Consider the following 57,671-nt stretch of genomic DNA (forward strand, 5'->3'; position numbering starts at 1 on the left):
TATCAAACAGTGGTGAGATAGATAATTCTAATTCTATTTACAGATATTTAAATCAAATTAAACTACGATATAAAGGTGTAAGAGATATAGACATGTGGGTCATAAAGAAAGTAATAAAAATATATGATATCCCATTATATACCATTAATAACGGTCAAGTTGTTGTAGATAAAGATTTATTTGATGATGCAATAAAAAAGTATTATGAAGGAGAAATGTAATAGTTTTTGGATATTGAAAATAAAAAAGGATAAGTATATTATCAGATATCCCTTTTGAAAAGTTTATAGTTCTTTTAAATAGCATATATGAAATATGTTTTCTCTTTGATTCCTTTGATGGTAATAAGTGTATATAGGCAGAGGTGAAGGGTGAGGAATTGTACTAGTATGAGGAACTATATTTTTGTTTTTGTGGTTGAGTCTAATTCTTATAAATATAAAAAATCTCCAGGATATTATTCTTTCCTGAAGATTTTTTATAAGAATTTAATAAACGAAGAAAATATTAAAAATCAATTAGATATCCGTCTTAATGTCTTACTTCTAGATAAAACATTAAGTTTTAAAACGATCTTATATTATAGCCTAAAATAGTATATTTAATAAGAAGATAAGTTAAACTTGATAAATATCCATTTATAAATGTAATTTAACTTTTAAGATTGTCATTTACAAACAAATAAATTGCTAATGCCACTAAAGCATATATAAATATATTTGTTGGTAGCAAAGGTATTTCGAAACCTAAATTCTTACTATCTCTATAGATTTTTAAAAAACGTTCAGCAGTATAGATTATACTCGCTAACAAAAATGAAATAATTCCATATTTTTTATTATTCATTTTTTATTACCATCTTATATTTATTAATTATCTCTTTACACCAACGGGATATTCAACTTTTTTAGGTTTATGTGCCAAAACATCAACATTTTTATCAAATACTTCTTCGGTTTGGAAGCCCCAATTTCCTACTTTTACTTGATATACGTCAATTTTTTTTTAGAACAACCTTGTATTTATCAAATCCTACTGCAAGATAGTAATCACAAACATTAAATCCTTTATTTAACAAAGAATCATGGAATGTATAAGTTTCAGATTGTTGGACAGTAACAGTTAATGAGCCTTGTGCATTTAGTCCAAATGATTTATTTACAGCTTCTTTTTGGTTACTGTCAACTGAACCTTCAAAACTGACTGATCCAGAAGTTTCGACTGTTTTTGTTGTTGTAAAAGTTTTTCCTAAAGGAACAGAACAAATAAATTTATCATTTATTTTTGATTTAGAGTTATGTTGTATTATTTGGCTATAATCATATCTATAAAGTGAATATAAATAAGTTCTATCGCCACTCATTACACTTTTTGAATTTAGTTTTTCTTCATCAAAAAATTTAACTTCTGCCGTTGTGTCAATTGGCGTTAAATATTCAATTATTGTATTTCCTTCCGCATCAACTGACTCTATACGCGTTGTTCGTTGGTTAGACGTTGGCGGGGCAGCAAATGCATAAAGAGATGAAGAAAATAGTATTACAATAATCATAGTTATAACCGAAAATTTTTTCATAAATAGATACCTCCATTTTAATTTTATAGTATTAGGAACATAACTACTTACTTGATTCTAAACTCCACCTCCTTTATCTAGATATTAACCTAAAAATTCTCATAAATATGTCTCTCTAAGTTGTAAATAATTTTATTTAAACCTAATATAACATAAATGGAATGAAAATTTAGGATAAAGACATATATCATTATTTGACTTTAGAAGCTTACAAGTACTATAGCATAAATGAAATGTCGAAGTTCGCTGAATTGTGAAATGAATATGTTAAAGTTTTGAAATATATTTAAAACCGAAAATTGCTACTGCAACTTCAAATAAACTCTAAACATCTTCCACTTTTAAGGATGGAAACTATATATTATACTATTTTTTTATTAGAAACCTTTAGATAAGCGGGTTTCAAATTTGGTTCGATAAAAAAATATGTAGATAAATAAATTTACATTTTAATATCCTTCTAAATAAGAAAAAGACCCATGAAGGTCTTTTTCTATCATTCAGCTTGAATTTGCTTAATCAATGAGAAAATATAATGTTACCTAAAAAATTATTATAAATATCACATTTTAAATAAAAACCATTTACAAGTGGAAATTTCATATTTTAATTCAAATATTTTCTGAATGTCATTTATACTAGACTCACACCTATATAGTATCATTCTATTTCCAGTAATCTTTTTTTCTTCTCTGAATAATATTTTTTATTATCTATTGAAATTATTACATATATTATAAGCAATTATTTATTTTCCAAAATATATTTAATTGCTTCTTCTATATACTCATCTCTACCTTCTCTTACTCCTTCTATAGTTTTTTCCATATCGATATCTGGACTAAGCCCTATTCTTTGAGTCTGTTTACCTTCAGCTGTATATACTCCAATAGCTGAAAAAGATATTGCATTTCCACAAGGAAGTTGTATGAAACTTATATCTCCATTTGCTCCAATAGAATTTTCTCCCATAACAGTTACGTTAGAAGCTTCTCTAAGACTTAAAACAGAAGGTTCACCTGCACTTTGGGTAGTTTCACTCATCAATATTACTATAGGATTTTCATATATAAGTTCTGTAGAAAATTCTGTAAACTTTTCTGTATTTATAAATACACCTGGAACTGCTCTTGATGGAATACTGAAACTAGCATATGATATTCTTTTATCAAATAAATATTCTTGTAAAAAAGCAAAATTACTCTTAGGATATTGTCGTAAATCAATAATTATACCATCAGTATTTTTAAAGTCTTTCATAATCATATCTACTTCATCAAATTTTAATTTAGATGGATTTATAAGTCCAATATTATTTTCTAAAATTTTATAATCTTCTTCTATATTGTTGTAATTATATAAATTAAAAGGCATTCCTTTAAGCTCATATTCTATTTTATCATTATCTCTTAGCACAGTTATATTCATTATTTTTTCATGAGATATTAAAATCATGCTACCCATTGGGTTTAATGTTTTTTCATTATTTGGAATAGATATATATTTCTTTAGATATTCTATAACATCTTCTATTTTTTTACCATTTATTTCTATAGGTATATCACCAACTAATAAAGGACATGTATCTTTATATTCATTCTCAATTCTTTCAACTACATATTTCCCCTCAGCTTTTGTTAAATATACTGGAGCTATATATTTACCAAATTCAATCTCATAGAATTCAAACACATCTTCTAATTGAGTACCTGAAAAAAAAGTATGTCCATCATGAAGTTTTGTTGAAAGTGAAGCAAGAGTCTGATTATAGCTATGTTTATCTATTCCACTTAACATAATCTCTATATATTCTTCTAATATTAAATTCCAGTCATCATCTAAGATATCTAAATAGGGATAATAATATTCTATAGCATTCCAAAATCTAAAAAGGCTTAATAAACGGTATCTACTATCACTATAATCCATATCTTTATAAATTTTTTCATTTGCAAAAAAGGTTGATAGAACTTTTTCAAATAATACAGGAGCTTTACTTCTATTTAATTCTGGAATTTCCCTTATTTGTAACAGTGCCTCTGAAAGGGAATCTCCTAAATATGATTTATCTTTAATCCAATTTGTATCAGCTTGTACTATTTTATCTTCTTCTTTTGCTATTTCCCATTCTATGAATTTTCCTTGATAATTTCCATAGTCTATTTCTCCAAGACCTATAAACCAACCATAGAGTATATTATTAACTTCTTTTTCATTTTTAGATTCTTCAATTATAGGGATTAAATTAAGTAGTTCTTCGTCCAAATCTTTCTCACCTAATAAAAAAGCAGGATGACTATATTTAACATAGCCCCATACTTTGCAAAGTTTTTTGAGATTATAAACTTTTAAATCATCTTTGTTTTTATCTCGAAAAATTGTATCTCTAAATATAAATAGAGAAGTGATTATAATCAAGATAAGTATAATACATATAAATATTATATTTTTACTTTTTTTATTTATCATAAAAAACTCCTTTTTAACATTTAATTATAGCTATTAAAATTCGACTTTCGTTGCCATTTGGAATACCTGTTAATATAAAATAGATTGTTTGTAATATACCTGTATATCCAACAAGATAGTCATATTTATTAATTTCATCACCAGTATCTACTTTATAGTTTTTATTATGATGTAAGTTATAGCTTTCTATTGTATATTCAATTAATTCTAAAGTTTTATTCCAAAAAATTGGATTTTTGGTGTCTTTATACACTTCATTCATAATGGCTGCTGTATCAGCAAAACCATGACATAGAATCGGGGATGTTAACATATAATCTGATATATTCATCTGTGCAATTTTAGGCATCTCATCAACAGTAAACCTTTCAATTTTTTTATTTAATATTGCTAATGAAGAAATATATAAAGAGCGTAAAATACCTACTGAATCGTAACACCAACTCATACGACATTCACCTATTTCACTCAGTTGTATATTTTTCATTTTTCTATAATTCTCAAAAGATATTCTACTAGGCCAATATATTATATCATTAACATGATATGATGCCTTCAAATATTCTTCAATTATACCACTAATTAAACATCTTTTCATGTTATCAATATATTTCCTTAGTCTAAAGTAGCCAATTCATCTAAAAATTCAGTATTTCTTTTTGCATATTCCTAATTTTATAGAGCTCTATTAATTTCTTTAATTCTTCCTTGCTTTTAGGAGGCAGTTTATCTATTTCTTTAGAAATATCATTAGACGTAGGAAAGCTCTCCTCAGTTTCATGTATAGAGAATGTTGTAGGATCTGTAACACCAGTCTCTAAAAGATAATCAGCTGTGACCTTAAATTCAAGGGTAAAACTTATGATATAGGGCAATTAAAGAAATTGATTGAAGTATCTAAAGGTGAACCAATTAATATTGCCATTATGTTAGCTTCGGGATTGGGATTAAGACGTGGGGAAGTATGTGGATTAAAATGGACACACATTGACTTCAAAACAGGGATTGTAAAAATTGAAAACACTAGGACGGCTAATCAAGGTGTAGAAGTAGAAAAAGAGGCTAAAACAGAGAAAAGTAACAGGATTTTACCAATGCCGAGCTATTTAAAGGTATATCTTCAGGAGCTGCAAAAGCATCAGCAAAAAATGAAACTAATATGTGGGCAAGGTTATGAGAATAATGGCTATGTATGTAGTTGGGATGATGGTAGACCAGTAAGACCAGATTATATATCTCAAAGGTTTAAAGATGTTTTAGATAGTAATAACTTACCATCAATTAGATTTCATGATTTGCGACATACTAATGCTACATTATTATTAGAGAAGAATGTCAATATAAAATGGTTAAGTGATTGGTTAGGGCATAGTACAATAAATACAACAGCAGATATATATGCTCATGTAACTCATAAAATAAAAGAGGAAGTTGCAAATAAAATGGATGAAGTTTTTTCTATATATTAAGTGGATTTATAAGAAATAGAGGCAAGTCACTAAAACGTCACTAAAACAGTAAATTAACATCAAGTCATAAAAAATGAGTTTAGAAGATTTCTTCTAAACCCATTTATCAACTGTGGTGCCGGTGGCGGACTCGAACCGGCACGGTGTCGCCACCGGTGGATTTTGAGTACAATGTTAGATATACCTTATCGCTTTATACAATTCTTTATGATTTGATTACAACCTTTGGATTTTAGAGGTTTTAAATGCGTTTTGTTAGGGATAATTAGATAGGTATTGATGACGCTATACGGTAGTTTTTTAAGGGAAGTCACTAGATTGTCACTATGGATATTTAAGAGTTCAAATAGGTTTATTATACAATACATTATCCATGGTAGATATACACGTTGGGGAAGTTGATAGATGGAAATATTATAGTAATGAATAAAGAAATACATGTATAGTGTATAGATATTCTGAAAGATGTTGGGAGTCTTCTTAGTAAGAAAGGGAATTAAGTTTACTCATCTTTTTTATGTTGTAAATATTTACTGAAAAAAGAAGGAATTTGGAAACTTATGTAGAATATATATTTAGAATAATTAAAGAAAAATATTATCAAATGACAATTCTTGAATACCAGGAAGAGTAAAAAGATTTCCTGAATATAGAGGTTGGGAATACAATAGTTAGGTGATATTGTTAACTTAAAATATCAATATAAAAGGAGAACTGTATAGATGTTTGAAGATTTTGATGATATCACGAAGATGATGAATCTTAGTGATTTCGATGACGAAGAAACTAGTATAATGGAAGCAAATAATATTGAGTTTAAAAAAACGTTGGGGAAATTAATGGGACTCAGTAGAAAAGAGGCTAAAAGTGATTCATGCTTTTATTGTGGCAAGAAAGTGAATAGTTTTTGTAACTCCCATTCTATACCAGCAATGTTTCTGAGGAATATCGCAATAAATGGTGACCTTTACAATAACAATATTATGATCAAACTTCCATTAATTGATGACGAAACAGGTGTCAACAAAACAGGAACATTTCATATACTCTGTAGAGAATGTGATAGTATAATCTTTAGGGACTATGAAAATCCTAAAAACTATAATAGTACTCCTACTAGCAAAATGTTAGCACAAATTGCTATGAAGAATTTTTTAAGAGGTATAAGCAAAAGAAAACTGGAAATTGCGCTTTATAATAATATGGCTAGTGAATTAGGTTTGCCAAAGGAATTTTATGAACAACAGCAGATGGTAAATGAACTAGACTTAAAGGAGAACATTGAAGGTTTCAAAAGGGCTAAAAAGATAAATGAAAAGGGATGGGATAACGAGTATTATCTGATTTATCATAAAAAGTTATCATATGTTGTTCCTTTGGCTTTTCAAAGTCAATTGGCGTTACAGTTTGATTTAGAAGGAAATCTCATTAATGATATATACTATGACTCCTCAAAATATAAGATACAGTCAATGCATCTTTGTGTTTTTCCAGAAGAAAATTCTAGTACAATCATTATGTTTATTGATTCAAAAGATAGAAGATATCGATCATTCTACAAGCAGTTCAATAAACTAAGCGAAGATGATAAGCTGTCAGTTATAAATTACATGATATTTAGCTTGTCTGAGGATGTATATCTCAATAAAGAAATAAACGATATAATTTTAAATGACAACAATTTAAGAGAAGTAGCTGGGAAGACGCAGCATATTTTTTCAATATCACCTATTAAAGATCCAAATGCTATAGCATACGATAATTTAAGTTTTTCACAAAGACATAGGATTCCTAATTTTCTATTAGAAGAATATAAAGTGGACTTGACAAGTGAATAAGTGAACGATAATAACACCGCTTAACATGTCATTTCCCAAAATGTCCATGAGTTATACGAAATGAAGAATTAATTATATTAGGATTAAATGTAAAAATATAGAATAGAAGAGTTAAAAGAGAGGAGATCAAATCAACCCCATGGCAGTGTACCCTCGTTGGAGAAGTTGATGGATGGAAAAACTATAGTGACGAATCATACGGTGAATGATAAGGGTGGACAAGCATAGTATATAGACACTATGAAAAATTGATACTGGATTTATTTATAAGATAAGTAATTAAATTTACTTGTCTTTTTTATTTTGTAAATAATTACTGGAAAAAGAAGGAAATTGGAAATTTATGTAGAATTATATAGTTGAAATAATAAATATTTGGAAAAATATAGTGCATTAACAATATTTTTACGAAAGTTAAGTAAAGCTAGTAGTTAATATTGAAAAATAAGGGGAGAAAAAAATGTACTTATATAACTTAAAGCTATGGAACTTTAGAAAATATGGATCTGAAGGAGATATAGATTTAAATCAACCTAATTTAGATGTGTGTTTTAATAAAGGATTAAATCTTTTGACAGGTGAAAATGATTCTGGCAAGACTGCAATCATTGATGCAATAAAATTAGTATTAAAAACATCAAGTTATGATTGGATTTATACTTCACACTCTGATTTTTATAATAAATCAGACAATTTGAGAATTGAAATATTGTTTAGAGGTATGACAGAGAATGAAGCAAAGAATTTTGTGGAATTTCTCAGTAAAAGAGAAATAAATGGGGAAGTTGAAGAAACTCTTAATGTTATATTTACAGCACAAAGGAAAAATGGAAAAATTTTTACATCAGATATTAAAGCGGGAAGCGATAGAATTGGAAAAGTACTTCCAGCAGAAGCAAGGGAGTTGCTAAAGATTACTTATTTAAAACCTTTGAGAGATGTACAATCTGAGTTAATACCTAAGAGAAATTCAAGATTATCACAAATTTTTCAAGGTCATGATGCATTCAAGTCTGCGGAATCTCACGTTTTAGTACAGATATATAAAGAGTTTAATGACTCAATAAAATATTACTTTGAAGGTAAAGACAATACTGGGGAAGGAGAATTGAAGGATCAAAATGGTAAAATAATTAAAAGATAATATTGATAGTACTATAAGGGATTTCTTTAATAATGACAGCATATCAAGTATAGAAACAACAAATGCAGAAATTAAAGGAATTCTAGAAAGTTTAAAGTTATCAATTCATAATATTGATAATCCAGGATTAGGTTCATTGAATAGATTGTTTATAGCATCTGAATTAATACATTTAAATAAAAATAACTGGAGTGGACTTAGATTAGGATTAATAGAAGAGATAGAAGCACATCTTCATCCTCAAGTGCAGTTAAAGGTAATAAAAAGTTTACTTAAGCAAAAAGATGCTCAGTTAATATTAACAACACATAGTCCTAATCTTGCATCTAAAGTGCCTCTTAAGAATCAAATTATATGTAGAAATAATTCAGCTTATTCTCTCTCAGAAGAATATACAAACTTAGATTCGGAAAACTATGTTTTCTTAGAAAAATTTTTAGATGTAACGAAGTCAAATTTATTCTTTGCAAAAGGTTTAATATTAGTTGAGGGATGGTCAGAAGAACTTATTATACCAGTTATAGCAGATAAGCTTGGGTATAATCTTATAGATAAAGAGGTATCTATTATTAATGTAGGAAATCTGGGTTTTTCTAATTATTATAAAATTTTTTCAAGAAAAGATAAGAAGGATATGGGAATAAATATTTCAATTATTACAGACTGTGATGTGCCTAAATATAAAGAAGAATTTGAGAACTCTGAGAAAATATATAGAAAAGTAGATGAAACGAAATATAAAGCACAGTGCAAAGATATTGTTAAGCAAAAGACTAATAGTTATGGAGATGTTGTAAAAGCGTTTATTGCAGAAGAATGGACTTTAGAATGGTGTTTGATGAAATCAAAAGTAATAGGAGATACTTTTAAGAAAGTAGTAGAAGAAATTCACAATAAAAGTAACTGGGACAATTTTGAAGAAGAACTAGCTAGAAAGCTTCTTATGAAAACGCTTAATAAGTCTGAAATAGCATATAAATTAGCACAAAAAATACTAGAAGATAATACTCTACAATTTTCAGAATTAAATAATGATGAAACTATGAGTCATATAGTAGGAGCGATAGAATATGCATGCAAATAAAATAATTGTTACTGATGATGATATTAAATTTACAGAAAATATATTGTTAGATAAAGGACAAAAATTTGATGAATCAAGACGCAAATATATAAGAGACTTTGATACATTAGATTTAATGGCTGTTCCGGGAAGCGGTAAGACAACACTACTTTTAGCTAAATTATTAATTTTAGAAAGAAATCTGCCATTTTCTGATAATAGTGGTATATTGGTACTTTCACATACAAATACAGCTGTTGAAGAAATAAAGGATAAAATAAAGTTATTTAGTCATAGATTGTTTAATTACCCTAATTTCGTAGGTACGATTCAGAGCTTTGTAAATAAATATTTAGCTCTACCATATTATGAAGATATATATATAAAAAAGATACAGAGTATTGATGAGAAAAAATATTATGAAGCTATTGAAAAGTATTACAATAATATCAAAAATTATACATTTAAAAGTTGGCTAATAAATCAATATGATCCCATTGAAAAACTTAAAAAAATTAGACTAAATGAAAATGATAGTTTAATAAACTACGTAAATGGAAAAGAGGAAGAATTCCAATTAAAAGATAAAAAATCTAATAGTTATATAGAATTACAAAAAATGAAGAAAGATTTATTAAAGCTTGGAATTTTACACTATGATGATGCATACTATCTTGCTTCAAGATATATTAATAAAAATCCACTAATAATAAATATTATACAAAATAGATTTAGATATGTTTTTGTTGATGAAATGCAAGATATGGATATTCATCAGAATAACCTATTAGAAAAGATATTTTATAACTATGAAAAAGAAATATCATCATTACAAAGACTTGGTGATATTAATCAAGCAATATATAGCAATGAAATTCATACTGATAATATATGGAAAAACAAAAAAAGCATGCATATAATTAACGGAAGTAACAGATTAACTAAATTAAATGCAGAATTAGCTTCAAGATTTTCTATAGATAATAATCAAATAAATGGATTAAATAATATAAATAAGAACTATAAACCTATTTTGTTAGTATATGATAAGAATAAAGTAAGATGCTATGTTATACAAGCTTTTTCAAGATACGTAACTGAACTGTTTAGAAAAGATTATACTACTAATAGTATAGTATATAAGGTTGTTTCTTGGAGACGTTACCATGAACATGAAGACAAGATAACATTATCATCATATTGTCCTAATTATAGCTATATGGATCAAATTGATAATAATCATCATAATTCGGTTGGTATAATTACAGATTTTTATGAACTAACAAAAATTTTAACAAAGAAAATTATTGATAAATTAAATGAAGCAGGTATTAAGATAAATAATAACCATATAACTAAATTTGAACTAATTAATTATCTAAAAGATATTGATAATGGAGAATATGATAAGTATAAGCTATTTTTATATAAATCTATAAATTTACTATTTGCTAATAATTACGTTGAGTTTTATAAGCAATTTAATGCTTATTTAAAAGATTTAATTAAACTATTAACTAATAAAAATTATAGCATTGAATCAACTTTTATTGATGAAGAAGGTATTAAATTATATATAAAAAAAGATGCTAATGATAGAAAGTGTAGAATGTGTGATATTATGGGTGTTACTCCTATTATTACAACTGTTCATTCTGTTAAAGGTGAAACTCATGATGTAACATTATTTTTGGAATCATTTTACAACTCTAAATATGAAAGTGATATATTACATGAAGTAATATGTGGAAAAACTATTGGGGAAGTATTACAAGAAGATTATGATAAAATAAAACAGTTAAAACAAGAAATAGAAGATTTAAAGGATAGAGGAAAAACGAGGGGAATTAAGACGAGAGAAGATAAAATTAAGTCAATTGAATTAGCAATCAATTATAAAAAACAGTATTCAAAATTAGTTTATGTAGCATTGACACGTGCAAAAAGCATTATAGGATATGGAATAAGTAAGGATAAGTATAATGAATATTTAGAGGACAATATAAATAAGGGGGAGTGGGAGATAATTTTTGTTTAGAATAATAATATCTATACTATTTAATGAATATCTATGTTATCTTCATAAAAAATATTATTTAGCATTGATGGAACTAAAAATTTACTAACTATTTAAATAAGTTTATTTAAATAGAATACAAAAACAGGTATTAAATACGAGTGAAATAGTGTTTGCTATATTATTTGCTGTAGAAATATGTTCTATATATAAGTAAGAAAATTTATGGTATAAAAGAAAATTAAGTATATAAATAATAGAACAGGGTGATGTTAAAATGGAATATATATATATTATAGTAAATTTTATAATTTCAATAATTGTAGCTGTAGTAACTGCAAAAATAGCAATTAAAGATTTTTACAGGCAAGAAATATGGCTGAGAAAAGAAAGTAAATATAGTGAAATTATTGGTAACCTTAGTATACTACAGAAATACTATGGAGATATGTTTGATGAATTTGTTGGAGAATCTGAATCAATAGTAGATGATGATTTAATTAAAAAAAAGTATAATACTTCACTACGAGAACTAGAACTTGTTACTTTTTCTAATGGATTTATGTTAAATCCAAAAGTATCAGATATTTTAAGTCAGCTATTTTACTCTGCTAGAAACAAAACTGAAAACGAAAGAATGGGAGATTTTGTATCATATATTGATAGAATGTATGGTGAGATAAGAGATAGCAAAGAAAAGATAATAGAAATTGCCAAAAAGGATTTAAAAGTAAAGAATTAAATTTTTGGATTAGAATAAGAAACAGTACGAATTTAATAATATATAATAAGACTTTAATAAACTATTCTAGATATATATAAAGTATTGCGTGACATAATTTAGCACTATAAGTTTATATATAATAAATATCTTCATAAAAGGAGTCCAATAAAATGGACTCTTTTTTAAAAATCTGCAAATAAATATTTAAGGAGGAATTATAATGTCAAAAACAACTGCAATAATAAACCAAAAGGGCGGAGTTGGAAAAACAACTACTGCCCTTAATTTATCTTATGTACTATCAGAAAATAGAGAGAAAGTACTACTTATAGACTTTGATCCACAGGCAAGTTTAACGGCTGCACTAGGATACAATGCAGATAATAAAATAAACATACAAACATTAATGGCAGCAGCAATAGAAGAAAATGAATTAGAAGAAGATTATATTATAAACATAAAAGATAACTTAGACTTAATTCCTTGTTCTCTAGAGTTGGCAGGAATAGAAATGTCTTTAGTAAATGTAATGAGTAGAGAGATGGTATTAAAATCAGTAATTGAAAACATTGAAGATAATTATGACCATATTATAATAGATTGCTCTCCTAGCCTTGGTATGCTAACTATAAACGCATTAGCAGCATGCAATAGCATAATTATACCAGTAACCCCTGAGTACCTCTCTGCGAAGGGACTAGGACTTTTAATAAATAACATAAGTAAAATAAGAAAAAAAATTAACCCTAATTTAACGGTAGATGGAATACTAATTACCATGATAAATGAAAGGACTCATTTATCTAAAGAAATGACTAGAGTATTAAATGAATCAGTAGATTCCATTAAGAATAAGTTTAATCTGGATATGAAAGTATTTCAAAGTAAGATACCTATATCAGTAAAAGTAGGTGAAGCAATAATGAATAGAAAATCTATTATAGAATATAATCCAAAGAATAAAGTATCAGAATCATATAAAGATTTTGCAAGGGAGTGGAGAGAATGGTAAAAGGGATTATAAATGTAAATGACATATTAGGAATTACTGATGATGACTTAGAAGAAAATCAACCTAAAAAAACAGGAATCACAGAAATAGAGCTATCCAAACTTATTCCTTTTAAAAATCATCCATTTAAATTATATGAAGGTGAAAGATTAAATGATATGGTTGATAGTATAAAAGAACATGGTGTGATAACTCCACTCATAGTTAGACCATTGGAAGATAATAAATATGAAATATTATCAGGACATAATAGAGCAAATTCTGCAAAGATAGCTGGACTTGAAAAAATACCAGTAGTTATTAAAGAATATCTAACTGATGAAGAAGCAATGTTAATAGTCACAGAAACCAATTTAATACAAAGAGCATTTTCAGAACTAACTCATTCTGAGAAGGCTAGAGTATTAACTGAAAGACATAAAGCAATTAAGCAGCAAGGCAGAAGAATTGATTTGATAAATGAAATTGAAGGCCTGTCTAAATCTGATGATTTAGAGGAAAACTTAACTTCTCGCAGAATCAGCGAAAAGTTGAACAGTGATATAAGAATAGGTGAAAGTTATAGCCTATCTCCAAGAACAGTATCTGATTATTTAAGAATAGATACATTAATATATGATTTAAAAGCTAGATTAGACAACAATGAAATTCCTTTTACATCAGGAGTAGACTTATCTTTTTTAAAAGAAGATGAGCAAGAAATAGTTGAATTTATACTAGATGATCATAAATTCAAAGTAGAACTGAAAAAATCTGAAATTCTAAAGACTTTATCTAAAGGAAGAAATTTCAACTATGATAAAGCCTATGAAGTTCTATCTGGTAAATATTTTGATAAACCAAAAGGAAGTAAAAAGCCTAAATTTACACCAAAATTCACTAAGAATATAGTTCAGAAATATGTTACGGAAAATCGTACTATAAGTGAAGTTGAAAAAATTATAGAAGAACTTCTTGAAGATTATTTCTCACAAAATCATGAAATTGAAGAGGGAGAAGAGTTTGAGATGGAATAAAGTATTGATAATTAATATGATGATTATAATAGAAAGTAGTTTGATCATTTATAAAAATAATGAACATGAAGAAGAAAGTGAAAATGAATTAGAAGATGATTGGGAATTAGAACCATAGTTAAAACTAGCAATAGAAGTATCTATAGCTAGTTTTTTAATTGTATAAATAACATAAAAGGGAAGTATAAAAGAAAACTTCTTTAATATTTCCCTTTTTCTATTTAAGAACATTTGGAGGTGTTTCTATGGCAGTCAAAAGATTTACAGATGAAGAAATCTATATAGCCAATAACATTAACATAATGGATTACATAAATAGTTTAAATTTAGATACTAAAAGAGCAGGAAGAACTTTTAAAGTAGAAGGGCATGGGGGGCTATATATTGATCCAGTAGAGAACAGATGGAATTGCTTTTCACAAGGTAAAGGTGGAGGACCAATTCAATTAGTAATGTTTTTAGAAAACAAGAAATGGGTGGAAGCAGTAAAAACATTATTAGATAATAGCTATGAAACCAATCCAATACAGAATAATAGAAAAGACATTCAAATAGAAGAAAGTAAAGAATTTATATTACCTAAGAAAAATAAAACTTTTAATCACATGATAGCATATCTCATACACACTAGAGGCATTGATAAAGATATTGTATATAATTGTATACAGAATAAAATACTCTATGAAGATGAAAAAAGGAACTGTGTATTTGTTGGCTATGATGCAGAAGGAATATCAAGATATGCAGGTCTTAGAGGTACAAACTCCAATAATGTTTTTAAGGGAGAGGTAGAAAACAGCAATAAAGCTTTTTCTTTCAATATCCCAGGAAAGACAAATAAACTTTATGTTTTTGAATCTCCAATAGAGCTTATGAGCTATTTGACCCTAAGCAAGAGATTCTTTAATGGTGGTGAATTTAATCATCATATGTTATCATTAGGATGTTTGGCACCTATAGCATTAGATAGATATCTTGAGAACAATCCTAACATTAATGAAATAAACATATGTCTTAACAATGATAAATGGGGAATTAATGCTGCAAAGAATATAAGACAAGAATACGAAGGTAGATACAGAGTAAATATAGAGTATCCTAATCTAAAGGATTTTAATGAGGTTTTAGTTTATATTAATAGTGGTGTTCAAAGTAATTCAAAAGAAATACAATTAGAAAATGAAGAAAGTGAGGATTATGAAATGGAATTATAATTATTAAAAAAATAATAAGTACATCAATTTAAGTATTGAAAACAGTTTAAGAGATTTTGAATTTGTGTAAAATAGTATTTATTATGGTATAATATAATTAAGGAGAAAAAGAAAAGGTGTGATATCTATGAAAGATATAGAAAAGATTATAAGAAAAGTTGACGGAAATATGTCTATAGAAGGTATGCCTTTAAGTGAGGAAGATAAAGAAAGAATTAGGATATGCCTTACTGAAAAGATTAGTTTTGATGAGATGACTAGGAAATTGGTGGAAAAGCATACTGTAGATATATAGGTAAGAATATGAAAAGAGATTATGATTATACTTACGAATGGGACAGTAGATATTGTTATCCCAACTCTTTTGTACTAAGAAATAAACTTAATATAACTAATAGAGAAGAACTTGATGTGGTTGAAAGAAAAATCACATCTCTTCGTATGGCAGAAATTAGTAAAAAGCCAGTTAGAGGAAACTTTGATTTAAAACATTTACAGGATATACATAGGCATATATTTAAAGATATTTATGAATGGGCTGGTGAGTTAAGAACTGTTAATATATCAAAGGGGAATACATTTTATAATCAAATGTATATTTCTGATGGATTTAAAGATATATTTTCCAAACTTAGAAAAGAAAAGTTTTTAATAGGAACAGTACAGGAAGATATAGCCGGAAAACTTGCTTACTATTTAAGCGAAATCAATGTAATCCATCCTTTTAGAGAAGGTAATGGAAGAACTCAAAGAATAATGATAGAGTATTTAGCGCAAGTAGCAGGATATGATGTTGATTTTTATAATATATCTCAAACTGAAATGGTAGAAGCAAGCGTGGCTTCTTTTAATTGTGATTATATTAAAATGATAGAAATATTTAAGAAAATAACAAGTTCTATTACAAAGCAAGAACAGGAAAGTTTTATAAATCAAATATCAACTATAAATAGTCCAGTTTTAAGAGCATATCAAAAACTAAACGGAATAAATTCAATGTTAGAAGATAAATGGGAGCTAGAAAAGTAGCTTCTTTTTTATTGTAGAAAAATTCAATAGCATCAGATGCTATTAGAAATTAATTAGGGGTGTCAAAATGAATAACTTTACAGAAATAATTTTCTTTTTCAATAACCAAAAACAAAAAAGAATGAGGATAGTTAAAGCTTGTACTTATAGTATGGCAAGTCTCCTATTTGTCGGACTTCGCCCGATAAATAGCCTTGCAAGAGGGGAGTTTGCCTCCCCCCTTGACCCCTAAATACTCGGGAAGTCTCCCGAACCCTCTGACGGATATTGAAAAAGAAAATCAAAAAATAAAATGGATATAAAGCTGATGATTTAGAGGAAAACTTTGATTTGGGCAAATTTTGCCCAAATCAAAGTTTTATTTCAGATAGTATAAAATCCTGCATATGAGCATGACGGGACTCACATATAGATTAAGTTGGACGAAGGAAGTTTGGGATATAAATCCTGTTAGAAAGAGGTTTAACTACTATATAAAGTGAGCAAAAGTCATTGTTTATAGAAAAATATAGATGTTACTTTTATTAGGTTAGGATTAAGATAGACATTTCATGTAAAATAAATTATTTTGCATAAAATGATCTACTAAAATAATAAAAAATCAATTAGAAGTATTAAAAAATACTACTTGATTTAAAGAGGTAAATATGGGGGAATATTACTTGGATATTTTTTCAACACACGAAATAGCTACTATATTTTGGTCTCAATTATTTATATTTTTTATACTTATATTACCATACTCGATGTTTTAGAAAAGTCTGAAAATAACAAAAATAAGCTTGTGAAATATAAATAATTAATATAAAATATCTATTATACATATATGGTATGCCATGGCTATTCTGGCTTAGCTGCTATAATGAAAGGTATGTATAATGACACAAAAAATACTGTGTTTCTGAATAAAGCAATGGAAATAGCAAATCTTATTATTTATAGAATGAGTAATAATAAAGATAATGATATTTCTATAGATGATTTTAAAAAATATAGTTATCTTGAAGGATATTCTGGAGTCTTGGAAACTATTTATTCATTAATAATGAACAAATTAAATGTAAATGAACAACGATTATTAATTATTTAATCAATAAAATATATTTAAATATTTAGCTAAAAAGGAGATTTCTGCCATGCCTTAATTTTATGAGAATTTTTAAATTTAATCTGGAAATTTTGATGATTTTGATTTAGGCCTTGATAAGATAACTATCTTTGACTTCAATTTCTATTTGTTTTTCGTTTTTAATTCCATGTGTAAATTATAAATAGTGAGAATATAAGCTAGTAAAAGTTATAAGTTCCTTTTATTAACTTATATTCATTATGAATGGAGATATAGATATATATGAGAAGAATAAAAATATTAAAATTAGTAGTATATTTATTTATCTTTGTTTTAGTGTTTACATTTACAGGCTGTTCTTATAAAAAAACTACAGAAGATATTATGGGAAAAGAAATATCAGAGGAGGAAAAAGATACTAAAGCTAATTTTCAGGCAACAGAAGTTTCTGATTTGCAAACTAAAAACCTACACAAACTTGGTAGAGTTTGGGGCTATGTAAAATATAGTCATCCTGTATTTTTACTAGGAGAGAAAGATTGGGATGAAGAGCTACTTAATTTAATACCCATAGTTTACAACTCAGAAAGTGAAGAACAGGTCAATAATATTCTATATAAATGGTTTGTAGAACTTGGAGAAATTGACTATAAAACATCTGATATAGATACTAAATGGGAATCAGCAACGGAAAAAGATAAAGTTGTGCAAGCTGATACAAACTGGATAGAAGATGAATCCTATTTAGGTGCTTCTCTTTCAGACTCTTTATCACAGCTTAAGGTAATCCCAGAAGTAAACCGTAGAAATGCTCCTGTATACTTTATTAATCTTGGTATGCCTATGTTTAAAAATGAAAAAAGCTATGAAGATATGAGCTACATGGATACGGATTATAGACTGTTAGGATTATTCAGATTTTGGAATGCAATAGAATATTATTTCCCATATTTAGATATAATGGATGATGATTGGAATGAACAGCTTCTTGCATTTATACCTAGGATGATAAAAGGGACAGATAAACAAAGTTATGAACTTACATTAGCTGAAATAGGTGTCTATCTTCATGATGCTCATGTGCGTTTTGAAGACAGGGATTATTTATTTAATGAATTTGGAAAATATACAGCTCCTGCTAAATTAACACAGGTAAATGGAGAACTTGTAATATATTATATAGGTAAAGAATATAGAGATAGTTGTCAATTAAACCCAGGTGATATTTTAGTAAAAATAAATGGGAAAGACATCAATAATGTAATTGACGAAGTAAAAAAATATTGTTCCTATCCAACTGATGAAAAGATATTAATTTTGGCACCTTTGGTCTTAAGGTCACATAATAAAACAATGGAAGTAACTGTATTAAGAAATAATGAAGAAACAGTTCTTAGCATTGAAGGGGTTGAAGATTATAACCCTAGGATAGATATTTCAACATCTCATGAACTTTTAGAAAATAATATAGGACTTATAAATCCATCAAAACTTTCATATGATGAAATCCCCGAGATAATGGATAAGTTTTCTAGTACTAATGGAATTATTGTGATTTACGGCAGTATCCTTCAGATTTAAGCATACATGGGCTACCAAAATATTTATCAAAAGAGAGTAAGACTTTTGCTGTTATTTCAAAGCCATCAAAGGCTGTTCTAGGAACATTCTTAAAAGGTAAACCTGAAATATCAGGAGGACAATCAGGGACATTTTTATACAAGAATAAGGTAGTTATTTTAATGGGTGAAACTTCAGGTAGCCAATCAGAGTACGTTATTATGTCATTACGAAATGGAGAAAATGTGGCTGTAATGGGAGAAAGCTCCATAGGTGCAGATGGAGATGCCATATCATTACCTCTTCCCGGAGGAAATAAGATATATTTTACATCCCTTGGTATATATACCAAGGAAGGTGGTCAAACACAAAGAGTTGGACTTACTCCAGATATTTATATTAAAAAAACAGTAGAAGGAATAAAAGAGGGTAGAGATGAGTATATAGAGGAGGCAATTAAATATATATTAGGTGAGAAATAGTTTATAAATAATTATATTGATAAAAATTGCTTATAGACCAACTTGGAGCATTATATGTTGCCTCAGTAGCAAGGCTTTATAGGTTCAATCTAGTATGGAGATGTTTCATAAAAACAAACGATAAAGACGAGATAATCACTTACTTTGTTCATTTGATAAAGAATTAATATACCTATATGAGATAAGTAGGTTATTTTTGGTACTATAAAAGTGTAGATGTAACACTCAAAAATGAGTGAAACATTTGCACTTATTTTATAATAAAGGAAGTAATTGGTCTGACGAGGGTATTTTTGGTACTGTATATATACCCAAAATTGGAGGAACCTTGCCATTTCAATAGATTAGGGTGCGGTAAATATGCGAGTTGTAGAGTTCTACAACGAGCTATAATGTTTTAATTATGGAGGGGTATGCAGGAAGTAAAGAGGTGTTTTATAAACATTTTTTAGATGCTATAGTTATGACTGACAGTTTTATAAGTTTTTCTCAATCAGTAAAAGAGCTTCATAAAGAGATATCTCAAGAAGAATACTTTAATATATTAATTACAGAAATGCATATATCTCTTAGGTATGAACATCTATATAAAAAATACATCAAGGATATATTTAAAGAAAAAATATTTGATAAGATTATGAGCAATAGTGACCATCATTATAATTCGAGAGAGGTTAATTCTGATAGTTTAGAAGAATAGGCAGTTAAGGTTATGAATGAATTTATAAAATCCTTTGATTCAAGCAAGCCAAGAGAAACCTCCATATTAGTAAAAGAATTAGTAAATGAAACTATCATAGATGAACAAGAAGATGAGTGGGAACTAGAAGCATAATATATAACAAAAGTAGCTGAAGGATATAAAAATATTCTATGCTACTTTATTATTTTTAAATGTACCTGAAATCTAATACTGTCAACACAAATTTAAGCCTTCATCAGCTGGAGAAACTATAAAAAGGGGTGAAAAATGTTGAAAATATTATTTGCACTCAATCAGGATTTAAATTATAATTTGGAAAAAAGAATTCTACATGAATATGAAAAAGAGAATGGATATGATTTTAAATTTGATAAAGCAATAAACGTAAATGAAATTAAAGAGAAGGTAAAAGGATTTGATTTATTAATATTGAATGAAGAACTTGAAAATGAAAATCTTATTACTGTAAAAGTAATTGAAGAAATACGAAATATTTCTGAAACAACAAGAATTATATTTATTGCAAATAGTGAGAATAAAGATGAAATATTTATTGAAAAGATATATAGCTTAGAAGTATATGACCTAATATTTTCAGATGATATTAGATTTGAATTGATAACTAGATTAATAAAGAAGTCTAGATCAAAAATAGAGGCGTTAGAGTATTACAAAAGAATAGATATTTCTGAAGCAGAGAATAAAGAAAAAAAACGACGAACAGTAATTGAAAAAGATAAAGTAAATAAGTCCCCAACAAAAATTATTACTAAAATAGAAAAAGAGTATGTTTATATAATACCTGATGATTACAAAAAAGTAGTAGCTGCACTAGGAGAAAGAAAATCTGGAGTTACAACTGTAGTATCTTTGTTGGCTGCAAATTATTCAAAAAGTAAGAAAGTGCTAGTAATAGATGCAGCTGAAAATGGTTTATTTTCAATAAAGTCTTGGGGAAATGAAAATATAGTTATTGACGAGGAATATAAAGAATTAAGGCTAAACGATAATCTCTTAGTTATCAAGCCAAACGACAATAATCAAATATTAAATTTAATTGAAACTCATAAATATAAAAATGACATAGTATTGATTGATGCAGATTTAACTCTTGAACAAAATATACTAAAATGGATTGACATGATTATTCATGTATCAACATTAGATATTATGGACATTAATAAGTGTAAAATATATTTAAGACAAGCTATGCTAGAAGGTGTAAATCTATCAAAAGTTTATTTGGTAATTAATAAACATATAAAATGCAAAATAACATCAAGAGATCTAATTGGATTATATAAAGGACAAATCCCATATATTGAAGGAGAAAATGGAGGACTTCAAATAAATGATACAATTATTGAAATACCTTTTGATAAAGAATTTTATAAGAATAGTTTATTAAGCCAAGTTTATGTAGATGAAAGTATAGTGTCAACAGATATTATTAATAAGGGTATAGATGAATTATCTAATTTAATTTATCCGATTAAATCGAAAAGAAAAGGAATAAGTTTAATAAATAGATTGATAGGATAATAAACTAGAGCTAATTATTAAAATAAAGTCTTAGTGATAATAAAATTAGGACAAGGTAATCGGAAAAACAGGGTGTAATTGCCACCTCAATTGAAAACCTCAAAAGAAAAATTAAAAGGTTAGAAAAGGAAAAAGAGCAACTAAAAGAACAGTTAAAAATTAGCTATTATAGTTTAAAGCTTTATTTTGAATTTTTAAAGGTGAATGAATCTATAAAGAGACTCATTAAAGCAAATACGAACATTAATTTTAATAGTGTTGCTAATGAATCAGGAGTTTCTAAAGCAACTTTATATAATAATCTTGACATTAGAGAAAGGATTGAAGCTTTAAAGCGACAACAATCACAAGTACCTATTCCAAAACAGGTTAAAAGGGAAATGGATGATAATAATAAAGATGCTATAATTGCGAGTCTTAAGAGAAAAATTAAGAAACTGGAAGAAGAAAATAAACAATTAAGAGAACAAGTCAAAATTAGTTATGCTGATATCTATAAGAACATATAATAATATGACAAATATTGGTATAATATAATTATTAGTTGTTGCGTATTTGTAGAATAATATGGATCAAAGATTATTTATATTTGCTGAGGTGGAAATTATGTTTTTGGATACCAAAGAATTAATGGATCAAGAAATTTATTTACAATTATATAGAATTGTAGATGCTGATGTTGATAAGAGATATGTTCCAGCATATTTTTTCAAAATATGTCGACGTTCAGATGGAGTGGAACTGGGAGATTGTGACTTGCGAATAGGGCATAATATAAACACTGAATTTGGAGGTAATATTGGCTATACTATTCATGAGCTATATAGAGGTCATTACTATGCAGGTAAGGCATGTTTAATGCTTTTTGAACTAGCAAGAAAACATGGGCTTGATACTTTAATTATCACATGTGATCCTGATAATATAGCTTCAAGAAAAACTTGTGAATATTGTGGAGCAAATTTATTGGAAATCGTAGATGTACCTCAATGGCACCCAATGTATAAAGATGGTAAAAGAAAAACTTGTCGCTATGAAATAAGGTTATAGGAATTATTTGTTAAATATTATGTTTTCTAGAATGGAGTATAAGTATGGCAAAATATGAAAGTAGGTTTAAAAAATAATTTAATAATCTTTAGCTTTATGAAAGACGCATCATTTATATTATGTGCATCAAAAGTTACAAATTAATTTATTAATAAGTTACAGATATTATTAAAAGGGGGACATATTATACATATATAATATATCCCTTTTTCTGTTTTTCAATATTTTTTTAAATTAGGTCTTGATAAGTTAATGATAATGTTTTCAGGTTTCACTTTATCGCTAATCTCCTTAATTGTTAAGCTAACAAAGGATAAACAGTAAAGGAAAAAAATAATCACCCTGTATGCCAGTACAAGGTGATTAAAATCGTTTAATCGCATGGTGGCAATCACATTTATGTGAATCTGATTACCTTATTTATATTATACCAAAAGATAGACTAAAGTGAACATCAAAAAATTATATTTTATAGTCAATATACAGCTTAATTGAAGCTGTTTTTTTATTATGAAATTGAGAATGTCTGACAAATATATTATAATGGAGGTGAAAGTTTGGATTGGGAGGTAATACTAATGGAACCAGTAGTAAAAGCAGCAATAATTACGGTAGCTGGGTCAATGGCACTAGCAACACTAGGAGGCTTTATTAAAATAGTGCAAGGTATAATAGATGAAAAGAAATTCCAAGATCAAATTAATAGTAAAATTGATAGTAAGATAGGAAATACAGAAGTCGGATCATTAAGCAAGCAACATGAATCTCTTGAAAAATTGGGGAATATGAATAAGGAACAGATATTAAATGAGATAAAACTTTCTAGTAACAATATTAAGGATATTTTAGAAGTAAGAGATAAAGTAGAAGAAACAAGATATAATAATCTTGGGGATGGACAAAAAAGATTAGAAGATAGTTTTAAAACAATTGAGGGTTTTAGAGAAGAATGGAAAAGAGTAAATGAAGAAAATATTAAATTAAAAGAAGAAAATGTAAAACTTAAACAGGAAAATATAATTTTAAATAATAAGATAGTAGAATATGAAGATGAATGGGAAATGGGAAGATAAAGGAGAGTAATCATGAGAAGAACAATAATGTATTATCCAAATATTGAAATACCAGACGGGGTTTGGCTAAAAACAGCGTTACTTTATTGGGATGAGGTTAGTTCCATTGTTCCGAGAGGAATGGAAAGGGCTCTTTATTTAAGTAGTAAACCAATAGCTCAACTAGCAGGTGAAGGGGAGTATCGCCCATTTTATCCAGATGAATTAATGGATAGTATATATTATAGAGATTTTGAGACAGAGTGTATCAGCAAAATAAAAAGACATATTAATGTAGGGAGTAAAAGGAGAAAGGGTAATAGAATAATTAGTGAGACAATGACAGAGAGAAAAAGGTTATCTGATACGTACAATATTCATATAGATAAGATGTCTGATAGAATTAGCGAAGTTCTTCTTAATGAACTGAGAGTAATTTCATTAGATGAAAATTGGATGATTTTTGATGAAACTCTAGGAGATATATATATGTCTACTCTTGCTAAATACTCAGCATTAAGTGATGTAAATTTTACAGTTATTGGAACTGATAAAATAAAGGAGATAAATAGATTATATCCTTTAAATTATGCTTTAAAGAAACAAATTAATAGTGGAAGGACACCTATAATAAATTTGTCCTTAAATATTTTACCTACTCCTGCCCCAGATGTTCCATATGAGAAGATAATACAATTTAAAAGGAAGTATAAAGAAAATTTAATTGAGTTTCGTAAGAAAATAAATGACTTTGAAGAACAAATCAGTAATTCTGAGTCTGAATATGATTATAAGGAAAAAATAATTAGATTTAATGAAACTATTCAATTAGAAGCAAAAGAAACAATGAAGATGCTTAAAGGGCATAGAATAAACTTTTTTTATCCTCACTGAAATCAATTATTAATATTAATTCACCTACTATGATTGCAATTTGTGCTGGATTGGCAGGATATAAGCTTGCAGATGTACATCCTTCAGTAACCTTATCAGGAATAGGAGTAACAAGTGCTGTTGATATTGCCGTCAATTATTTAGCAATTAGTAGAAGTACAAGAGAAAAGCTTTCAGATAAAGGATTTTTATATCTTCATTATGCAAAGGATAAAAAAATAATTAATGATTTTGTTTAGCAAAATATTCCTATGAATACGCTAGAAACATATTTCGATGATAGCAATTGTCATATTGTTTATTAGAATCAAGGAATATTCCTTGAGAAATAAAAAATGGAGAGGTAGAAGAGATAATTTATATAAACAAGATGAATAATACTCAATAGACAAAAATACATTAATAATCATACTTTTTCCCTCTTTTAAAAATAGAGGCTATAATCCACAAAAATAAATCTAATATATTGAAATAAGGCTTTATCGGTGATAAAATTAGGACAAGGTAATCGATATGCAGGGTGTGTTTTGCCACCTCTTTTACAAAGGAGGTGGTTGCTATGACAACATATGAAGCTTTAATGTTAATGCTTACATTTGGAACATTTGTTATAGCAATCGTTAGGAATAACGACAGAAAAAAATAGCACCCTGCTGCAACAGGGTGACTAAACTGTAGTTTATTTAGCTATGGTGGCAATCACATCTTGCGACATCGATTACCTTATTTATATTATACCAAAATATAGACTAAAGTAAACATTAAAAAAATTATATTATATAGTCAATATACAGCTTAATTGAGGCTGTTTTTTTATTTTGAAATTGAGGATGTCTGACAAATATATTATAATGGAGGTGAAAAATATGGACTGGGGGGAATTTATTATGGATGTAGGAATAGCAACTGTAATTGCTGTTTTACTTGGTAGTGTTTTATCTTTCGCTTTTAATACTTGGAGTGATAACCGCGGATGGAAAAAAGTTGAAAGTAAAATTGGAAATACTGATGAGGGTTCTCTATATATCCAACATCAGAATATTGAAAAAGTGATATTAGAAAAAACTTTAAATATTTATAATAAGGTTGATAAAACAAATGAAATAGTAATCAGGAATGAGGAAAGATATGGAAACTTAGATGCTAATCAAAAAGAAATAAGAAGCAATGTTAGTAAATTAGTATTCGATTGGGAAAAGGCAATATCGGAAAATAAAGAACTTAAATCACATATTGAAAGTATTAGATTAGAAAAGCAAGAATTAAAAATGGATAATCAAAGGATTATGGAAAAATTAAATAATCTCATATCAAATAATGAAAAGATAATAGCGGAGAATATAGAACTTAAGGCGGAGAACAAAAATATTAGGGAACAGCTAAATAAAATCACTCTAGATAATGATAAAAGTCTATCAGATAATAAAAATCTCATAGATGAAAATAAGAAACTAACTAAAAAACTATTGATTGCAGAGCAATTACTAGATATAAAGAAAGACAATTTTAAAGATTATGATGAAGTTTTAGAAAAAGATGATGAGTTGGAAAATGAATTTTAAAACTGGTCATAATAGAAAGGGGATTTGATTTAGATGATAGTAACTGCATGGAGTAGCGGAAAACGGAATTGCACTGACTCAGGATATGGATTTAAAATTAGCCGTGATAATATAGACAGGGTTTTTAATAGCGAATGGAAGTTTGTTGTTTTAGGATTAGAAGGCGAAGAAAAAACTATTGATGTGAACATAAATAAATCATCTTTTAGGAAAAACTGTAGAGAATTTATTAATAAAGATATAGGGTTATGGCTTATAAAAAATGGTTATGGAAATTGGGAAAAAGGCGAGCCGCCTAAATTCAAAATGGAACAAATATGTGAAAATAGATTTAAAGTCTTCTCTGAAAACATTCGTAAATAGCGATTTAAGCAGTGAATTTTAATAGCATAGACCACTTGAGAAATATAAATAAGATTCAACAGACACAAAGCCATTATTAGTTATGGCTTTTTTCTTTAAATAAATAAGGGTTATTGAAAAAGAAAATGTAAGATTATACCATAAAAGGTATTCAAAAACTCCTTATAACTTTGATTAAACCCTTGATAGTCATACATCACCATCAAGTGTAGATGTGTATAGCAGATGAAATGCTTTTCATCATAATTTAGAAAAGGAAATATTTCATTCTATAACGAAATTTAGTTGATATTCAATTAAGATTTGATATCCTGTAAGGGAGAATGATATAATAATAGTTAGAAAGATACATTTCTAACCACTATTTTTCACGGGGTGAGGCAAATGGGCTATGTAGATGCTCTTGTGTTTTTTATTGATATATTAGGAAGTCAGGATAGAAATGATTTTGATGAACTGTTTCAAATCAATGAAACTTTTCATGGAGAACTTGAGAAAAATCAGAGTTATGATAAGCCACATACTGCGTATGAAAGGGTAATATATACATTTTCAGACTGTGCGTATATCATATATAATTTCAAAGAGGGAATTGAAGAAGGTAGAAAAGATTTGAGAAAGCTATTTGATATAGCTTTAAGAAATACAGAATATTTAATAATGCAATTTTTAAAAAAGGGTTTTCTATGTAGAGGTGGAATTGCATATGACAAAGTTTACTATGAAAAAGAACGAAGCTTATTCTTTGGTCCAGCGGTAAATAGGGCACATTATTTTGAGGATAAAATATCGGTTGTTCCTCGTATTATAATGGATGATTATATTGCTACTAATGTATTAGCGTTAAATCAGGAGTGGCTTGATAATGCAAGTAGTCAAGAGGAGAAACAGCTTATTCAAGAAAGCAATGGGAATATAGTTAAACAAGATGAGGACAAAGAATATTATTTGCACTATCTTAACAGTTTTGAACTAGGGGTTAACTATTCTGAATATGAGCAGTTAAGTGAAGACTTGTATATTCTAATTCAAAGAGAAATCCAGAATCAGAAATTGAAAATTGCTAACAATTCAGCTCAGAAAGATGCATATGAAAAAATTATAAAAAAGTATGAGTGGTTAAAAAGATATCTAGACGAATCCCAGCCGATTCATGATGTGATGGGAATTTTATTTCCATTTGTGTAGTATGATAAAAATTTTTGTTAAATTATACGATAGAAATGGAGAATGCTAACGAACTATATATAATAATTTAATAGAACAAATATTAGAAAACAATGTAGAAGATGAAATGAAGCCTGAGATATAGGTTCTTTATTTATTCTTAAATTGCGAATGTTGAATCAATAATTAAAGATATGATTTATAAAATAAAGGTAATATATTGAAATAAGACCTTGTAAATGATAAAATTAGGACAAGGTAATCGATATATGCAGGTGTGATGCCACCTCACCAAGGAAGAAGGGAGGTGGTGCGATGAGTACATTTGAAGCTTTATCTTTAATGATAATGTTCTCTGTTTTTACTTTATCGCTGATCTCTCTGATTATTAATCTAACGAAAGATAACAGAAAGACAAAAAAATAGTCACCCTGCACTGCCATGCTAGGGTGATTTAAAAATTTTATTTCGCTAGGTGGCAATCACATCTTGTGATGTCGATTACCTTATTTATATTATACCAAAATATTGACTAAAGTAAACATATATGTTGTTTTACTTTATAGTCAATATCTTAAAAGGTTATTTAATATTTATAAATTTAAAAAGTCCATTTATAATCAGCTTTTACCGAGCTGATTTTTTAATACCCAAAATGGAGGAGGAATAAGAATGGAGATTATTATAAGAGAAAAAGAAGACGATTTAATGTTATATTATTTAGACAAAGGGTATAGAGATTTATGTAATATGAAATGGGGTAGAAAAAAGATTAGACTAATGAGGGAAATATTCTCTTTTGTTAAATACAACGACTCTATTTCGGAAGATAAAAAAGAGCAGATAATTAGATATCTCTTTCATGAGATTCAAAAACGAGCAGAAGCTAAAAAGCACTCTAAACGATTTCTATTATATCAAATAAATAGGTATGAGGATATATATGATTTAGTGAAAGTGTTCTTAGATAGTTAAAATAATGATAGGGGGTAATCCATTATGTTTTCTAAATGGAAAAGACTATATATGCTTGCAGAAGAAAGATTAGAAAGTCAAGGAGAATATATAAGAGAAAATAACAAGGATAAAAAAGCCTACGATAATATAATGGATAACCTTAATTTTATTTTAAATCAACATGGTGAGCATAATATTAATATATATTTTTCAAATAATGAATTATATTATATTGCAGAAACTTGGAGACCAAGTATAGGAGAAAATAACTATACTATAGAACTATGTACTTATAGGCTAGAAGAAATTCCGATAAGGACATCACCTATAGCTGAGTTAAGTGCTAGCTTAGAATTAAATGATTGTAATAAGGAAAAGATTGCTTATATTGAATCAATTGACACGTTTAGAGAAAAACGTAAGGGTCATGGGAGTCAAATATTGAAAAGATTTATTTATATAGTTAAAAATACAAGTGTAAATACTATAGAAGGGGAACTATTTAATAGCACTCCAATAGGAGTAGAAAACTTAAAGAAATTTTATATTAATAATGGGTTCAATGTACATGGTGGTAAATTTAGTATGGTAATTAGAGAATTAAAGCCGAACTATAACAAAGATTAATATCGACTATCTATTTTTATAAAACTAAAGTTAATATATTGAAATAAAGCATAGTCAATAATAAAAGTAGGATGAGGTAATCGGATAATATATTAAATAGCTTTACAACTGTTATTCAAGCAGTAAATATTGATATTATAGATCATTTAAAAAATATGAATAGAATTCAACAGATACAAAGCCATCATTAGTTATGGCTTTTTTCTTTAAATAAATAGGGGATATTGAAAAGGAAAATATAAAATTATACCTCAAAAAATATTCAAAAACTCCGTAGAAGATAATATATTATCTAGACAACATAGGGATATTAAAGAGAATATTAGGTTGATAGAAACTAATATTAAAGAGAGTATAATTGATAAAACTTCAATCGTTTATTCCAAAGTAGATAATATTAATGAAATGATGATTAAGAATGAAGTGACAAACTCCTCTTGTGGTAGACAGTTAAAATAATAAAAACTGCTTAAGACAAGGAGGAGCATATTTTTATGGGAAGAAAAAATAAAATGCCAAGTTTTTAAAAAAATCAAGCTGAAGACTTACTTCTCGCCTATACAATCTTATGAGTGAAGGTTCCTAGCATGGGTTGATAGTACTTAGTGTTAATGACTTTGACTCTAAATATAATTTTGAAGGATAGTTAACTTATTTAGATATATATGGATGGACTTCCATATTATTACATGGTATAATGGCTAGGTGTATTTTTTATAAAAAGGAGGTTTTTCAATTGAAGAAAAGATTAGGGTTTATCATTATTTTATCAGTAATTATGTTAACCTTAGTATCTTGTAGCTCTAATCCTGACAATAGTAGTTTAAGTGCTAACAATGATTTAGTAGATACTAAAGTAGCTGAAAAGGATATTACAAGCAAAATACTTATTAATAATGACGGTAGTGATACTACTTTAGATGAACTAAGTGTTATAAGGATAGATAGTAATGGTATGAGAGTTCGTGACGGGAGGTTTTCAGAATATGGATTTCCAGAGAATAGAGATTTTGATGGGATATCAGTTAGAGAAGTAATTGAAAAAGCATTGGAACAGACTAAAAGAACTAATAACTTTTCTGCACATTTTGAAGGTGTTTATGAATTGTCAATAGGTACAGATTATTTTAATATATATCATAATCAGGATGAGAAAGGAAGATTTAGGACTGTTTATGAAGTGAAAGATTACAAAACAAGGGATGTGGAAATTGGAACCACAGTCTTTGATGGTGAAAAGTATAAGTGCATATTACCTAGTTATTCTGATAATGGTGGACCTAATTTACCAGCAGGTTTATCAGGAGCTGAAGTATTTGAAATACTAAAAAACCAAAATATTAACGGAAGAAGCCAAATAATAGAAGGGATTGATTTGGAAGAATTAATCGAGGAATATCCAGACATAGTAGAGCCAGCTATTAGAGATTCCGTATCCTTTTTAGAAATATTTGCTGAAAGTGAATCGGGTTCTTTTATAAGATTTAAAGATGGCTTTAAAAGACCATATAATAATGATTTTGATGATGACAATGTTTACCATATTATGTATATAAAAAGGAATACAGACAATCCAGATAACCAAACAAAGTTTGAATTCTATATAGATAAAGATACCAATTTAATAAGGTTTCAACAAGGTACAATGAGTGGTCAGTTAAATTATTCAGCAACTTTAAAATACTATTCGGAAGACAATGAATATACAGACGAATTTTTCTTACTTGAAGATTTTTAAATAGAATTTTACTTTCAGAATATATAATAATCTTTTGAAGATATTATTATATTAATATAAAAATTAAGGGGGAAAATAATGATTAGCAAGAAGGCATCGAAAAGACTTATTTTATCAATTGCTGTTATTAGTTTGATTACTTTATTATCAGTGACAGCTTTCGCTTCACCAGTAAGAAATACCATTGAAGTTATGTATAATAATATCAAATTGGTTATAGATGGTAAAACCGTTCAATTTGGAAAAGACTCAAATGGTAAAGAAATTCAACCTTTTATTTATAATGGAATTACATATTTACCTGTAAGAGCAGTAGGAGAGGCAATAGGAAAAAATGTTGAATGGGATAATGCAACAAATACAGTAATAATGAGTGAGCCTATTGAGGCTTCTAACCAAGTCCAGTATTTGGCAGATGTAGAACCACCTTATCAGGCAGAGTGGTGGAAGGTATATAAATCAGATGATAGAAAATCATTTAATATGGGTGGTAAAGAATATAATAATGGGTTTGTAAGTTCAAGTGATCATAGCTTATTATTTAATCTAGATGAAAGATTTGTGGAAATTGAAGGAGTTCTTGGAGCAGTTAGATTTTTGCATCCTGATATAGGAAGAAATGTTGAAATTTATTTAGATGGAGAACTATATAAAACATATTTAATAAAACATCCTGATCTTCCACAAAAAATTACAATACCAGTGACAGGTGTAAAGCAATTAGAGATTGTATTACCCTTTAACAGCGAGTTTGGTTATGATAATAGTGATATCGGCTTCGGAAATGTTACTGTTAAATAACTAAATGATAAAATAATTTTTAAAATATATTGCAATTTTGATATGCTCTCCTTGTTGTAGACAGTTAAAATAATAAAAACTGTTTAAGACAATTAAGAGCATATTTTTGTGGGAAGAAAAAATAAAGTGCCAAGTTTTTAAAAACTGAAGCTATTGAAAAATATCTTCAAGATAAAGATTCACTAAACTATTTAGTTAAAGAGCTTAATGTAAATATTTCAAGCATTCAACAATAGAATTTAAATTTTTAGCCGTAAAAGATTATCTAGCTGGTGATTATTCTTTAATGGGAATTTGTAAAAAGTACGGCATTAAATCAACTAGGCAACTCAGAGAGTGGATTTTAAAGTATAATGGTTATGAGGAAGCAAAGTCTTCTGGAATAGGAAGAGTGTCAATTATGACTAAAGAATGCAAGACAGCTTATGAAGAACGAATTGAAATAGTAAAACACTGCATAATACTAGTATGCAAGCAAGAATTACTTAAAGAATATGAATAAGATTCAACAGACAGAAAGCGATTATTAGTTATAGTTTTTTCTTTTTTAAGAAATAGAAACTTTGATTTACAAAATAAAGGTAATATATTGAAATAAAGTTTTGGTCGTGATAAAATCGTAGAATAAGGTAGTCGACATAAATACAGGGTGTGGTTACCGCCATACTTCCGAAGAGAAAGGAAGGAGGTGGTGTAGATGAGTACATTTCAAGCAATCTCTTTAATGATTACGTTTGCAATGTTTATCTTATCACTTATCTCCTATATAGATAGAAGATAAAAAGATCACTCTGTATTCGCCGTACAGAGTGATTAAAATTAACTAACAAGTTGTACGGTAACCACACTTTTGTGGAGTCGATTACCTTATTTATATTATACCAAAATATTGACTAAAGTAAACATATATGTTGTTTTATTTTATAGTCAATATCTTAAAAAGTTATTTCTTATTTATAAATTTTAAAAATCCACTTATAATCAGCTTTGGTCGAGCTGATTTTTTTATTGGAAATATTTTGAAAGTATCTCTTGCTATTATCATTCTAGAATGATAGAATGATAATAAGTATAGGAGGTGTATTAGAATTAAAACTTTAACAGTAAGACTTGATGATGAACTTCATAGGCAATTTAAAATATATTCAATAAATAGTGGTAAAGATATGCAAAGTATATTAATTGAATATATAAAAAACTGCTAGAAGAAAATCAAGAGGACAAAAAATAAGAAACAGCCCCCTCCACCGACCAAGGATTTAGGGACTGTTTGACCAGAGGTTACCCTCTATGAAATATTGTATCATAGTTGGCAATCTCATTCAAGAACCCATAAATTGAAGGGAGAAATTGATTATGATGGATTTAATATTAAAAGGAAAAATTTCTATTGATGACATGGAATTTAATCACATAGAAGGTGGATTTGGAAAAGGAAGAAGATCTATTTTAGCCAAAGATATAGCTGATATACATGATAGGGAATTAAGGGAAATTAATGAAAGAATAAATGTAAATAGAATAAGATTCAAAGATGGAATTGATATTATAAATTTAAAGGGTACAGAATTCGAGATCGGTTTAACCGATAACGGAATTTATACTCAGAATGCAGTAAATAGGAGTAGGAATATTTACTTACTATCAGAAAGAGGATATGCAAAACTTCTAAAAATATTAGAAGATGATTTTGCATGGGAACAGTATGAGAAACTAGTAGATAACTATTTCAACATGAGAGAAATAATAACATCAAACCAAACTTCAAAATCTTTGCCTATAGCACCAAATAATAATCCACTCCAACAACAAAAAGAAAAAACTTAAAAAAGCAGTTATTACATCTAACTACCTAATAGATTATATTGGTTCATCCAATGGTCTTGTACCTGATGATATATTAAATAATTTTACAACTGTCATTCAAGCAGTAAATATTGATATTATAGATCACTTAAGAAATATGAATAGAATTCAACAGACACAAAGCCATCATTAGTTATGGCTTTTTTCTTTAAATAAATAGGGGTTATTGAAAAAGAAAATGTAAAATTATACCACGAAAAATATTCAAAAACCCCTTAAAACCTTGATTAAACCCTAACTTTAGGGTATAATATAAATAACAAAACATACGTTCTAAAACGTAAACAAAAGGAGGAATTACTTATGAAAAAGAGATTCGCATTATTATTAATTGCATTAATGTTACTCAATTTTGGAGTAGCAAATGCTAGTGGTATCTTTAGTGATGTTAAAGGTACTGAGTGGTTTTATAAGGATGTAAACTTATTGATTGAATTAGGTGCTATATCAGGATATACAGATGGTACATTTAAACCTAATAACAAAGTAAGCAGAGCAGAATTTATAAAGATACTTATAACAGCTATAGGAGAAAAGCCAGGTGCTACTACTGGTAATTGGGCAAGTGGATATATAAGTAAAGCTGAAGAATTAGGATTAATAAATCAAGGAGTTTACCAAGGTACTGAAGGAGATAAGGTTATAACAAGAAATGAAATCGCTAAGTTAGTTTCAATAGCAGATAGCATGATCTTTGGAGGAATGGAAGGAAGCAATATAGAGCCTAATATCAAAGATATAAACCTAATTCCTACTGAATATAAGGACCATGTGAAAAATGCTTATTCCAAAGGCATAATAACAGGTTTCCCAGATGGAAGATTTGGGGGAAATGAAGGTATTACTAGAGCAGAAGCATCTGTTATAACTTTAAGATTAATAAGACCTGATGCAAGAGTTGCAGGAGGTAATAATGAGGTAATTACAGATAATAATGTAGCAGAAGAACCAAAGATACCTGTTGTAGAAGAACCTAAGCCACAACCACAACAACCAAGTCCAAGCGTAAAATCAGATTTTATTGAGCCAGTGTTTGATGTAGATTACTCGCCTGATTGGGGTACAAGATTTGATATTATAATTGCAAATAAACTAGACTATATAGGTAAATATCAAGACTATGAAGTAAAGGTTGAATGTATAAATGTTCCAGAATTAAATACTATAGATGTATATAAATTTGCAAGTGATACTGAAACTGTAAGATTTGACGAAACTATTTGGAGACCTTTTCCAGAGTGTAGTGACGATGATTATTATACAGCATTTATACATTCTATGAGAGAAACAGGATTTAAAACTGCAGAAAACTGGGATAAGATAAACCTTGAAGAAGGACAAGAACTAGTATACAAGATTACCATTAGGAGAGGCAGTGAATCAAGAGAATATACTTACTCAATGATACTTCCTGAGAGAGATGGATACCAAAGAAAAATTGATCAGGGATTAATCAAATAAATAAAAATAAATATAGGCAGGTGCTTTAAGTGAAAAGAATAATTTCATTACTGCTTGCTGTCATAATTATAATAGGGTTAGTTATTACTAGCCCTATAAATGTATATGCAGCAACTTATGATTATAGAGACTTTTATAATCAGCATGCAACTACTAAGAAAAAATTAAGAAAACCAACGGCAGGGTTTTCTGTAGAACTACTGAGGAAGAATAAAAGTGGAAACTATGAAGTCGTAGATAGAATATCTACAGGAGTATCTATGGCACAGTTAAACGCACAGAAGGGTGACAGATTAAGATTTATTGATAATAGTAGGGGTGGAGATGGAGGTTCTATAAAGTTTTGGGACTGGCAGGTATATACTGCTGATAACAGCTATAGAGAAGTGGACTATTATTCAAGAAATCCCCTGCCACAAAATTTTGAGTTAAGAAATGCAACGACATATAATTTTTTCTTAAACGTAGCAGATAATCAACCTATAGATAAATCAATTGTTCCTGAACAATTTTTTGTTGATAACTGGTCAGATAACGGTCCCCATTCAACAGAAACTAAACCTGACAGATTAGGAAGGACTTGGACATGGTATTTCGCTCATCTTAGAGTAAATGTAAGTGAGGGTCCAACTACTCCGCCACCAGATCCTGATCCAGAAGATCCATACGATCCGCCACCACCAGTTGAACTTCCTGACTCAGATATTTCTGTAAGGGTGAATATAGATTGGATTGAACCCGAAGTGGCACCAGAAGGCACTATGTAGAAGGAGAAGTTACATTTACTATTAGATCTAGTCTTTATGCCATAAAAAGTTATAGAATTGTTAAAGGAAGTACTGTTGTGGATGGCGACGCATATGTGGAGCCTCCCAGGGGAACAACGACATATATTAAGGAAACCAGAAGAATGAGGTTTCAGGTAGGTAGAGATGTTACAATAAAAGTATTAGCATATGACTCAATGGGTGCATGGGATGAAGATGAGGATAGCGTAAGAACAGAATCAATAGCACCAGATATAGATGTAATATCTGAAATAAAAGGATTACCAGAATCCGCTGATTATGGACAAATCTTAAATGGATACTATGAATTTACTGCAAATTCAACTGTCTATCCATTAAATAGATGGTACATAAACAGCGGATTTGATTATGTCCAGGGAGACGATGAAGCTACTTTAGAAATAGAATCAATGAAACAGTAAGAGTACCTATACAAGTGCCAACTGGGAAGACTATATATATGGGAGTTACAGCAATAGATGAGGGTGGATATAGCAGAAATCATGGTGCAGATGCATTTGTTAGAGTTAAGGAAGTGCCTACATTAAATCTCAATGTACTAACTCCACAAGTAATGTACAAAGAAGATGCAAAATTCAATGTAATGGTAAATGAAAATGATTATAACATTCATAGATACAAATGGTACATTAATCCTGTAAATGATCCTACAGGACAAGGTGGAAGTGTAAAATCAGGAGATGGGATTATACCAAGTGTTATGGAAATGGACATTCCTGTGGGGGAATATAAGGTAATACAAGAAGGTTACTATTATGACAGCACAGGTGAAAGAAAAGTAGCAGATATGAAATCAATAACTATTATACCTGGTCTTGAAGTAGATTTTGTAGTAATACCATATAAACAAGTAATAGGAAAGGATATGCTCCTAGTTAATAAATCTAAAAATTATACTTCTGAAAAATGGTGGATTAAACCTAAAGGATCACCAGATGCAAGTTATGAAGAATTGATTCACTCTAACTATTATTTCAATAGACCTGTAGGAGAATATACAGTCAAACTTGAAGTATTTAACCCAAGTTTAAGAGTTAATTATGCTTCTACTACTAGAGATGTGGAATTTATGGGAATACCAGTTGTGGATTTCTTACTTGCACCAGATCTATTATTTGTAAATGAAGTATCGGTGATAACGGATCTTTCTGAAAATGTAACTGATAAAATATGGTGGATAAAAGATACAAAAAATCTTACCTATGTTCCTTTTATAGATTTAGAAAATATAAGGGATAATAAGTATGAGTTTACTAAGGAAGATTATAATAAATTCAAAGATAATGGTAAAGAAGAATATACAATAAAACTTACTGCCAATGGCAGAATGTTAGTAGAAATTAATGAATATATGTACAGTTATGTACATGGAAGAAGTTTTTTAGAAAGAGATATTCTAAATGTCTTAGTTCCTATTAACATCGTAGATAAAGAAGAATATCTCCAAAAGCAAGCTGAAGCAATATTTGGCGGTAAAACTAAGAATGCACAATATATAAAAAACTCTGCAATTTGGAATGGACCAATAGAAGAGATAGGAAGTAATCAATATAGAAGGGCGTACTCAATGATGTTCTACTTAGAGGATGAACTTTTCAAAGAGAGAACCGCTATATTTAAATATCCAACACCTGTAGCTGATCTAAATATTGTAAATGATAATGGTGAAAATGTAGTAAAAGAAACTAAGGTATATAAGAAATTGACACTAACAGGAGAACAAGAATCAATTATAGCTACAAATGCAAAGGATATTGATATATTACGAGAAGGAAGAACTCCTACTAATTATCCAATTGATTTCGATAGTAAATATACAAGGTTTAGGATTAAGCCTATTTCAGTTAATGGTTTTAATCCTGAAATAGATATAGAAACAGACAAAAAAATAACCGTAGAAGATGGAATTGCATATATAGTAGGTGAAAGTGAGACAAGTATAAGAATAAATAAACCAGGAGTATATGAAATCTCCTATCAGGTATATAACGGAAAAAATGATAGTGACTTTAAGCCATATCATTTATCTGATTGGTCAATGCCTAAAAAGATAAATGTTCAGCCTGATTTAGATCCAATAGTTGAAAATATACAAATTGTTACTACAAATTATCATAATCTAACTAGAGATTATGATAATAAAACGAATTTAAAAGCAGAGGTAGAATTTGACGTTACATTAGCATCCTTAGATGATGATTATATTGATTTAAATAACACTGTATTAATGTTTAGCTATGACAAGAATAATGATGGTGTATTTAATAATAGTGATGGTGGACACTTAAAACAATATATTTGGCTGGATGATAATATTACAGATGTTTATAAGGATATAACTGGCTCTAATAAATCATTCTTTGAAAAGTTGGAGATTGAGGATAGTAGTTCAGCAAATGAGAAATATATAGAAGAAATTCAAATAAAGCAGCTTACTAATAATGAAAATAGATATATTAAATTAAGAGTTAAAGCTACTATATCTAACAGTACGAGAAATATCCTAGGTAACTTTAGGGTAGAAACAAAAACAGCTAAGAAGCTAAAGGACAAAGACTGGATAGAGGAGCCTAAGATAAAAACACCTATAGCTAATTTTGGAGAATATACCTATAACGAGAATTATAAAACAAATGCAATAGAAAATTTCCACCTATCAATTAAAGAGCCAAGAACAGGAGATTCAAGTTTAATTCATTTATTAAATAAGAAATTTACAATAATAAACAATGCACCAACTATCGAAAACATAATGAAAAGAGAAAAATTCTTGGAAATATGGATAGCTGAGGCTGGTACAAATACGTTCACTCAAGCAGAGATAAAAAGCTTGTTAATTCAATTTAAGAACAATGGCATAATCTGTAGAATAGGGGTTATATCTACAGATGGGAAGGTAATCAAATATGATCTCGATGCAAGTGAAGAAATTGTAGTAGTTGAATAATTAGTTAAAAGGGCTAGAAAAATAATTCTAGCCTTTTTTAAATTTGAAAGAAGAAGGTGAAAAAATGAAAGCAAAGCATAAGCTAAAACAATTTATCTCACTGTGCTTAGCTACCATAATGATATTAAGTAGCTTATTAATGGCTTTACCCAATAAAGCTGAAGCTAATGCTGATTATTATTATAAGGTATATAGTTTAACGGACATATGGAATGAGACTGGATATGGAGCATTGGAGAGTAAAGTTATTTATGGATCAACAATAAAAACGACTAACTCCTCCAGACAAATAAGGCTTATAGATTACATTGGTGATTGGTATACTGATACTATCTATACGTATCTAAACTATAGTTTGAAGTCGGAAAACATCGGAGGGTATACCAATTATTTTTTTGAATTAGGAACTAAGGTAGATACATGGGGAGCTAACTCTCCTGCGGATAAAGCAATTTCACATATAATGTTGGATAGTGGAAGTTTTTACCCTGTAGCCTTTGATCAAGGAAGGTTAAATGGACTTACCTCTAAAGGAATAAAGTTTATTAGGACTGAAATTGATAATGGAAGTAAGGGAGGATATAATTCATGGGAATTTACGGCAAAAGAAAGACAATTTTTAGAATCCCAAAAGGGAAGTCCAGTAGTATTTATGGATGAAGACCGCTGGAATGATGATTCCTTTATAGAAATGAGATTTAAAGGGATTCAAATATTAGAATTAAGTCCCGCAAAGACTATATATAGACACAAAGGAAAAGGAACTTATCTAAGGGAAGTAGTAGCGAAAGAAGGTACTTACCTGATAATGGGCAACAAGGTAGCTACTGGTATGTTAAAGATCGTGCTGCAAACAAATTACCTGAAATAACTAATGCAAGTGTAAAAAATAAAGAGCCTCACTATCTTCAAAATACTTATGTAACTATAAGCGGAAGTGCAAAAGATGCAGATAATGATCCAGTGACTATTGAATATAGTTATAATAATGGAGCATGGCAAAGACTCTTGAATGTAGGCAATGATAATCCATTGCCTGAAATCACAAATACAACCTCATATAAGGCTTTTGAAGGTAGAATTAAAATTCCAACGACTGTAGCTGGAAATATACCTATAAAAATTAGGGCAAATGATAGTAAGGCAACATCAAGTGAAGTTAATTTATCTATTACAGTAAAATCTCCTGCAACATTAATAAATGAGGCAGCAGCAAAACTAACTCCACGAACAGATAAAGATACTTCATCTGATTCAAGGATATTAATCACTAATACCAATACTACATTTAATATAGGTGATATAAAAACACAAGCTATTACAGATAAATTACCTAAAATATCAGATGGATTATTTTATATAGGTAATAAAAATATACCTTTGACTAATACCTTTGGAAATGAAAATTACTCTACAAATAAGGACTTAACTAAGATTAGGGATTATGCACAAGGTAGACTCAACCAAGCAGTAGACTTTGGAGATAAGTACACCTATCCAAATGATATACCTAATCCATTCTCTATGAATATCCCTCAGAATATATCCTTTGGGATTATTTTTAGAGATTTAGAAAAGGATTATAGAAATAAGACTTATGAAGATAAAAGGACATACCTAACAACATCTAATAAAGAGCAGGAGAATGAACCTTTATGGAAAGAAGGTACTCTAGAGGTTAAATTTGTTCATCATCCTACTACGCTAGATAACCCAGTGATTAAGAAAACCACTACAAATGGAACTCATTCAACTGAGAAGTGGATTCCTATAACTTCTCCTGAAGAAGCGACAGAAATATTTGGACTTACTTCTACCTATAATGAAACTACTAAAACATGGAGTAAGGATAAGAGAGGTACATGGGATATTTATTTTAGAGCAAAGGATGATTTAGGTAGAGAAATCTTTGAAAAGGAAGGGACAGGAAGAGGTTCATTTACTATACACAATCCTCCCTATGCTTTAGTAGAAGAAATAGTTAATAATAGTACAACATTGACTTTATCAGCGAAAGATTCCTATGATTTAGACTATCAATTCTCAATGCCAAATGGTGGCATATATAAATATCAGTGGTACTATCAATTTAACAGCTCAGGAGTATGGGAGGCTTTTGATGATGCAGGAAGTACATGGTATAGTTTTAGTGCCGATGGTACTAATCCATTCTTTAGAAGACTTAATATAAATAAATCTCACTCATATTATCAACAAAGAATTTTATCAGGTGTAAATACTTTTGACTACGGATTACTTGTTACAGATTATGATGGGTCTACTGGATTTATTAATGGGAAACAACTTAATGAAACACCTCCTACACCAATAATAAATATATCAGGCTCGCCTATATATACTGGTAGATTAGGATCGGATGCATTGACTGTCAAGTTCGCAGGTATGCCTAAGACAAAAATATTTAATTATGCCTATTCTCTTAACTTTAGTTCTGTTAATAATAATTTTAATACAACTTCATTAACAGGTAATTCAACTACACAGCCTAATGATATAGTGTTTAATAGAAATACTCTTAAAAATAGTGGAGATATTACAAGATTAGCATTATTAAATTTAAATAATAACGCTACAGCTTCTACACATGATATTCAATTCAAGCAAGTTGAGATAGAAAATATGTGGTTAGCTGATGTAAGTTTGTTGGATAAGATAGAGGGAAGTTTTTCAAAATCAGAGTATAAAATAGATACAGTAAGAGAAAACGATGAATTTCTGCTAGTTGTAGAAACTAAAAACGATATAGATAGACATGCTATGAAAGCTTGGTACAATACAACTACTAATCCTCAGCCTAGACCAACAGATGGATATACTCATTTGCTTGATAGAGTTAAAGATGGGTTATGGGTTGTAAAGCTAAAAGCACCACAGGCAAAAGATGGATTATTGAAAGTACCTGTTTATATTGAGATTAGGAATAAAGATGATGATCTAATAACATATGATGCAAACGATACTCTAAGAAATGGAGTATTTAAGGAAATACCTGTACTATCCACTCCTATATCTGACTTAGGAGTTGAAACAAGATATTATAAAGATGGAGAAGCTATCAACGATAATAGAAAGGATATTTCAAGAACAATACCTAATTATACCTATGAAAATGAAAGAGTATTTTTTACATCATATAAAAAAGGTACTAAAGAGATTATAACTATACCTAAGAACGCAGGATTTTATAGACTAACGAATTGGTATATAAATAATCAGGTAAAAGGATCTATAACTTCAAATAATACTAATCCTCAAAGACATGAAACAGATCAAGGTTTTATGACTACTAGCAAATATTTATTAAAGCAAGAAACAATTGAGTATAAAACTGATAGCACAGAGAAGGGAGCTATATCCCATGAAGTGGCAGATAGGCTTGAAGTAATTCCTGTTACAATAATAGGAAAAGATATTAAAGCTACTATAGGAGATACAATATATATTAATGCAGAGGTCAATGGTCTTGTAAAACCTTCAGATGCAAAGGTCTATTCTCATATTAAATATAAAGATGAAGAAGAAATAACTATAGAATTAAAGCAATTAGATATGATTGAAAACATCTTTGTATCAGAACCTTTTGTTGTCCCAAACAAAGAGGGAATACACACAATAGACTATATTGTAGAAAGTAAAAGAAGTGGTGAAGAAGATGAAACAATGCATATTTTGGCTACAGATAAGGACAAGAAGTTCCAAATAGTACCTGTAATACTAGAGGTAAGTGATACTGAAGTTTATGCAACATATAAGGAAAAGTTAAAGGTAAAGGCTATTAACTTACCTGCTAATTGGTTTATAAAGGCTAATTTGATATTGGGAGAAGATAGCATAATAGACAATTTAGTTAGTAATCTTTATCCTAATAGTAATTTTAGTAAGATAGAGGATAACTACCATGAGCTTGATATGACAAGATATGCACCAATTATTAAAGATGCAGGAAATATAATAAATAGATATTCCTGGAATGTAGAATACAAAATAGTCACTGATAAAGGAGAAGAATTTGTTCCTAAATTAGTAGACACTGGTGGAAATGAAGTATTAAGCAGTAAGCTTACAATCATAACTCCAAGCATAGGTGAAATTGGTACAGTAGACGAAATAAAACCTCATGAATTACTAAATCTAAATGCCAAGACAATAGAGTATTCAAAAGGTGATGATAAATTTAGACTAGAGGCTATTGTATTTAAGGAAGCTGACAATGTGTTATATCCATTTTCTGATATGTCTGAAGGTGGTTTAGATGATTGGAGCGTTAGACTTAATAAAACTCATCCAGATGGAAGAGAAGTAATTTCTAATAAGGCAGGAGATTACACAGTAGTATATAAACTATTATCAAATAGCCCTTATGTTAAAGGTATGGCAAATGAGCTAATACACGAAAAAGAAAAACCAGTAAAAATATTAGGTTGGCTAAATAATCTAGAGATTCAAGAAGTATTGTCCTATGGATATGTGTATATTGATGGGAAGATGATTTCTATAGATGGTTTCACTCGTGCATTAATACCACATAAAGAATATAAGTATACAATTGAATCTTCCATAAATATTGATGAAGTAGCCTTTAAATTCTATGAAAATGCTACCAAGAAGGATATGAAATTCATAGAGCATGATGAAGAAAATAATGTATACCGATGGGAAGCAACTATACTTTCACCTGAAACACTTAATATATCTTCATTAAAAGGTGAATTGAAGAGTACCTCTAAAGAAGTAATAGGCAGAGCTGAATTTACTGGTAAAACTAAGGATAATAAGGATATATCAGAAGGTAATGACTATATGATAGAAACAGTAAGCTATGCAAATCAAGACATGAGGGTTATGATAGATATTGGAAATGTATCAGCTGCCAATAATCTAGAAAAGACAATTAATAAAGATACGTCAACTAAATATCCATATAATCATACTGTAAATGCAGTTGCGGCAGGTGACAATTTATACCTTAAAGGCTTAAACTTTAAGACAAATGTACCTTTACACGAGGTAGTAGTAGCTTATGGTGGCAGCAATATAACATTAACACCTGAACAGTTTGAAGTAAGGGAAACCGATATGATTGAATACGGTTATACAGAAACTTACTATAGCTATAAGATGAAAGATGAAGATGTTATTGAACTCTTTAAGCTAAGTGACAATGAGCCTGATGGAGATAAAGACATAAATATAACTGTTAAAACTATCAATGGGGCTTATCGAACTAAGCAATTACCTATTAGAGTTTATACACCAATATGGGTAGATCTACAAGATGGTGGAGTTTACTCTGTAAGAGGAAAGGATGAAGAGAAAGGAAATCCAGTTTCTATCAATGATGTAATACAAGCAGAGATAGATCCTGGTAATGATAACTTTGCAACAATAATAACAGATAATGATAATGAGTTTAAGGCTAGAACATCAATCTATACAAATAAGCTAACGATAGATTTTAGAGTTAAAATGGAAGTTCCGTATGTAAAGGTAGACGGTTCTACAGGATATAAATTTGAATCTAAGCCAGTTAGATTGAATATCAATAGAAATGGTTCTCATTCAATAACGAATGATAGTGGCCAAAACATAACTAGCTTGTTTGTTATAAATAATGTAAGTGTAAGAGAAACAGATACCTATATTGATTGGTATGCAAATATTAAGATAGCCGGCACAGATTTCTATGTTGATGAAACTATAGATACCATTAAATTTACTGGATATGATATTAACGGCAAAGTCTATAACTATACTGATAATAATCCTGACGGTACTCAAACGACTTACAAACATAAAGAAGGATTAGTATATATTGATGAGAACCCACAGATATTAACGGTTAAAGCCTTGGGAATATTCCTGGATGAATTCAATATGATATATACTGGTGATATAGGTTGGAAAGACACTTATTATAGCAGCGGTAATATTTTTAAATCTGTAAGGCATGGTTTAGATAAAATGCCAGTTAATAATATTAAATCAGGATATAATGTTTATTACATTATAAGATCCAAGGGATTAAATGCTGATGATAATATATTGACTGAAATATTTTATACTACTTTAGATGGGAAGCCTATTAAGGGATTAATTGCAAACCTACACTCAACAAGAAAATTTAGACCTTTGTCTGAAGCTGAAAAGGTAAAGTATAAATTAACAGATATAACCACTGGTAGCAATGAGATACTTTGGATATTAGATTATACATTACCTATTGAAGCTCCTACGGGAACCATAGTAGATTTTAAAATCAAAGGCTATAAGAAAGGATATAGTCCTAGTAGTGGTTTTGATTTTAATGCCAAATATAAAAAGACACCACTAAATGTAATAAGAACAAAAGGAAATATAAGAGAAGATATAGGAACTGGTAACAGTCATTGATTAGTTATTAGTTAGTAATAGGGCTAGAGAAAACTCTGGCCCTTTTATATTGTAAAAAGTTATTATTAAAATTAATATAATGGAGGTTTGACATGAGGAAAAAAATATTATATTATGCTATATTTTTTCTAATATTAGCATTATTTACATTTTATTATGAACAGTATAGGATACCTAAAGTAGTAGGAGATATTCAAGATATAAAAAAGGAAAATATACTTTGTGTTACAGAGCCAATACCTAGAAACACAATAGTAAATGATGAAATTTTAAGTAAGCATATTAAAGCTATACAAGTACCAACTGAATATGTTTTTAATAATCCAATCACTGCTGAAGAACTAATAGGGAAGAAAGCAGGATTTGATATACCTAATGGTACTTATCTTACTAAAGAATATTTCATAGAAGAGGAAGAAGGATATAAGGATGGAGAACAGTCATATTCATTTCCAATTAAATCATCTAATGCCATGATTGGAAAGGTGCAGCCTAATGATTATGTAACAGTTTGGGTTAGATATCCTAGCAGTAATTCAAAAGATGCACTTGATAAAAATGATAGTGAAGTGGTAATACCATATATAAAGTTGGAGGATCTAGTTGATGAAGCAGGAACTTCTATTACAAATGGAGCTACTACTATAGATCATGCTGTAGTTAAATCGAATCGTGACATAGTACAAGATATAGAAATAGCAAGAAAGTATGAATTGTTTTTTACTAAATACGGAGAGAATGAAGAGTATTTACCTGTAAAAACAATTTAATAGAGAAGAACATCTTTATACTAGCAAGCCATTTAAGAATTATATAAAAAAAGAAGAATATTTTAAGTCATTAGAGGAAGTTAAAGAAGATAATAGCTTAGATTCTGTAGAAACAAAGGAAGATGAAAATATACCTGAAACTACAGAAAATAACCAGGAGGTGTCTAAATGTGAGTAAAATAATATCAGTATGGAGTTATAAAGATGGATGGGGTTCTAGCACCATCCTTTCTTTATTGACAAAACTTATTTCTAGTGAAACTGACAGTAAAATACTTTGTATAGATATGCAAAGTAGATATAGCACTCTATCTAGTTATATAGGTGATGATATCAAAGAGGAAACAAATGTTGATGGCTTGCTATCCATAGGTGAGGTTAAGCCTATAGATGACAATATTCTAAAGCATTATATACAAAAATCTTCTATTAGAAATGTTAACCTGATTGCAGGAAGTAGAATATCTAAATCTAATTCCTTAGAAAGAATTGTTCCTAGTGATAAAAATATTTTAGATAATCTAGTTAATAAGTTTAAAGAAAAATATGATTTCATAATTATAGATTTACCTAGTGGAGTAGATAATCAAACTTCAAAATATTTCTTTGGAGTTTCCGATTTTATCATCTCAGTATTAAATCAAGACAGAATACACCTAACTAATCTCAGTGGAGATATTAATAATAATCGTATAAATAAAGAGAAATTAATTGGTGTATTAAACTATTATGATGATTCTTTGAGTCTGACAGATAGCTTTATCAAAAAGGAGTTGAGTATTAAAATGATAATTGCTTTGCCTTATCTTTCAAAAATTAAAGAGACAGCTAATGAAGATATTTTAATTGATATAAATGACAAAGATATATTAGATTATTTTAAGCCAATTCTCATGAAAATAATTGATAATTTTGATGATCTGCCAAAAGAAAGTAAAGATAAGGCTATAAAAAGTAAGTTTAATATATTTAAAAAGCTAAAAAATCAAATTTAAAAGGGAGGATAATGTAATGAATCTTATTGATTTTACTGAATATATAAGAAAAACTATATATGACAATGCAGAGAAAAATGAGGATATAGGCGATATAGAAAAGACATTTTTTATGGAAGCACCACAAGGAAATCCGAAAGCAAAGAAATATTTAATGGATAAAGTAAGAGTGTTAATATATGAAAGGAATATGGATTCTAAAGAAGTAAATGAATTACTTTATGAATACTACTCTAAGATTAGTCTGGAGATAAAGAACTTTGATGATTATTCATTAGACCAAAACATTGATATATTAACTCAAATAGTATATCAGGAAATATGGGGTATGGGTGTTATAGATACATTAACGGATAGTCCTTTAGATGAAATAGGAGTGACAAGAGATGATTATATTTGGATACAAGATGGTGGACTAAAAAATAGAGTAGATAATTTACGATTTAAGGATAAAGAGGATCTGTTAAATATAATAAATTCTAAGGCAAGTTCCTTTAATAAGATGCATGATATTAATACTCAAAAACCATATTATTTTGGAGAGAGGTGGGATGGCAGTAGAATTACTATAGCAATACCACCATTATCAAAACATCCTACATTAAATCAAAGAAAATTCATATTAAAAGAACTTACGGAAGAAGAAATAATAAAAAAATCAAGTGTAACTAAAGAGCTGATAGAATATTTTAGAAGAATTTATAAAGGTAGACCTAATATTCTTGTAATAGGTGAACAGGGATCAGGGAAATCTACAATGTTAAAGTTTTTATGCAGATATATAGACGATAATTTAGGGATAGGGACTATTGAGAGAAGATTTGAATTAAACTTGGACGATCAGTACCTTAATAAGAATATTATATCATTACAAGAAACAGAGGATTTAGATGTTGAATTCCTATTTCAGCTTATGCTGAAGCAAAACAGAGATATAATTATACATGGAGAAATAGTAACACCTAAAGATGCTTCAGTAGCTATAAAAGCAATGATAAGACAAGCAAAGGGTTCTTCAGGAACATTTCACTCATCAAGCCCGAAGAATGCTGTTTTAGATATAAGGAATCTATTGATGCAATTAGGTAGTTATTTTAATGAAAATATAGCCTTACAAGACGTTATCAGGGCAGTAGATATTATAATACAAACAAGGACAAATAGGAAAACAGGTGAGAGATGGATCGAAAGAATATCAGAAATAGTTGAGGACAGAGATGAAGAAAGAGATAAAGTAGGTTTTGAAGAAAACGTAGTATTTAAGTTTAATAAAGTAACTAGGAAACTAGAACCAACAGGAAATAAACATAGTGATATTCTTATAGAAAGCTTACTAGACTATGAGGCAACAGAAGAAGATATTGCCGTTATAAACAAAATATTAACTGGCAATAAAAAGGAAGGTGATAGCATTGCTAGATAAGATATTTTCATTTTTACCAATTATCTTTACAATAATTGGCTGGCTGCTATTTCTTTTTTCATTAAAGACCTTAATAAAAAGAAAAAGAATAAATAAGAGAAGATCTATTTATGATTGTATTTTGAAAAAAATAGATAAAAATACTACATTGAAAGAGATTAAAGATAATATATCTTATAAGATCTCAGTAATAAATAGTGATTCTGAAGATAAAAATGACATTAGAGCTGTTAAACTTATTTTAACTCATATATTACTGTCCTTGGGAATCGCTTTGTATATGGCGACTGTTACTGATGTATGGTATATTATAATACTCACTTTTTGTTTTACTATTGGAGTACCATTGTTTGCATTTAGCTTATATTTTGAATATAAAATTAGAAAAAGGTCAATGCAATTACCTTTAGCTACAGAAGAATTGAGTTTAGGTTTTGGCAATACTAATACCTTAGTAGGAGGAATAAGAGAGGGTCTTCCTCATATGAAGAAAGAAATAAAAAGAGAATTAGAAAGGTTTAGTTATTCATTAGAACAGGATAAACCAGAAAACAGTACTAATAAATTTATAGGAAGGACACCCGATAGATGGATAAAAATATTGGGTGTTATTTTTTTATCCTATATAAAAAAGGTGGGGATTTATCTTCTTCACTGGATTACTTTAGTGATAATATATCCTATAGTATTTTATATAGGGAAAAAACTAAAAATAGAATGTTTTTGCCTAAAGTTATAGTATTGTTTATATATATATTGATTCCAGTTTCTATGTATTTTAATACTAAAATGTTTCCAGTAGCAAAGGTAATTTATTTTACAGATATTGAAGCTATGAAGCTCATATTCTTCTCAATAGCAAGTAATACAGTAGCATTGATTGCTATATTTCTATTGCAGAGAACATAGGAGGAAAATATATGGATAAGATATATTACTTATTTATTTTAATCAGTATAATACTACTTTTATATTTCATAAAATCATCAAAGCGTAGAGTAGCTACAGTTTTTAAGTTATATTACTCAAAATTTATGAATTATATTATAGGCTTAATAAGAAAGTGTGTAGGGAATAAAAAGATCAATATACTAGAGAAAAAGATAACTGAGAAGTTTTTTCTATCAAGAGTTAAATCAAAAAATCCTCTTCATACTTACATTACTTTAAAAATATTAATACCTATAATAACTTTTGTAACAGTATTCATGATCTCTAATACCAATTTGAATATTTACAGAAATTCTATACTGAAAGATTATAATTTTGGGAGCACACAACTAGAGAAGAAGTCTCTAATGGGACTTACTGAAAAACAGTTTTTAAGCCTTCAAGAAAATGAGAAAAAGATAGTTGAATTTGTTTTAAATGAAATAGATCACTCAGAATTTAATCAATTAGAAGAGGAACGGAAAATTAATTATATAATATCTATACTTAGAGGCAGTTATCAATTTAGTGATGCAGATTATTATAGTTATGCAAAAAGAATTCTAGCTAAATATGATGTGTTAAATAGCATTAAGTTAGATAGAGCAGGATGGGCTAAGATAGTTTTAGCCTCTTTTTTATCTATATGGTTAATTGACGTTATTTTATATGGATTAAGCAAATGGAAGAAGCCAGAGTTAGAGGATGAAATAGAACAGCTTGAATTAACTACAGTTTTAGTTGGAGGTACACGAAATATAAGCGTATACGATATATTATTGAGTTTAGAATCAACCTCTAAAATATTCAAGCCATATTTAAAAATGGCAAAAAATGATTACGCAATAAATAATGAAAAATCCTTAGAAGGTTTAAGAAAAGTACCTTATAAGGATTTTTTAATAATTGCTAAAACATTACAGCAAGCACAAAACTCAAGTTAGATAAGGCAATTGAAAATTTAAAAAAACACCTTGAAAGAAAAAAGAAAAAAAGAGAAATAGAGCAGGATAATATTTTAAGCAAAAAAGATATATTAATGATTTTATTTATGGCAATATCTGTAGGCACTTTACTACTAATGTGGTTCTATCCTCTAGCTACAATATTTAAATCATTTAATTAATTATAAGCATTTTAAGGGGGTGGTATTATGTGAAAGATTGTCACAGTTAAATAATGTAAAAAAGCAAAGAGTAGCAATGTTACAAAATATAATTAATTAGGAGGAAGATTATGTTTAAGAAAGTAAGAAAATATTTAAAAAATGAAAAGGGATTTACTGAAATTGTTGTAGTATTAATATTAGTAGTAATAGCTAGTTATCTGTCATTTACTTATTTTGTAGGTAACGGTGATGGTGATGATCAGGCTGTAATGCCAGTAATAAAAGGTACTGCAATAGAGGCTACAAGTAGTTTAAGTATCCTAAATGATAAAATTAAGGAAGGATTGAAATAGTTAAGAGGTGAGATATGTATAAGAGATGTTTTGCTAAATATGTTAATAACGAAAGGGGATTTAACGAACTTATTGTGGGGCTTGTGCTTGTTATATTAGCTGCGTTTATTCTGTCTTTCTTATTAAGTAATGAATCAGATAAGAAAGGGTTAATTGAATCATCTCAAGATACAACAGAAAGTATAATTGAAGTAATTAAGGATATTAATAGTACAAATAATTAGAGATAATTAGAGAGGAACTGTGTTTCCTCTCTTAAATTTTCTAGTATTTGATTAAGGATTAAGGAGGGATATCTATTGCATAAATATATATTTAATGAAAAAGGATTTGGTCAAATACTTACGTTTCTAGTACTAATTTCTCCTATAGTTATGATTCTATCTTTGATTACTGTGTTAGGAGAATATTGGTTTAGAGATTCTGCCTTAGATAATGCTAATAAACAATTTGTTGCCTCTATATGTAAGAAAGGCAGCGCAAATATAGATATTACTATAGACAGCTATATAGATGACTTAAACAGTATATTAGGTAGTGATAATTATAATATAAAGATGCAAGGAAAGATTAATAATAAAGACTTTGAGGAAACAAATCTTAACTTTTTAATTGGGAAAGACCTAGGGAGAAATAACTCTAGACAAGATACTATAGGAGTATATGTAGAAAGTAAAGAACCTGCTTTGATAAGTAATGTAGTAAAAGTACCTTTAGGATGGTTTACCTATAAAAAAGGAGATCCAGATATAAGATATATTAGTATTTATAAAGGGGAGATAGAGCCTTGGTTAGACGAATAAAAGAGGTTTTATTTAATGAAAAGGGTGGTGCAAATATAATATTAATTTTCTTGTTCTTTATAATATGTGGAGCTTATTTCATATATAATATCTTTTCCGTAGGACTTGTAAGATATACAAGAAACAAAATACAAAATACTGTAGATCTTGCAACTTCTAGAACTGCACACGAGATATTAATTGAAGGAAACGATGAAGATGAAACTATAAAAATACTCCAGGAGTTAGGTGAAGGTAGAATAATTGCTGAAGGTACTAAGACTAATCCCTATGTGAAGATAGATAGAACATTAGCTATGGATATACTTAAAAGGCAGATATCTAATAATTTATCGGATAATGCTAAGATTTTATTTTGTAGTCCTGTTTTATATGATATGGATACCAAGAAAATAACAATATTTTTAGAAAATCCAGACTTAGAAATATCTGAAGATAATGCTTACACATTTAATTCAACAGATCATAGTCATATAAGTAATGCAAAAAATAAAATAGAGAGCTTTCTTAAAAGTATTGATGTTGATTCTCCTATAAAATATAACTTAAATATTGATTTTTCTACAATTAATAAATCAACATATCTTGTGGTTATAAAAATTGATTCTATATTGCTTAGCAGGCCAATGATAGTAGCATCATTTGGTGGTAGCCAAGTTTATAGAAAATACTAGGTGATAAATATGAAAAATATATTAATTGTTTTGTCATTGATTTTAGTAATTTACGAAATAGAAAGGAGTATAAAATTAAAGGATTTAAATATAAAGTTTTTAGTGCCAAGAATACTAATAATTTTATATTTTTCTTTATATTATGGAGTTAGAAGCTTTGGAGAGAATTTTTCGATAATGATGTTGTCAATTCCTATATACATATATATAGCATTTACAGATTTGAAATATGAATTGATATTAGATCATCATGTATTGATGATAACTATATTAAACTTATTATATTCTCTTTTCAATAACCAACTTAAAAAAGGAATTATAGGATGCTTAACAGCATTTTTTTTATTCCTCTTTTTTGCTGTAATTTCTAAAGGCGGCGTAGGTGGAGGGGACATTAAATTGTTAAGTGCTATAGGTATTGGAATAAGATATCCTGGTGTTATTCTGACAATATTATTATCATCCTTAATGTTTTCAATTGTAGGATTATTCTTATTGTTATTTAAAAGAGTAAAAGGTTTACCATTTGGTCCATTTATAACAATATCTATGTTAGTATATTGTTTCTTTATAATTTAAAAAACGAAGGAGTGATATAAGAAATGGAAGAGAAACTGATAAAAGCTTTATCATCCTTAACAGGCATTAGAGAATCTAAATTAAAGGAGTTAGAAGCAAATGCTTTATATGATATAATAGATAAACCTAATATAATAGAACCTACAGATAATCAATTACAAAAATTGTATTTACTAAATGAATTAGTAATAAATTTTAGAATAACTAAGGATTTTAAACATAGAAAACAAATTAATTTTAATAGTTCATATGAAGCTGGAAGATATTTTAAACATTTAATTGGAAATAAGAAGGATAAAGAGATTTTTCTATTGGCCATGTTTGATAAGAATAATAATCTTATCAAAATTAAAAAGATAAGTGAAGGTACTATAAACTCTGCCCCAATTTATCCTAGGGATATAGTTAAAGAAGTATTATCTGCTAAATGCAAGTCAGTAATTTTTTGTCATAACCATCCATCTGGTATTGCTACTCCTTCTGATGAAGATATCAGTATGACTAATAAATATGTTAATATTTTGGAGCCTTTAAAAATCAAAGTTAAAGATCATATAATTGTTGGAAATAACATTTTTAGTTTTTTAGAGAATAATTTACTAAAATATAATGAAATAAGAAAAGGAAGAGTAGCTGAGAAAGATATTAATGATTATGTATCTAAGACTTATTACGAAGCACATTTAAATAAATATTTAAACGCTCTATCAGGATTAACGGGAATTAGAAAAGAAAAGCTAAATACTTTTATAGAGGGTGAAAAAGGTAAAATTGACAATCCATTTTGGCATCATAAAGCTTTGGAAATATTAGAAAATCCTTCATTAATAGCATCTAAACTTGGACTTAGTAATTCTGAGAGAAGAAATTTAGAGAATTTAAATGGGATATTTAGTAGCTTAAAGAGTTATATTAAAAAAGATATAGCTCCCGTACATGAACCTGGTCATATAAATACGTATATAAGGACCTATTTAGATGAGAAGGAGTTGGATGCAAATAATCTCTATATAATGTTATTTAATAATAAGAATAGAGTAATGGGCTTTGAAAAACTATCGTGTTATGAAGGAAATGATTTAATATTTAATCCTAAAGACATATTACAAAAATCTATTAACTATGAAGCAAGTAGTATTTCTATAATAATGACTTCTAAAAAGGCCGAGGTTAACTATAAAAATAAAAACATTGATGAGCTAATAGAGATTTCTAAAAATGCAGTAAATATGTTATTGCCAATACAAATAAAAGTAATAGATTCTATATACATTAATGAAGATAAATATATTTCAATGGTAGAGAAAGGACTTCATCCGTATACAAATGTTGGACAACCTGAATACAAAAGAACTAAGATATTTGAATATGGTATTGAAAAAGCCATAATTGAAGAAAATGAGTTATATAAAGATGAATTTGAAGATGAAGAAGAATGGGAGTTTGATTTTTAGAAAGGGGAATGAGTATGGACTTAAATGAAAATATTATAATTGAACTTGTAGGAGCAAATGAGACTGATAAAGAAACATTAATAGATTACTTTGAAAAAAAGGGGATTGAAGATTTATTTGTGGAGTATGATGTGCTAGATATTAGTGAAATAACTAAAATGCAAATATCTAATATATTGACTATATTAGAAAGTAACTCAGGAGAAAAATAAAATAAATATTTTGATGAAAGTAGCGATAGTCGTTGATTATAGCTACTTTTTTATTTTTAAAAATTACAATATGAGGAGTGGTACAATGAAAAAGACTTATGCAGAGATTGTAAATGAAAGAAGAGACTTAGAAAGACAGGAGTTTGAAAACCTTGTAAAAGAATTTGCCATGAGAGGATATTATCTTCAAGATTTAAGAGAAGAGAACTGCCCTAATAGATATAGATTTACAAACATATCAATAGAAGATAAAAATATAGAAATCACCCAAAATCACATTAATACCTTTGGAGTATTAGATAATATATTAAAATTTTTAAAGACTAGAAGAACTGGAGAATATGAGGTGGAATTTATTAAGTTAATTCTTGATAAAGTCTCAGATAAAGAATATTCTTATTTAATGACAGAAATGGAATCTAGATTTAATATTCCTCTGCTAAATGATTTAGGATGGAATGAAAAAAATAGAGATGTTGTTAATTTATATCAAGCAATAGCAAATCAAAGAAGTCTTGCAGAAGAAAATGAAGAAGGATGGGAATTAGAGCAATGATAAAAGTAGCAATAGAAATATATCTATAGCTACTTTTCTTAATTTTATTTTGGGAAAAAGAAACTCCAAGCAGAAATAAAAGTCAATTTCTGACTTGTGTTTTCATTTTCTAATGTGGAGGTGAGAAATTGGAGCATAGAACAGAAAGGATTACTTTTAGAGTAAGTCCAGTAGAGTTAAGGGTTATTGAAGAAAAAGCAGAGAAGGCAAACTTGAAAGTAAGTGAACTTGTTAGACGAGCAACTTTAGATAAGGAGATAGTTGTAATAGAAGAACTTAAAGACTTTACCAAAGAAGTAAGGGGAATAGGGAGAAATATAAATCAGTTAACCATATTAGCACATCAAGGAAAAATTATATATCCAAATATATATGAGATAGAAGGGAAGATTGATGATATATGGCAATTGTTAAATTTATTAATAGCAAAGACAAAAGCAAAAAAGAACTGAGCTATGGGATAGATTATATTATGAATAGAACTAAAGATATCGAGAGTGAGAATATACAAAGTTTATTTGAGGAGGCACTTATTTTATCAGGACTAGTAACTGGTATTAATTGTTGTCCTGATTCTGCTTTTAATGAAATGATGGTAATAAAGAATATGTATAATAAAATAGGTGGTAGAGAATTTATCCATTTCATTCATTCATTTCATCCTAAAGAAAATATTACTTCAGAGCTTGCCCATGAAATATCTCTAAAGTTATTAGAGTATAAGAAATTTAAAGATTTTCAAATTCTAGCAATAACTCATACAGATAAACAACACATTCATACTCATTTTATACTAAATACAGTTAATATTGAGGATGGTAGAAAGTGGAATCTATCAATAAATGAATTAATTAGGTTGAAACAATACTCTAATTATTTATGTGAATTATATAATTTAAAATATAGCCATGTAATACCTAAAAAGCAATAGGAGTTGGTATAGAAATATGGCTTCTTTTATAGATACAGAAAAAATCAAAAATCTAAATAGAAAGAAAGGACAAACTAAGGCAAGCTTAAAGGCTGTGAATACTTATATATCAAGAGAAGATAAAGTAGGGCAAAGTGAAGAAGTTATAATAGAAGAATTAATAAAGTTAGGTAATGATAAAGTATTTAATTATGTAACTCAAGACGAGAAGACAAATACAAAACTGATAACAGGAGTTAACTGCAGACCTTCATCAGCTTATGATGAAATGATGGTAATAAAAAACATGTATAATAAAACTGATGGAAGGCAATTTAAACACTTTGTTCATTCATTTCATTCTAAAGAGAATATTACTCCAGAATTAGCTCATGAAATATCCTTAAAATTATTAGAACATCAGAAATTTAGAGATTTTCAGATATTAGTAGCCACACATGTTGATAAAGAGCATATTCATACTCATTATGTAATAAATACTGTAAATATTGAAACTGGATTAAAATGGCAGCATTCAACCAAAGATTTATTTGACATAACAGATTTTTCTAACAAACTTTGCTATGAATATGGACTAAAATACTCTTTTGTTAGAGCAGGTAAAAATAAAACTAAAAGTAAATCTTCAGGAGAATACAGGGCAGACAAGGAGAAGAGAAGTTGGAAAACAGAATTATTTTATGCAGTAAAAGAGTGCTCTAAGACATCTATCAGTAAAGAGGATTTTATAAGACAAATGAATGAATTAGGCTATTTAGTGAGATGGGAAGATAATAGAAAAAATATAACCTTTACAATACCAGGAGGAAGAAAGTGTAATAATGATAAACTGCATCCCCCAGAAAAATATACTAAGGAGGCCTTATTGAAAAGATTTCAGCTAAATAAACAGTGGGCAGAAAGGACGAAAGAATTCCAAGAGAAAAAAGTAGAATTTGAATCTAATAAAATAATTCAAGCCAGAAATCATCTTATAATGGAAACAATCAAATTTTTAACTGATAATCCTCATGAAGGAAATAAGAGTTATCCTTTAACTTATCTTGAAGGACAGGCATTGAAAGAAAAGATGATAGAAAAGTCCAAAGGTGAAGGATTAGATTGGGAAAAAGAAAGGTAGGAGAGTTATATGAAATTAAAAAAATTTATAAAAGAATATAAATATGAGATTGTACAGATTATTTTGCTTATATTTTCAGGAGTTATGTTTATGATAAGTCTTCTAGGAATAGCCAAAGAATATGAATCAAA

The 57,671-nt window shown here is 28.5% G+C and carries 66 protein-coding genes (1 of these 66 running past the window's edge); 63 read left to right on the plus strand and 3 right to left on the minus strand.

Annotated features, from left to right (window positions below; all coding sequences use genetic code 11):
* The coding region (locus CIW83_RS22070) for a hypothetical protein (protein WP_158219990.1) at positions 1 to 221 on the plus strand (221 nt) is incomplete at its 5' end.
* Positions 222 to 994: 773 nt separating this feature from the next.
* Here the strand turns inward: CIW83_RS22070 and CIW83_RS02670 are convergent.
* From CIW83_RS02670 to CIW83_RS02680, 3 genes are all read right to left on the minus strand, one after another.
* Positions 995 to 1,576 (minus strand): hypothetical protein, encoded by a 582-nt coding sequence (locus tag CIW83_RS02670; protein ID WP_094899191.1) that lies wholly within the window; start codon positions 1,574 to 1,576, stop codon positions 995 to 997.
* Between the two features lie 744 nt (positions 1,577 to 2,320).
* Positions 2,321 to 4,045: a S41 family peptidase gene (locus CIW83_RS02675; RefSeq protein ID WP_094899193.1), complete on the minus strand. Its 1,725-nt coding sequence runs from the start codon at positions 4,043 to 4,045 to the stop codon at positions 2,321 to 2,323.
* Positions 4,046 to 4,058: 13 nt separating this feature from the next.
* On the minus strand, positions 4,059 to 4,643 hold the full coding sequence (locus CIW83_RS02680) for a lanthionine synthetase LanC family protein (RefSeq protein WP_094899194.1): 585 nt from the start codon (positions 4,641 to 4,643) through the stop codon (positions 4,059 to 4,061).
* A 286-nt stretch (positions 4,644 to 4,929) separates the two neighbouring features.
* On the opposite strand from CIW83_RS02680, the gene CIW83_RS02690 reads away from it, so the two are divergent.
* The 62 genes from CIW83_RS02690 to CIW83_RS02950 form a co-directional block, all read left to right on the plus strand.
* Positions 4,930 to 5,514: a site-specific integrase gene (locus tag CIW83_RS02690; protein WP_158219991.1), complete on the plus strand. Its 585-nt coding sequence runs from the start codon at positions 4,930 to 4,932 to the stop codon at positions 5,512 to 5,514.
* A 722-nt stretch (positions 5,515 to 6,236) separates the two neighbouring features.
* Positions 6,237 to 7,352 carry a hypothetical protein gene (locus CIW83_RS02695; RefSeq protein ID WP_094899199.1) on the plus strand — a complete coding sequence of 372 codons (1,116 nt, stop codon included), beginning with the start codon at positions 6,237 to 6,239 and terminating at the stop codon, positions 7,350 to 7,352.
* Positions 7,353 to 7,812: 460 nt separating this feature from the next.
* Positions 7,813 to 8,496, plus strand: a complete 684-nt coding sequence (locus CIW83_RS22575; protein ID WP_201259642.1) for an AAA family ATPase — start codon at positions 7,813 to 7,815, stop codon at positions 8,494 to 8,496.
* A gap of 1 nt (position 8,497) precedes the next feature.
* Entirely contained in the window at positions 8,498 to 9,580 is a 1,083-nt protein-coding gene (locus CIW83_RS22580) for a TOPRIM nucleotidyl transferase/hydrolase domain-containing protein (protein ID WP_201259652.1), read from the plus strand.
* Complete coding sequence (locus CIW83_RS02705; protein ID WP_094899201.1) at positions 9,567 to 11,597, plus strand: UvrD-helicase domain-containing protein; 2,031 nt, start codon at positions 9,567 to 9,569, stop codon at positions 11,595 to 11,597. Before CIW83_RS22580 ends, CIW83_RS02705 begins: the two co-directional genes overlap by 14 nt.
* Positions 11,598 to 11,853: 256 nt before the next feature.
* The gene (locus tag CIW83_RS02710) at positions 11,854 to 12,318 is read left to right on the plus strand and encodes a hypothetical protein (RefSeq protein WP_094899202.1); all 465 of its coding nucleotides are present in this window, start codon (positions 11,854 to 11,856) and stop codon (positions 12,316 to 12,318) included.
* 202 nt (positions 12,319 to 12,520) lie between these two features.
* Positions 12,521 to 13,312 carry a ParA family protein gene (locus CIW83_RS02715; protein ID WP_094899204.1) on the plus strand — a complete coding sequence of 264 codons (792 nt, stop codon included), beginning with the start codon at positions 12,521 to 12,523 and terminating at the stop codon, positions 13,310 to 13,312.
* Entirely contained in the window at positions 13,306 to 14,328 is a 1,023-nt protein-coding gene (locus CIW83_RS02720; RefSeq protein WP_094899205.1) for a ParB N-terminal domain-containing protein, read from the plus strand. Before CIW83_RS02715 ends, CIW83_RS02720 begins: the two co-directional genes overlap by 7 nt.
* Positions 14,315 to 14,446: a hypothetical protein gene (locus tag CIW83_RS24165; protein WP_255374254.1), complete on the plus strand. Its 132-nt coding sequence runs from the start codon at positions 14,315 to 14,317 to the stop codon at positions 14,444 to 14,446. Before CIW83_RS02720 ends, CIW83_RS24165 begins: the two co-directional genes overlap by 14 nt.
* A gap of 127 nt (positions 14,447 to 14,573) precedes the next feature.
* On the plus strand, positions 14,574 to 15,542 hold the full coding sequence (locus tag CIW83_RS02725) for a DUF3991 and TOPRIM domain-containing protein (RefSeq protein WP_094899207.1): 969 nt from the start codon (positions 14,574 to 14,576) through the stop codon (positions 15,540 to 15,542).
* A gap of 127 nt (positions 15,543 to 15,669) precedes the next feature.
* A complete protein-coding gene (locus tag CIW83_RS22585) occupies positions 15,670 to 15,837 on the plus strand; it encodes a hypothetical protein (RefSeq protein WP_201259643.1) in 168 nt (55 codons plus the stop codon).
* An 8-nt stretch (positions 15,838 to 15,845) separates the two neighbouring features.
* Entirely contained in the window at positions 15,846 to 16,571 is a 726-nt protein-coding gene (locus CIW83_RS02730; RefSeq protein ID WP_094899209.1) for a Fic family protein, read from the plus strand.
* A gap of 67 nt (positions 16,572 to 16,638) precedes the next feature.
* A complete protein-coding gene (locus tag CIW83_RS22075) occupies positions 16,639 to 16,803 on the plus strand; it encodes a hypothetical protein (protein WP_158219992.1) in 165 nt (54 codons plus the stop codon).
* Between the two features lie 594 nt (positions 16,804 to 17,397).
* A complete protein-coding gene (locus CIW83_RS02735) occupies positions 17,398 to 17,661 on the plus strand; it encodes a lanthionine synthetase LanC family protein (RefSeq protein WP_094899212.1) in 264 nt (87 codons plus the stop codon).
* A gap of 261 nt (positions 17,662 to 17,922) precedes the next feature.
* Positions 17,923 to 19,221, plus strand: coding sequence for a hypothetical protein (locus CIW83_RS02740; protein ID WP_094899214.1), 1,299 nt, complete (start codon positions 17,923 to 17,925; stop codon positions 19,219 to 19,221).
* Between the two features lie 107 nt (positions 19,222 to 19,328).
* The gene (locus CIW83_RS02745) at positions 19,329 to 19,682 is read left to right on the plus strand and encodes a S41 family peptidase (protein WP_255374259.1); all 354 of its coding nucleotides are present in this window, start codon (positions 19,329 to 19,331) and stop codon (positions 19,680 to 19,682) included.
* Between the two features lie 430 nt (positions 19,683 to 20,112).
* Positions 20,113 to 20,382, plus strand: a complete 270-nt coding sequence (locus tag CIW83_RS02750) for a hypothetical protein (protein WP_094899217.1) — start codon at positions 20,113 to 20,115, stop codon at positions 20,380 to 20,382.
* Between the two features lie 12 nt (positions 20,383 to 20,394).
* Positions 20,395 to 20,517, plus strand: coding sequence for a hypothetical protein (locus CIW83_RS24170; RefSeq protein ID WP_255374255.1), 123 nt, complete (start codon positions 20,395 to 20,397; stop codon positions 20,515 to 20,517).
* Positions 20,518 to 20,652: 135 nt separating this feature from the next.
* On the plus strand, positions 20,653 to 21,927 hold the full coding sequence (locus CIW83_RS02755; protein WP_094899218.1) for a hypothetical protein: 1,275 nt from the start codon (positions 20,653 to 20,655) through the stop codon (positions 21,925 to 21,927).
* A 200-nt stretch (positions 21,928 to 22,127) separates the two neighbouring features.
* Positions 22,128 to 22,436: a DUF6262 family protein gene (locus CIW83_RS02760; protein WP_094899220.1), complete on the plus strand. Its 309-nt coding sequence runs from the start codon at positions 22,128 to 22,130 to the stop codon at positions 22,434 to 22,436.
* Positions 22,437 to 22,494: 58 nt separating this feature from the next.
* The gene (locus tag CIW83_RS02765) at positions 22,495 to 22,977 is read left to right on the plus strand and encodes a GNAT family N-acetyltransferase (protein WP_094899221.1); all 483 of its coding nucleotides are present in this window, start codon (positions 22,495 to 22,497) and stop codon (positions 22,975 to 22,977) included.
* 252 nt (positions 22,978 to 23,229) lie between these two features.
* A complete protein-coding gene (locus tag CIW83_RS24750) occupies positions 23,230 to 23,301 on the plus strand; it encodes a putative holin-like toxin (protein ID WP_369819353.1) in 72 nt (23 codons plus the stop codon).
* 233 nt (positions 23,302 to 23,534) lie between these two features.
* Complete coding sequence (locus tag CIW83_RS02770) at positions 23,535 to 24,050, plus strand: hypothetical protein (protein WP_094899223.1); 516 nt, start codon at positions 23,535 to 23,537, stop codon at positions 24,048 to 24,050.
* Positions 24,051 to 24,062: 12 nt separating this feature from the next.
* A complete protein-coding gene (locus CIW83_RS02775) occupies positions 24,063 to 24,923 on the plus strand; it encodes a DUF6236 family protein (protein ID WP_094899225.1) in 861 nt (286 codons plus the stop codon).
* Positions 24,924 to 24,973: 50 nt separating this feature from the next.
* Entirely contained in the window at positions 24,974 to 25,162 is a 189-nt protein-coding gene (locus CIW83_RS02780; protein ID WP_143598505.1) for a hypothetical protein, read from the plus strand.
* A gap of 320 nt (positions 25,163 to 25,482) precedes the next feature.
* Entirely contained in the window at positions 25,483 to 25,569 is an 87-nt protein-coding gene (locus CIW83_RS24755) for a putative holin-like toxin (protein ID WP_369819354.1), read from the plus strand.
* A 220-nt stretch (positions 25,570 to 25,789) separates the two neighbouring features.
* Positions 25,790 to 26,485, plus strand: a complete 696-nt coding sequence (locus CIW83_RS02785; protein ID WP_094899229.1) for a hypothetical protein — start codon at positions 25,790 to 25,792, stop codon at positions 26,483 to 26,485.
* Between the two features lie 33 nt (positions 26,486 to 26,518).
* Positions 26,519 to 26,848 (plus strand): hypothetical protein, encoded by a 330-nt coding sequence (locus CIW83_RS02790; protein ID WP_094899231.1) that lies wholly within the window; start codon positions 26,519 to 26,521, stop codon positions 26,846 to 26,848.
* A 384-nt stretch (positions 26,849 to 27,232) separates the two neighbouring features.
* Positions 27,233 to 28,036 carry a hypothetical protein gene (locus CIW83_RS02795; protein ID WP_094899233.1) on the plus strand — a complete coding sequence of 268 codons (804 nt, stop codon included), beginning with the start codon at positions 27,233 to 27,235 and terminating at the stop codon, positions 28,034 to 28,036.
* A gap of 294 nt (positions 28,037 to 28,330) precedes the next feature.
* The gene (locus CIW83_RS02800; protein WP_094899235.1) at positions 28,331 to 28,441 is read left to right on the plus strand and encodes a putative holin-like toxin; all 111 of its coding nucleotides are present in this window, start codon (positions 28,331 to 28,333) and stop codon (positions 28,439 to 28,441) included.
* A gap of 246 nt (positions 28,442 to 28,687) precedes the next feature.
* Positions 28,688 to 28,990 carry a hypothetical protein gene (locus tag CIW83_RS02805; RefSeq protein ID WP_094899237.1) on the plus strand — a complete coding sequence of 101 codons (303 nt, stop codon included), beginning with the start codon at positions 28,688 to 28,690 and terminating at the stop codon, positions 28,988 to 28,990.
* 24 nt (positions 28,991 to 29,014) lie between these two features.
* A complete protein-coding gene (locus CIW83_RS02810; protein ID WP_094899239.1) occupies positions 29,015 to 29,599 on the plus strand; it encodes a hypothetical protein in 585 nt (194 codons plus the stop codon).
* Positions 29,600 to 29,926: 327 nt separating this feature from the next.
* Positions 29,927 to 30,058 (plus strand): hypothetical protein, encoded by a 132-nt coding sequence (locus tag CIW83_RS24175; RefSeq protein WP_255374257.1) that lies wholly within the window; start codon positions 29,927 to 29,929, stop codon positions 30,056 to 30,058.
* A 277-nt stretch (positions 30,059 to 30,335) separates the two neighbouring features.
* The gene (locus tag CIW83_RS02815) at positions 30,336 to 31,337 is read left to right on the plus strand and encodes a hypothetical protein (protein ID WP_094899241.1); all 1,002 of its coding nucleotides are present in this window, start codon (positions 30,336 to 30,338) and stop codon (positions 31,335 to 31,337) included.
* Between the two features lie 78 nt (positions 31,338 to 31,415).
* Positions 31,416 to 32,138, plus strand: a complete 723-nt coding sequence (locus CIW83_RS02820) for an NPCBM/NEW2 domain-containing protein (protein ID WP_094899243.1) — start codon at positions 31,416 to 31,418, stop codon at positions 32,136 to 32,138.
* Between the two features lie 286 nt (positions 32,139 to 32,424).
* Positions 32,425 to 32,640, plus strand: coding sequence for a hypothetical protein (locus CIW83_RS02825; RefSeq protein ID WP_094899245.1), 216 nt, complete (start codon positions 32,425 to 32,427; stop codon positions 32,638 to 32,640).
* Positions 32,641 to 32,835: 195 nt separating this feature from the next.
* The gene (locus CIW83_RS24760; protein WP_369819355.1) at positions 32,836 to 32,919 is read left to right on the plus strand and encodes a putative holin-like toxin; all 84 of its coding nucleotides are present in this window, start codon (positions 32,836 to 32,838) and stop codon (positions 32,917 to 32,919) included.
* A gap of 575 nt (positions 32,920 to 33,494) precedes the next feature.
* Positions 33,495 to 33,965, plus strand: coding sequence for an ORF6N domain-containing protein (locus CIW83_RS02830; RefSeq protein WP_094899247.1), 471 nt, complete (start codon positions 33,495 to 33,497; stop codon positions 33,963 to 33,965).
* Between the two features lie 342 nt (positions 33,966 to 34,307).
* Positions 34,308 to 35,465 (plus strand): S-layer homology domain-containing protein, encoded by a 1,158-nt coding sequence (locus CIW83_RS02835; RefSeq protein WP_094899249.1) that lies wholly within the window; start codon positions 34,308 to 34,310, stop codon positions 35,463 to 35,465.
* A 29-nt stretch (positions 35,466 to 35,494) separates the two neighbouring features.
* Positions 35,495 to 36,232 (plus strand): hypothetical protein, encoded by a 738-nt coding sequence (locus CIW83_RS02840; protein WP_094899251.1) that lies wholly within the window; start codon positions 35,495 to 35,497, stop codon positions 36,230 to 36,232.
* 77 nt (positions 36,233 to 36,309) lie between these two features.
* A complete protein-coding gene (locus CIW83_RS02845; protein ID WP_094899253.1) occupies positions 36,310 to 36,675 on the plus strand; it encodes a hypothetical protein in 366 nt (121 codons plus the stop codon).
* A gap of 38 nt (positions 36,676 to 36,713) precedes the next feature.
* Positions 36,714 to 39,221 (plus strand): hypothetical protein, encoded by a 2,508-nt coding sequence (locus tag CIW83_RS02850; RefSeq protein WP_094899255.1) that lies wholly within the window; start codon positions 36,714 to 36,716, stop codon positions 39,219 to 39,221.
* Between the two features lie 64 nt (positions 39,222 to 39,285).
* The gene (locus CIW83_RS02855) at positions 39,286 to 40,092 is read left to right on the plus strand and encodes a hypothetical protein (protein WP_094899257.1); all 807 of its coding nucleotides are present in this window, start codon (positions 39,286 to 39,288) and stop codon (positions 40,090 to 40,092) included.
* Positions 40,093 to 40,184: 92 nt separating this feature from the next.
* Entirely contained in the window at positions 40,185 to 45,632 is a 5,448-nt protein-coding gene (locus CIW83_RS02860; protein ID WP_094899259.1) for a hypothetical protein, read from the plus strand.
* 92 nt (positions 45,633 to 45,724) lie between these two features.
* Positions 45,725 to 46,402 (plus strand): hypothetical protein, encoded by a 678-nt coding sequence (locus CIW83_RS02865; RefSeq protein WP_094899261.1) that lies wholly within the window; start codon positions 45,725 to 45,727, stop codon positions 46,400 to 46,402.
* Positions 46,403 to 46,572: 170 nt separating this feature from the next.
* Positions 46,573 to 47,397, plus strand: a complete 825-nt coding sequence (locus CIW83_RS02870; RefSeq protein ID WP_158219994.1) for an AAA family ATPase — start codon at positions 46,573 to 46,575, stop codon at positions 47,395 to 47,397.
* Positions 47,398 to 47,413: 16 nt separating this feature from the next.
* Complete coding sequence (locus CIW83_RS02875) at positions 47,414 to 48,820, plus strand: ATPase, T2SS/T4P/T4SS family (protein WP_094899265.1); 1,407 nt, start codon at positions 47,414 to 47,416, stop codon at positions 48,818 to 48,820.
* On the plus strand, positions 48,810 to 49,559 hold the full coding sequence (locus CIW83_RS02880) for a hypothetical protein (RefSeq protein WP_094899267.1): 750 nt from the start codon (positions 48,810 to 48,812) through the stop codon (positions 49,557 to 49,559). Before CIW83_RS02875 ends, CIW83_RS02880 begins: the two co-directional genes overlap by 11 nt.
* 2 nt (positions 49,560 to 49,561) lie before the next feature.
* Positions 49,562 to 49,729, plus strand: a complete 168-nt coding sequence (locus CIW83_RS22080) for a hypothetical protein (RefSeq protein WP_158219995.1) — start codon at positions 49,562 to 49,564, stop codon at positions 49,727 to 49,729.
* 11 nt (positions 49,730 to 49,740) lie between these two features.
* On the plus strand, positions 49,741 to 50,694 hold the full coding sequence (locus CIW83_RS02890; protein WP_094899270.1) for a hypothetical protein: 954 nt from the start codon (positions 49,741 to 49,743) through the stop codon (positions 50,692 to 50,694).
* 292 nt (positions 50,695 to 50,986) lie between these two features.
* Positions 50,987 to 51,211 (plus strand): hypothetical protein, encoded by a 225-nt coding sequence (locus CIW83_RS02895; protein ID WP_094899272.1) that lies wholly within the window; start codon positions 50,987 to 50,989, stop codon positions 51,209 to 51,211.
* A 14-nt stretch (positions 51,212 to 51,225) separates the two neighbouring features.
* A complete protein-coding gene (locus CIW83_RS02900) occupies positions 51,226 to 51,435 on the plus strand; it encodes a hypothetical protein (RefSeq protein WP_094899274.1) in 210 nt (69 codons plus the stop codon).
* A gap of 75 nt (positions 51,436 to 51,510) precedes the next feature.
* Positions 51,511 to 52,014, plus strand: coding sequence for a hypothetical protein (locus CIW83_RS02905; protein ID WP_094899276.1), 504 nt, complete (start codon positions 51,511 to 51,513; stop codon positions 52,012 to 52,014).
* A complete protein-coding gene (locus tag CIW83_RS02910) occupies positions 51,999 to 52,688 on the plus strand; it encodes a hypothetical protein (protein ID WP_094899278.1) in 690 nt (229 codons plus the stop codon). The genes CIW83_RS02905 and CIW83_RS02910 overlap by 16 nt, the downstream gene beginning before the upstream one ends.
* 9 nt (positions 52,689 to 52,697) lie before the next feature.
* Positions 52,698 to 53,267, plus strand: coding sequence for an A24 family peptidase (locus CIW83_RS02915; protein ID WP_094899280.1), 570 nt, complete (start codon positions 52,698 to 52,700; stop codon positions 53,265 to 53,267).
* Between the two features lie 23 nt (positions 53,268 to 53,290).
* Positions 53,291 to 54,721 carry a JAB domain-containing protein gene (locus CIW83_RS02920; protein ID WP_094899282.1) on the plus strand — a complete coding sequence of 477 codons (1,431 nt, stop codon included), beginning with the start codon at positions 53,291 to 53,293 and terminating at the stop codon, positions 54,719 to 54,721.
* 14 nt (positions 54,722 to 54,735) lie between these two features.
* Positions 54,736 to 54,933, plus strand: coding sequence for a hypothetical protein (locus CIW83_RS02925; protein WP_094899284.1), 198 nt, complete (start codon positions 54,736 to 54,738; stop codon positions 54,931 to 54,933).
* A gap of 85 nt (positions 54,934 to 55,018) precedes the next feature.
* Complete coding sequence (locus CIW83_RS02930) at positions 55,019 to 55,489, plus strand: hypothetical protein (RefSeq protein ID WP_094899286.1); 471 nt, start codon at positions 55,019 to 55,021, stop codon at positions 55,487 to 55,489.
* A gap of 128 nt (positions 55,490 to 55,617) precedes the next feature.
* Positions 55,618 to 55,941 carry a plasmid mobilization relaxosome protein MobC gene (gene mobC / locus CIW83_RS02935; RefSeq protein ID WP_094899287.1) on the plus strand — a complete coding sequence of 108 codons (324 nt, stop codon included), beginning with the start codon at positions 55,618 to 55,620 and terminating at the stop codon, positions 55,939 to 55,941.
* Positions 55,942 to 55,961: 20 nt separating this feature from the next.
* Positions 55,962 to 56,420, plus strand: coding sequence for a relaxase/mobilization nuclease domain-containing protein (locus tag CIW83_RS02940; RefSeq protein ID WP_158219996.1), 459 nt, complete (start codon positions 55,962 to 55,964; stop codon positions 56,418 to 56,420).
* 16 nt (positions 56,421 to 56,436) lie between these two features.
* Entirely contained in the window at positions 56,437 to 57,540 is a 1,104-nt protein-coding gene (locus tag CIW83_RS02945) for a relaxase/mobilization nuclease domain-containing protein (RefSeq protein WP_094899291.1), read from the plus strand.
* A 9-nt stretch (positions 57,541 to 57,549) separates the two neighbouring features.
* Positions 57,550 to 57,671 carry the 5' portion of a hypothetical protein gene (locus tag CIW83_RS02950; RefSeq protein ID WP_094899293.1) on the plus strand. It continues 91 nt past the right edge of the window, so the window shows 122 of its 213 coding nt (coding positions 1-122); it begins with the start codon at positions 57,550 to 57,552; its stop codon lies beyond the right edge, outside the window.

Source organism: Tissierella sp. P1 (assembly GCF_002266425.1).
GTDB classification, from domain to species: domain Bacteria; phylum Bacillota; class Clostridia; order Tissierellales; family Tissierellaceae; genus Tissierella; species Tissierella carlieri.

Bases quoted from the DNA above. Each gene is read 5' to 3' on its own strand.
- CIW83_RS02710 (WP_094899202.1), top strand. From the start codon at position 11,854: ATGGAATATATATATATTATAGTAAATTTTATAATTTCAATAATTGTA.
- CIW83_RS22075 (WP_158219992.1), top strand. From the start codon at position 16,639: ATGAATAACTTTACAGAAATAATTTTCTTTTTCAATAACCAAAAACAA.
- CIW83_RS02835 (WP_094899249.1), top strand. From the start codon at position 34,308: ATGAAAAAGAGATTCGCATTATTATTAATTGCATTAATGTTACTCAAT.
- CIW83_RS02915 (WP_094899280.1), top strand. From the start codon at position 52,698: ATGAAAAATATATTAATTGTTTTGTCATTGATTTTAGTAATTTACGAA.
- CIW83_RS02725 (WP_094899207.1), top strand. From the start codon at position 14,574: ATGGCAGTCAAAAGATTTACAGATGAAGAAATCTATATAGCCAATAAC.
- CIW83_RS02800 (WP_094899235.1), top strand. From the start codon at position 28,331: ATGAGTACATTTGAAGCTTTATCTTTAATGATAATGTTCTCTGTTTTT.
- CIW83_RS02920 (WP_094899282.1), top strand. From the start codon at position 53,291: ATGGAAGAGAAACTGATAAAAGCTTTATCATCCTTAACAGGCATTAGA.
- CIW83_RS02850 (WP_094899255.1), top strand. From the start codon at position 36,714: ATGGGAGTTACAGCAATAGATGAGGGTGGATATAGCAGAAATCATGGT.
- CIW83_RS02730 (WP_094899209.1), top strand. From the start codon at position 15,846: ATGAAAAGAGATTATGATTATACTTACGAATGGGACAGTAGATATTGT.
- CIW83_RS02940 (WP_158219996.1), top strand. From the start codon at position 55,962: ATGAATAGAACTAAAGATATCGAGAGTGAGAATATACAAAGTTTATTT.
- CIW83_RS02785 (WP_094899229.1), top strand. From the start codon at position 25,790: ATGGACTGGGGGGAATTTATTATGGATGTAGGAATAGCAACTGTAATT.
- CIW83_RS02865 (WP_094899261.1), top strand. From the start codon at position 45,725: ATGAGGAAAAAAATATTATATTATGCTATATTTTTTCTAATATTAGCA.
- CIW83_RS24170 (WP_255374255.1), top strand. From the start codon at position 20,395: ATGAATGAATTTATAAAATCCTTTGATTCAAGCAAGCCAAGAGAAACC.
- CIW83_RS24755 (WP_369819354.1), top strand. From the start codon at position 25,483: ATGACAACATATGAAGCTTTAATGTTAATGCTTACATTTGGAACATTT.
- CIW83_RS02670 (WP_094899191.1), bottom strand. From the start codon at position 1,576: ATGAAAAAATTTTCGGTTATAACTATGATTATTGTAATACTATTTTCT.
- CIW83_RS02825 (WP_094899245.1), top strand. From the start codon at position 32,425: ATGGGAATTTGTAAAAAGTACGGCATTAAATCAACTAGGCAACTCAGA.
- CIW83_RS02875 (WP_094899265.1), top strand. From the start codon at position 47,414: ATGAATCTTATTGATTTTACTGAATATATAAGAAAAACTATATATGAC.
- CIW83_RS02680 (WP_094899194.1), bottom strand. From the start codon at position 4,643: ATGAAAAGATGTTTAATTAGTGGTATAATTGAAGAATATTTGAAGGCA.
- CIW83_RS02930 (WP_094899286.1), top strand. From the start codon at position 55,019: ATGAAAAAGACTTATGCAGAGATTGTAAATGAAAGAAGAGACTTAGAA.
- CIW83_RS02900 (WP_094899274.1), top strand. From the start codon at position 51,226: ATGTATAAGAGATGTTTTGCTAAATATGTTAATAACGAAAGGGGATTT.
- CIW83_RS02695 (WP_094899199.1), top strand. From the start codon at position 6,237: ATGTTTGAAGATTTTGATGATATCACGAAGATGATGAATCTTAGTGAT.
- CIW83_RS02855 (WP_094899257.1), top strand. From the start codon at position 39,286: ATGAAAGCAAAGCATAAGCTAAAACAATTTATCTCACTGTGCTTAGCT.
- CIW83_RS02820 (WP_094899243.1), top strand. From the start codon at position 31,416: ATGATTAGCAAGAAGGCATCGAAAAGACTTATTTTATCAATTGCTGTT.
- CIW83_RS02790 (WP_094899231.1), top strand. From the start codon at position 26,519: ATGATAGTAACTGCATGGAGTAGCGGAAAACGGAATTGCACTGACTCA.
- CIW83_RS02675 (WP_094899193.1), bottom strand. From the start codon at position 4,045: ATGATAAATAAAAAAAGTAAAAATATAATATTTATATGTATTATACTT.
- CIW83_RS02715 (WP_094899204.1), top strand. From the start codon at position 12,521: ATGTCAAAAACAACTGCAATAATAAACCAAAAGGGCGGAGTTGGAAAA.
- CIW83_RS02755 (WP_094899218.1), top strand. From the start codon at position 20,653: ATGTTGAAAATATTATTTGCACTCAATCAGGATTTAAATTATAATTTG.
- CIW83_RS02765 (WP_094899221.1), top strand. From the start codon at position 22,495: ATGGATCAAAGATTATTTATATTTGCTGAGGTGGAAATTATGTTTTTG.
- CIW83_RS02810 (WP_094899239.1), top strand. From the start codon at position 29,015: ATGTTTTCTAAATGGAAAAGACTATATATGCTTGCAGAAGAAAGATTA.
- CIW83_RS22585 (WP_201259643.1), top strand. From the start codon at position 15,670: ATGAAAGATATAGAAAAGATTATAAGAAAAGTTGACGGAAATATGTCT.
- CIW83_RS02945 (WP_094899291.1), top strand. From the start codon at position 56,437: ATGGCTTCTTTTATAGATACAGAAAAAATCAAAAATCTAAATAGAAAG.
- CIW83_RS02740 (WP_094899214.1), top strand. From the start codon at position 17,923: ATGAGAAGAATAAAAATATTAAAATTAGTAGTATATTTATTTATCTTT.
- CIW83_RS02705 (WP_094899201.1), top strand. From the start codon at position 9,567: ATGCATGCAAATAAAATAATTGTTACTGATGATGATATTAAATTTACA.
- CIW83_RS02895 (WP_094899272.1), top strand. From the start codon at position 50,987: ATGTTTAAGAAAGTAAGAAAATATTTAAAAAATGAAAAGGGATTTACT.
- CIW83_RS22575 (WP_201259642.1), top strand. From the start codon at position 7,813: ATGTACTTATATAACTTAAAGCTATGGAACTTTAGAAAATATGGATCT.
- CIW83_RS02830 (WP_094899247.1), top strand. From the start codon at position 33,495: ATGATGGATTTAATATTAAAAGGAAAAATTTCTATTGATGACATGGAA.
- CIW83_RS02925 (WP_094899284.1), top strand. From the start codon at position 54,736: ATGGACTTAAATGAAAATATTATAATTGAACTTGTAGGAGCAAATGAG.
- CIW83_RS02805 (WP_094899237.1), top strand. From the start codon at position 28,688: ATGGAGATTATTATAAGAGAAAAAGAAGACGATTTAATGTTATATTAT.
- CIW83_RS24760 (WP_369819355.1), top strand. From the start codon at position 32,836: ATGAGTACATTTCAAGCAATCTCTTTAATGATTACGTTTGCAATGTTT.
- CIW83_RS02720 (WP_094899205.1), top strand. From the start codon at position 13,306: ATGGTAAAAGGGATTATAAATGTAAATGACATATTAGGAATTACTGAT.
- CIW83_RS02890 (WP_094899270.1), top strand. From the start codon at position 49,741: ATGGATAAGATATATTACTTATTTATTTTAATCAGTATAATACTACTT.
- CIW83_RS02735 (WP_094899212.1), top strand. From the start codon at position 17,398: ATGGTATGCCATGGCTATTCTGGCTTAGCTGCTATAATGAAAGGTATG.
- CIW83_RS02795 (WP_094899233.1), top strand. From the start codon at position 27,233: ATGGGCTATGTAGATGCTCTTGTGTTTTTTATTGATATATTAGGAAGT.
- CIW83_RS02775 (WP_094899225.1), top strand. From the start codon at position 24,063: ATGAGAAGAACAATAATGTATTATCCAAATATTGAAATACCAGACGGG.